At 61.4% G+C, this 55,967-nt stretch carries 53 protein-coding genes and 1 tRNA gene (1 of these 54 running past the window's edge); 17 read left to right on the top strand and 37 right to left on the bottom strand.

Annotation, left to right across the window (positions count from 1 at the left end):
• On the top strand, positions 1–67 hold the 3' end of the coding sequence (locus ACP7EG_RS00270) for a quinone-dependent dihydroorotate dehydrogenase (RefSeq protein ID WP_426085955.1). It extends 977 nt beyond the left edge of the window; 67 of the gene's 1,044 nt are visible here — the last part of the coding sequence; the start codon falls outside the window, past its left edge; its stop codon occupies positions 65–67.
• Positions 68–246: 179 nt separating this feature from the next.
• On the opposite strand, the gene ACP7EG_RS00265 is transcribed toward ACP7EG_RS00270, so the two are convergent.
• Genes ACP7EG_RS00265 through ACP7EG_RS00255 form a run of 3 tightly spaced genes read right to left on the bottom strand, consistent with a single transcriptional unit; the run spans position 247 to position 6,094 of the window.
• Entirely contained in the window at positions 247–1,749 is a 1,503-nt protein-coding gene (locus tag ACP7EG_RS00265) for an efflux transporter outer membrane subunit (protein ID WP_426085954.1), read from the bottom strand.
• On the bottom strand, positions 1,746–4,928 hold the full coding sequence (locus tag ACP7EG_RS00260; protein WP_426085953.1) for an efflux RND transporter permease subunit: 3,183 nt from the start codon (positions 4,926–4,928) through the stop codon (positions 1,746–1,748). Before ACP7EG_RS00260 ends, ACP7EG_RS00265 begins: the two co-directional genes overlap by 4 nt.
• Positions 4,928–6,094 (bottom strand): efflux RND transporter periplasmic adaptor subunit, encoded by a 1,167-nt coding sequence (locus ACP7EG_RS00255; protein WP_426085952.1) that lies wholly within the window; start codon positions 6,092–6,094, stop codon positions 4,928–4,930. The genes ACP7EG_RS00260 and ACP7EG_RS00255 overlap by 1 nt, the downstream gene beginning before the upstream one ends.
• Before the next feature lie 446 nt (positions 6,095–6,540).
• Between ACP7EG_RS00255 and ACP7EG_RS00250 the strand changes: the two genes are divergently transcribed.
• The 3 genes from ACP7EG_RS00250 (at position 6,541) to ACP7EG_RS00240 (ending at position 10,070) form a co-directional block, all read left to right on the top strand.
• A complete protein-coding gene (locus tag ACP7EG_RS00250; RefSeq protein ID WP_426085951.1) occupies positions 6,541–8,964 on the top strand; it encodes a TonB-dependent receptor plug domain-containing protein in 2,424 nt (807 codons plus the stop codon).
• Between the two features lie 144 nt (positions 8,965–9,108).
• A complete protein-coding gene (locus ACP7EG_RS00245) occupies positions 9,109–9,720 on the top strand; it encodes an immunity protein Imm33 domain-containing protein (protein WP_426085950.1) in 612 nt (203 codons plus the stop codon).
• Positions 9,717–10,070: an MmcQ/YjbR family DNA-binding protein gene (locus ACP7EG_RS00240; RefSeq protein ID WP_426085949.1), complete on the top strand. Its 354-nt coding sequence runs from the start codon at positions 9,717–9,719 to the stop codon at positions 10,068–10,070. Before ACP7EG_RS00245 ends, ACP7EG_RS00240 begins: the two co-directional genes overlap by 4 nt.
• Here ACP7EG_RS00240 and ACP7EG_RS00235 read toward each other — a convergent pair.
• The 8 genes from ACP7EG_RS00235 to ACP7EG_RS00200 form a co-directional block, all read right to left on the bottom strand.
• On the bottom strand, positions 10,067–10,999 hold the full coding sequence (locus ACP7EG_RS00235; protein ID WP_426085948.1) for a CysB family HTH-type transcriptional regulator: 933 nt from the start codon (positions 10,997–10,999) through the stop codon (positions 10,067–10,069). The genes ACP7EG_RS00240 and ACP7EG_RS00235 overlap by 4 nt on opposite strands.
• A 13-nt stretch (positions 11,000–11,012) precedes the next feature.
• On the bottom strand, positions 11,013–12,083 hold the full coding sequence (locus tag ACP7EG_RS00230) for a sulfate/molybdate ABC transporter ATP-binding protein (protein WP_096237561.1): 1,071 nt from the start codon (positions 12,081–12,083) through the stop codon (positions 11,013–11,015).
• A 1-nt stretch (position 12,084) separates the two neighbouring features.
• Complete coding sequence (gene cysW / locus ACP7EG_RS00225) at positions 12,085–13,011, bottom strand: sulfate ABC transporter permease subunit CysW (protein ID WP_243136539.1); 927 nt, start codon at positions 13,009–13,011, stop codon at positions 12,085–12,087.
• A complete protein-coding gene (cysT, locus tag ACP7EG_RS00220) occupies positions 13,008–13,880 on the bottom strand; it encodes a sulfate ABC transporter permease subunit CysT (protein ID WP_426085947.1) in 873 nt (290 codons plus the stop codon). Before cysT ends, cysW begins: the two co-directional genes overlap by 4 nt.
• Positions 13,881–14,130: 250 nt before the next feature.
• Positions 14,131–14,769 carry a peroxiredoxin gene (locus tag ACP7EG_RS00215; RefSeq protein ID WP_426085946.1) on the bottom strand — a complete coding sequence of 213 codons (639 nt, stop codon included), beginning with the start codon at positions 14,767–14,769 and terminating at the stop codon, positions 14,131–14,133.
• Between the two features lie 42 nt (positions 14,770–14,811).
• A complete protein-coding gene (locus ACP7EG_RS00210) occupies positions 14,812–15,378 on the bottom strand; it encodes an RBBP9/YdeN family alpha/beta hydrolase (protein WP_289945492.1) in 567 nt (188 codons plus the stop codon).
• Positions 15,379–15,431: 53 nt separating this feature from the next.
• Complete coding sequence (locus ACP7EG_RS00205; protein ID WP_426085945.1) at positions 15,432–16,436, bottom strand: sulfate ABC transporter substrate-binding protein; 1,005 nt, start codon at positions 16,434–16,436, stop codon at positions 15,432–15,434.
• Positions 16,437–16,566: 130 nt separating this feature from the next.
• A complete protein-coding gene (locus ACP7EG_RS00200; protein ID WP_426085944.1) occupies positions 16,567–16,950 on the bottom strand; it encodes a diacylglycerol kinase in 384 nt (127 codons plus the stop codon).
• Between the two features lie 153 nt (positions 16,951–17,103).
• Here ACP7EG_RS00200 and ACP7EG_RS00195 point away from each other — a divergent pair, with 153 nt between their 5' ends.
• On the top strand, positions 17,104–17,883 hold the full coding sequence (locus tag ACP7EG_RS00195; RefSeq protein WP_096237566.1) for an IclR family transcriptional regulator: 780 nt from the start codon (positions 17,104–17,106) through the stop codon (positions 17,881–17,883).
• Between the two features lie 32 nt (positions 17,884–17,915).
• Here ACP7EG_RS00195 and pbpG read toward each other — a convergent pair whose 3' ends face one another.
• The 3 genes from pbpG to ACP7EG_RS00180 all read right to left on the bottom strand — a co-directional run bounded on the left by pbpG (position 17,916) and on the right by ACP7EG_RS00180 (position 20,840).
• Positions 17,916–18,989, bottom strand: coding sequence for a D-alanyl-D-alanine endopeptidase (gene pbpG / locus ACP7EG_RS00190; protein ID WP_426085943.1), 1,074 nt, complete (start codon positions 18,987–18,989; stop codon positions 17,916–17,918).
• Positions 18,990–19,166: 177 nt separating this feature from the next.
• The gene (locus ACP7EG_RS00185) at positions 19,167–19,844 is read right to left on the bottom strand and encodes a nitroreductase (protein ID WP_426085942.1); all 678 of its coding nucleotides are present in this window, start codon (positions 19,842–19,844) and stop codon (positions 19,167–19,169) included.
• A 69-nt stretch (positions 19,845–19,913) separates the two neighbouring features.
• Entirely contained in the window at positions 19,914–20,840 is a 927-nt protein-coding gene (locus ACP7EG_RS00180) for a DMT family transporter (RefSeq protein WP_426085940.1), read from the bottom strand.
• Between the two features lie 349 nt (positions 20,841–21,189).
• On the opposite strand from ACP7EG_RS00180, the gene ACP7EG_RS00175 reads away from it, so the two are divergent.
• Positions 21,190–21,756, top strand: coding sequence for a phasin family protein (locus ACP7EG_RS00175; protein WP_071075781.1), 567 nt, complete (start codon positions 21,190–21,192; stop codon positions 21,754–21,756).
• A gap of 133 nt (positions 21,757–21,889) precedes the next feature.
• Here ACP7EG_RS00175 and ACP7EG_RS00170 read toward each other — a convergent pair whose 3' ends face one another.
• The 6 genes from ACP7EG_RS00170 to ACP7EG_RS00145 form a co-directional block, all read right to left on the bottom strand.
• Positions 21,890–22,627 (bottom strand): ABC transporter ATP-binding protein, encoded by a 738-nt coding sequence (locus tag ACP7EG_RS00170; RefSeq protein WP_426085939.1) that lies wholly within the window; start codon positions 22,625–22,627, stop codon positions 21,890–21,892.
• A complete protein-coding gene (locus ACP7EG_RS00165) occupies positions 22,624–23,397 on the bottom strand; it encodes an ABC transporter ATP-binding protein (protein WP_071075779.1) in 774 nt (257 codons plus the stop codon). Before ACP7EG_RS00165 ends, ACP7EG_RS00170 begins: the two co-directional genes overlap by 4 nt.
• 12 nt (positions 23,398–23,409) lie before the next feature.
• Complete coding sequence (locus tag ACP7EG_RS00160) at positions 23,410–24,627, bottom strand: ABC transporter permease subunit (RefSeq protein ID WP_426085938.1); 1,218 nt, start codon at positions 24,625–24,627, stop codon at positions 23,410–23,412.
• A 22-nt stretch (positions 24,628–24,649) separates the two neighbouring features.
• Entirely contained in the window at positions 24,650–25,579 is a 930-nt protein-coding gene (locus ACP7EG_RS00155; protein WP_034785168.1) for a branched-chain amino acid ABC transporter permease, read from the bottom strand.
• Positions 25,580–25,877: 298 nt separating this feature from the next.
• Positions 25,878–26,825: a 4-hydroxy-3-methylbut-2-enyl diphosphate reductase gene (ispH, locus tag ACP7EG_RS00150; protein WP_096237572.1), complete on the bottom strand. Its 948-nt coding sequence runs from the start codon at positions 26,823–26,825 to the stop codon at positions 25,878–25,880.
• Positions 26,826–26,835: 10 nt separating this feature from the next.
• Positions 26,836–27,291 carry an FKBP-type peptidyl-prolyl cis-trans isomerase gene (locus ACP7EG_RS00145; protein ID WP_070224501.1) on the bottom strand — a complete coding sequence of 152 codons (456 nt, stop codon included), beginning with the start codon at positions 27,289–27,291 and terminating at the stop codon, positions 26,836–26,838.
• Between the two features lie 121 nt (positions 27,292–27,412).
• Between ACP7EG_RS00145 and radC the strand changes: the two genes are divergently transcribed.
• The 3 genes from radC (at position 27,413) to rpmG (ending at position 28,772) form a co-directional block, all read left to right on the top strand.
• Entirely contained in the window at positions 27,413–28,087 is a 675-nt protein-coding gene (gene radC, locus ACP7EG_RS00140; protein WP_099762420.1) for a RadC family protein, read from the top strand.
• A gap of 258 nt (positions 28,088–28,345) precedes the next feature.
• Positions 28,346–28,582 carry a 50S ribosomal protein L28 gene (rpmB, locus tag ACP7EG_RS00135; RefSeq protein ID WP_010400928.1) on the top strand — a complete coding sequence of 79 codons (237 nt, stop codon included), beginning with the start codon at positions 28,346–28,348 and terminating at the stop codon, positions 28,580–28,582.
• Positions 28,583–28,604: 22 nt separating this feature from the next.
• On the top strand, positions 28,605–28,772 hold the full coding sequence (gene rpmG / locus ACP7EG_RS00130) for a 50S ribosomal protein L33 (protein ID WP_010400929.1): 168 nt from the start codon (positions 28,605–28,607) through the stop codon (positions 28,770–28,772).
• A gap of 138 nt (positions 28,773–28,910) precedes the next feature.
• On the opposite strand, the gene ACP7EG_RS00125 is transcribed toward rpmG, so the two are convergent.
• The 5 genes from ACP7EG_RS00125 to ACP7EG_RS00105 form a co-directional block, all read right to left on the bottom strand.
• The gene (locus ACP7EG_RS00125; protein WP_425269208.1) at positions 28,911–30,080 is read right to left on the bottom strand and encodes a DesA family fatty acid desaturase; all 1,170 of its coding nucleotides are present in this window, start codon (positions 30,078–30,080) and stop codon (positions 28,911–28,913) included.
• 171 nt (positions 30,081–30,251) lie between these two features.
• Positions 30,252–31,610: a mechanosensitive ion channel family protein gene (locus ACP7EG_RS00120; RefSeq protein WP_426085936.1), complete on the bottom strand. Its 1,359-nt coding sequence runs from the start codon at positions 31,608–31,610 to the stop codon at positions 30,252–30,254.
• Between the two features lie 123 nt (positions 31,611–31,733).
• Positions 31,734–33,053: an RsmB/NOP family class I SAM-dependent RNA methyltransferase gene (locus tag ACP7EG_RS00115; protein WP_219888428.1), complete on the bottom strand. Its 1,320-nt coding sequence runs from the start codon at positions 33,051–33,053 to the stop codon at positions 31,734–31,736.
• A 21-nt stretch (positions 33,054–33,074) separates the two neighbouring features.
• Entirely contained in the window at positions 33,075–33,683 is a 609-nt protein-coding gene (gene purN, locus ACP7EG_RS00110; RefSeq protein ID WP_426085935.1) for a phosphoribosylglycinamide formyltransferase, read from the bottom strand.
• 156 nt (positions 33,684–33,839) lie between these two features.
• Positions 33,840–34,238, bottom strand: a complete 399-nt coding sequence (locus tag ACP7EG_RS00105; RefSeq protein WP_071075771.1) for a barstar family protein — start codon at positions 34,236–34,238, stop codon at positions 33,840–33,842.
• 560 nt (positions 34,239–34,798) lie between these two features.
• Here ACP7EG_RS00105 and ACP7EG_RS00100 point away from each other — a divergent pair.
• The 5 genes from ACP7EG_RS00100 (at position 34,799) to ACP7EG_RS00080 (ending at position 38,654) form a co-directional block, all read left to right on the top strand.
• Positions 34,799–35,311: a glycine zipper 2TM domain-containing protein gene (locus ACP7EG_RS00100; protein WP_426085934.1), complete on the top strand. Its 513-nt coding sequence runs from the start codon at positions 34,799–34,801 to the stop codon at positions 35,309–35,311.
• 87 nt (positions 35,312–35,398) lie between these two features.
• Positions 35,399–36,187, top strand: coding sequence for a spermidine synthase (locus ACP7EG_RS00095; RefSeq protein ID WP_096237577.1), 789 nt, complete (start codon positions 35,399–35,401; stop codon positions 36,185–36,187).
• A gap of 47 nt (positions 36,188–36,234) precedes the next feature.
• On the top strand, positions 36,235–38,001 hold the full coding sequence (locus ACP7EG_RS00090) for a GspE/PulE family protein (RefSeq protein WP_426085933.1): 1,767 nt from the start codon (positions 36,235–36,237) through the stop codon (positions 37,999–38,001).
• Between the two features lie 68 nt (positions 38,002–38,069).
• Positions 38,070–38,145 (top strand) — tRNA-Lys (locus tag ACP7EG_RS00085).
• Positions 38,146–38,249: 104 nt separating this feature from the next.
• Positions 38,250–38,654: a hypothetical protein gene (locus tag ACP7EG_RS00080; protein ID WP_426085932.1), complete on the top strand. Its 405-nt coding sequence runs from the start codon at positions 38,250–38,252 to the stop codon at positions 38,652–38,654.
• A 3-nt stretch (positions 38,655–38,657) separates the two neighbouring features.
• Here ACP7EG_RS00080 and ACP7EG_RS00075 read toward each other — a convergent pair whose 3' ends face one another.
• Both ACP7EG_RS00075 and ACP7EG_RS00070 read right to left on the bottom strand, forming a co-directional pair.
• Positions 38,658–39,161, bottom strand: a complete 504-nt coding sequence (locus ACP7EG_RS00075; RefSeq protein ID WP_426085931.1) for a hypothetical protein — start codon at positions 39,159–39,161, stop codon at positions 38,658–38,660.
• A 3-nt stretch (positions 39,162–39,164) separates the two neighbouring features.
• Entirely contained in the window at positions 39,165–40,211 is a 1,047-nt protein-coding gene (locus tag ACP7EG_RS00070; RefSeq protein ID WP_426085930.1) for a lysozyme inhibitor LprI family protein, read from the bottom strand.
• Positions 40,212–40,385: 174 nt separating this feature from the next.
• Between ACP7EG_RS00070 and ACP7EG_RS00065 the strand changes: the two genes are divergently transcribed.
• A complete protein-coding gene (locus ACP7EG_RS00065) occupies positions 40,386–42,554 on the top strand; it encodes a prolyl oligopeptidase family serine peptidase (RefSeq protein ID WP_426085929.1) in 2,169 nt (722 codons plus the stop codon).
• 55 nt (positions 42,555–42,609) lie between these two features.
• Here the strand turns inward: ACP7EG_RS00065 and ACP7EG_RS00060 are convergent, their stop codons facing one another.
• The 5 genes from ACP7EG_RS00060 to ACP7EG_RS00040 form a co-directional block, all read right to left on the bottom strand.
• Positions 42,610–43,902, bottom strand: coding sequence for an MFS transporter (locus tag ACP7EG_RS00060; protein ID WP_426085928.1), 1,293 nt, complete (start codon positions 43,900–43,902; stop codon positions 42,610–42,612).
• Between the two features lie 157 nt (positions 43,903–44,059).
• The gene (locus ACP7EG_RS00055; RefSeq protein ID WP_426085927.1) at positions 44,060–44,791 is read right to left on the bottom strand and encodes a BON domain-containing protein; all 732 of its coding nucleotides are present in this window, start codon (positions 44,789–44,791) and stop codon (positions 44,060–44,062) included.
• A 104-nt stretch (positions 44,792–44,895) separates the two neighbouring features.
• Positions 44,896–45,609 (bottom strand): hypothetical protein, encoded by a 714-nt coding sequence (locus ACP7EG_RS00050; RefSeq protein WP_426085926.1) that lies wholly within the window; start codon positions 45,607–45,609, stop codon positions 44,896–44,898.
• Positions 45,610–45,760: 151 nt separating this feature from the next.
• Positions 45,761–47,500, bottom strand: coding sequence for a dipeptidyl-peptidase 3 family protein (locus ACP7EG_RS00045; protein ID WP_426085925.1), 1,740 nt, complete (start codon positions 47,498–47,500; stop codon positions 45,761–45,763).
• A gap of 108 nt (positions 47,501–47,608) precedes the next feature.
• On the bottom strand, positions 47,609–48,208 hold the full coding sequence (locus ACP7EG_RS00040) for a short chain dehydrogenase (RefSeq protein ID WP_426085924.1): 600 nt from the start codon (positions 48,206–48,208) through the stop codon (positions 47,609–47,611).
• 112 nt (positions 48,209–48,320) lie between these two features.
• On the opposite strand from ACP7EG_RS00040, the gene ACP7EG_RS00035 reads away from it, so the two are divergent.
• Positions 48,321–49,238, top strand: a complete 918-nt coding sequence (locus ACP7EG_RS00035) for a LysR family transcriptional regulator (RefSeq protein WP_426085923.1) — start codon at positions 48,321–48,323, stop codon at positions 49,236–49,238.
• Between the two features lie 10 nt (positions 49,239–49,248).
• Here the strand turns inward: ACP7EG_RS00035 and ACP7EG_RS00030 are convergent, their stop codons facing one another.
• Genes ACP7EG_RS00030 through ACP7EG_RS00020 form a run of 3 tightly spaced genes read right to left on the bottom strand, consistent with a single transcriptional unit; the run spans position 49,249 to position 53,581 of the window.
• The gene (locus ACP7EG_RS00030) at positions 49,249–50,727 is read right to left on the bottom strand and encodes an efflux transporter outer membrane subunit (protein WP_426085922.1); all 1,479 of its coding nucleotides are present in this window, start codon (positions 50,725–50,727) and stop codon (positions 49,249–49,251) included.
• A gap of 40 nt (positions 50,728–50,767) precedes the next feature.
• Positions 50,768–52,366: a DHA2 family efflux MFS transporter permease subunit gene (locus ACP7EG_RS00025; protein ID WP_426085921.1), complete on the bottom strand. Its 1,599-nt coding sequence runs from the start codon at positions 52,364–52,366 to the stop codon at positions 50,768–50,770.
• 6 nt (positions 52,367–52,372) lie between these two features.
• Positions 52,373–53,581 carry an HlyD family secretion protein gene (locus ACP7EG_RS00020; protein ID WP_426085920.1) on the bottom strand — a complete coding sequence of 403 codons (1,209 nt, stop codon included), beginning with the start codon at positions 53,579–53,581 and terminating at the stop codon, positions 52,373–52,375.
• 144 nt (positions 53,582–53,725) lie between these two features.
• On the opposite strand from ACP7EG_RS00020, the gene ACP7EG_RS00015 reads away from it, so the two are divergent.
• The gene (locus tag ACP7EG_RS00015) at positions 53,726–54,442 is read left to right on the top strand and encodes a TetR/AcrR family transcriptional regulator (RefSeq protein ID WP_426085918.1); all 717 of its coding nucleotides are present in this window, start codon (positions 53,726–53,728) and stop codon (positions 54,440–54,442) included.
• Between the two features lie 23 nt (positions 54,443–54,465).
• On the opposite strand, the gene ACP7EG_RS00010 is transcribed toward ACP7EG_RS00015, so the two are convergent.
• Positions 54,466–55,566, bottom strand: coding sequence for a hypothetical protein (locus ACP7EG_RS00010; RefSeq protein ID WP_426085917.1), 1,101 nt, complete (start codon positions 55,564–55,566; stop codon positions 54,466–54,468).
• 317 nt (positions 55,567–55,883) lie between these two features.
• Positions 55,884–55,967, bottom strand: an 84-nt coding sequence (locus ACP7EG_RS00005) for an IS3 family transposase (RefSeq protein ID WP_426087111.1), incomplete at its 5' end; no start/stop codon positions are given.

Raw genomic sequence — 55,967 nt, 5'->3', positions numbered from 1 at the left:
CGGCCTGATTTACGCCGGTCCCGCCTTGATCAAGGATTGCGCGCGCGCGCTGCACGGCACACGATGAGCTTCGGCGGACAGAAGCTTCCAGTGACTTGAGGACGTCAGCCCACCGGCACCTCTCGTCGCTGACTTGATATGCAGTGTTTCACCTACAACGCTGGGATGGTCAAGAGATAAGGCGCCAGGCCCGGGCGGCCCGCCATACACAGGATCGGCCCGGGATGCTGCTCGCGCACAGGAAGGTCAATTCCGGTCGCTGAGTTGTTTCACGGAGCGTGATCGAGGAAGGGCCTTGGCGCCGCCGCAGTCGTCATTTGCCTGCGCACAAACCTCCCAGCCGCCACCCAGTGCCTTGTAGATGCTGACAACGGCAAGCCGCTGGTTGGTGCGCGCGACCGCCAGCGCACGCTGGCTGGCAAAGTCGGCGCGTTGCGCTTCGAGCACATCCAGGTAGAGGCCTTCACCCTCTGAAAACCGCAGCCTGGCAAGATGCGCCGCCGCGCGATTTGCCGCCGACTCAAGCAGCCGCAGTCCAAGCGTGCTACCGGCGCTGCCATAGGCTTTGAAGGCATCATCTGTTTCCTGTAGTGCGCGCAACACGGTCTGGTCGTACGCGAGCAGGGCCGCCTGGGCACGTGCCTCGCTGGCGGCGATCCGGGCGCGCACGCGCCCCCTGTCGAGCAGATTCCAACGCATCACCGGGCCGAGAAAGCTGGACTGCATTCCAGCGTCACCCATGGTATCAAGACTGCCCGCAACGAGCCCGATGGAACCGAGCACCTGGATCTCGGGGTAGAGACCGGCCGTCTCCACCCCGATGCGGGCGGTCGCCGCAGCAAGGTTTCTTTCTGCCGCCGCAATATCGGCGCGCCGTGCGAGGAGCGTGGCGGGATCGCCCACGGCAATCGTCCGCACTGACAGCGCTTCATGCACAGGCATGGCAGCGGGAAGGCTGAACGTCTGCGGGACTTCACCCAGGAGGATGGCCAGCGCGTTGACGGAAGCCGCGCGGCGGCGTTCCAGCTCGGGCATGGCTACCTCCACTGTGCGCAGCAAGGCTTCGGCACGAAGCCGGTCAAGTTCACTGGCAGAGCCCACGCTCATCAGGCGCTCGACCAGCGACAGGCTGTCGCGCTGGCTTTGCCGGATACTGGCGACAACAGCGAGTTCGGCTTCGATGCCGCCCAGCTCGAACCAAGTGCCCGCCACTGCGGCGGCAACGCCCGCCTGCACGCCGCGCAGCAACGCTTCGCGTGAGCCCGCCAGCGCCCGCCCCGCCTCCACGGAGCGCCGCACGCGGCCAAACAGGTCGATTTCCCAGGCAGCGTCGACGGTGCCGCGATAAGTCTCGCTCTGACGCGGCTGGCCGGGTAGCGTCTCGATCTTGCTCAAGCGACGCTTCTCGTAAGCAAGCGCGGCTCCGCCTTGCGGCAGGAAGCCCTGCCTGTCTTCGCGCAGCATGGCTTTTGCCTCTGCGAGCCGAACGGCAGCGATGCCGACGTCATGGTTTGCCGCCAGCGCCCGCTGGATCAGGGTGACCAGCGCTGGGTCGTCGAAGGTGCGCCACCACTCCACCTCGACCGCACCCGGGACAAGCGCGGCGTCCGTCTGGCCGGCTCCGCCGGAGAACTGCGACGATGGCAGCGACGGCGGCAAGGGCGGCGAGTAATCGGGGCCGACCGCGCATCCGGCCAGCACGATCAGCGCACTGAGCGACACTACAACTGTGTGATACGGGCGGTTCATGACGTGCTCCTGTCCATGCTGGTCTTGGTCGTTGGCGTGCGGCGCTCGAAGCGGGCCGCCAGGGTGCGCATCAGCACATAAAACACGGGCGTGAGGAATAATCCGAACAGTGTCACGCCGAGCATGCCGGCGAAGACCGCGATGCCCATGGCATGGCGCATCTCGGAGCCGGCGCCACTGGCGAACACCAGCGGCACGACGCCAGCGATGAAGGCGAGCGAGGTCATCAGGATGGGCCGCAGCCGCAGCCGGCAAGCCTCGATGACCGCATCGAGCGGGCTCGCTCCTTCCATTTCCAGGCTACGTGCGAACTCGACAATGAGGATGGCGTTCTTGGCCGCCAGGCCGACGAGCACAATGAGCCCGATCTGCACAAAGATGTTGTTGTCGCCGCCCACCAGCCACACGCCGATGATCGCGCTCAGCAGACACATCGGCACGATCAGCAGGACCGCCAAGGGCAGCAGCCAGCTGTTGTACTGCGCGGCCAGGATGAGATAGGCGAGCAGCACGCACAGCGGGAAAATGAACAGTGCCGAATCGCCTGCCAGCTTTTGCTGGTAGGTGAGGTCGGTCCATTCAATACTCATGCCTTCAGGCAGCACCTCCTTCGCCAGGCGTTCCATGACAGCAACCGCCTGCCCCGAACTGACACCGGCCATTGCGCCACCCGAAATATCGGCCGAGGGATAGCCATTGTAGTGAACCACGCGGTCCGGACCGGAACTGGGCGTGACGGTGACAAACGACGACAAAGGCAGCATGTCGCCGGCCGCATTGCGCACCTGCAAGCGGCCGATGGCCTCGGCCTGCATGCGGTGCTCCGCATCGGCCTGGGCCGTCACCTTGTAGGTCCGGCCGAAGCGGTTGAAGTCGTTGACATACAGGGAACCGAGATAGATCTGCAGCGACTCGAACACGTCGGCCAAACTCACCCCCTGGCTCTTGACCTGGGTGCGATCGATGGCGACGTCGAGCTGCGGGGCATTGACGTCCATGCTGGTCATGAGTCCGGCCACCTGTCCCGACTCGGTGGCTTTGGTCATCAGGATATGGGTCTGCTGGACCAGGGCATCGAGTCCGGCGCTGCCGCGATCCTCGACCAGCATCTTGAAGCCACCGGTCGCGCCAAGGCCGGGCACGGGCGGCGGCGGGAACACCCCGAGGAAGCCGTCGGGAATGCCGGCAAATTTCGCCTGCAGGCGCCCGGCGATCGCGCTCGCGGTGAGATCGGCGGTCGTGCGATCCTTGAACGGGTCGAGCATGACGAACATGACCGCGGCGTTCGGCACGTTGACGAAGCCGTTGATCGACAAGCCAGGGAAGGCAACGACGCTTTCAACGCCAGGTTCATCCAGCGCGATCCTGGACATCTGCTTGGAGACCGCCTCGGTACGCTCCAGCGATGACGAATTCGGCAGCTGAGCGATCGCAACAAGATAATATTTATCCTGCATCGGCACGAAGCCCGGCGGCACGGCCTTGAAGCCGAAGAAGGTCAGCGCCAGCAGGCCGCCGTACACCAGCAGCGCCACGCTGCTGACCCCGACGACCTTGCGCACGCTGTTGCCATAGGCATCCGGCGCGCGCTGGAACGGCCGGCCCAGCATCTGCAACAGGCGCTCGGCACGGCCACGCAGGCTGCGCGGGTCATGCACGGCCTCGGCCTCGGCCTTGCGTGGCTTGAGCAGGAGGCCGGCAAGCGCCGGGCTGAGCGTGAGCGAATTGACTGCCGACAGGATGGTCGAGATGGCGATCGTCAGCGCGAACTGGCGGTAGAACTCGCCCTGCAAGCCGCTCAGGAAGGCGGTCGGAATGAACACGGCGGCGAGCACCGAGGTGATCGCGATGATGGGGCCCGTGACCTCGTCCATGGCGCGCCTTGCCGCTTGCTTGGGCTCTTCGCCATTTTCGATGTGACGTTCAACGTTCTCGACCACCACGATCGCGTCGTCGACGACGATGCCGATCGACAGCACCAGGCCAAACAGGGACAAGGTATTGAGCGAGAAGCCCATCAGATGCATGACGGCGAAGGTGCCGATCAGCGATACCGGCACCGCCATGAGGGGGATCAGCGAGGCGCGCCAGTTGCGCAGGAACAGCACCACCACGATGACGACGAGAATGATCGCCTCGAGCAAGGTGGTTGCCACCGACTCCAGCGAGGCACGCACAAAGACCGTCGGGTCATAGGCGATGCGCGAGCTCAGTCCCGCCGGGAAATTGTCTTCCAGCCGCTGCATGGTTTCCCGCACCGCCTGCGAAACGTCGAGCGCGTTGGCACCCGGACTCTGAATGATTTGCAAGGCGACGGCCGGCTCACCGTCAAGCAGGCTGCGCAGCGCATAGGCGTCGGCCCCCATCTCGATACGGGCGACATCGCGCAGGCGCGTCACCTGGCCTTCGGCACCTGTGCGAATGATGATGTCGCCGAACTGTTCCTCGTCGGTCAATCGTCCGAGCGTGTTGACCGTCACCTGGAACGCGGCACTGGAATCGGGAGACTGGCCGACGGAGCCGGCTGCCACCTGCACGTTCTGTTCACGTACCGCGGCAATCACGTCGCCGGCCGTCAAGCCACGTGCGGCGATAAGGTTTGGATCGAGCCAGAGCCGCATGCTGTATTCGCCCGCGCCCCAGACCAGGACGTCGCTGACCCCGGGGATGCGGGACAACTCGTCGCGCACCTGGAGGTAGGCGTAATTCGATATGTACAGGGGATCGTAGCGTTTGTCGGGCGACAGCAGGTGAACCACCATCAGAATGTCCGGCGAGGTTTTCTGTGTGACGACGCCCTGGCGCTGCACTTCTTCAGGCAAACGCGGCAGCGCGCGCGAAACCCGGTTCTGCACCTGGATCTGTGCCATGTCGGCATTCGTTCCCTGCGCGAAGGTGGCGGTCAGGATCATGCGGCCATCGGTTGCCGATTGCGACGACATGTACAGCATGCCCTCGACCCCGGTAATGGCCTGCTCGAGCGGCGCTGCCACCGTTTCGGCGATCACCTTGGGATTGGCACCAGGATAGGAGGCGGTCACCTGCACGGTCGGCGGCGTCACCGCCGGATACTCGCTGAGCGGCATCTGAAAGAAAGCCACGATACCGGCGAGCACCATCAGCACCGAAAGGACGATGGCAAAGATCGGGCGATCGATGAAGAAACGTGGGAAAGACATTACGCGCCTCCCGAGGTTTTCGGCACTGCAATGGCCGTACCGTCAATCGCGGCTGACTGTGGCGTCACTTGCATGCCCGGGCGTACCAGCCCTTTGACGACGATGCGCTCACCGGGCTGCAGCCCTTGCTCGATCACGCGCAAACCGTCGACAACGGGGCCAAGCTCGACGGGCCGGTATTGCGTCTTGTCGTCTTTGCCGACCACGAGCACATAGCGGCGCCCCTGATCCGTGCCTATCGAGTGATCGGAAACCAGCACCCTGGCTTGTGGCGCTCCCGTCTCCAGCCTGACCTTGGCAAACAGGCCCGGCGTCAGTTTTCCATCGGGGTTGTCGACCACAGCGCGAACCCGCACCGTCCCCGTCCCGCGATCAGCAGCGTTGGCAAGGAAATCGACACGGCCGGGTCGCGAATAGGTCTTGTCGGTGGCCAGTGCCACCATGACCTTGGCCGCCTGCGCCCCATGCGGGGTAGCTTTGGCTCGGCCGGCTGCAAGCGAGCGCAAATAGGTGCGTTCGTCGACATCGAAATAGACATGCAGGGGATCGATGGACACGATCGTCGTCAGGGGCGTCACGCCACTGGTGACGTAATTGCCCTCGGTGACGAGGACTTGCCCGACACGTCCACTGATCGGCGCCGTGACGCGCGTGAAACTCAGATCCAATTGCGCAGTATCTCGCGCAGCTTTTGCGGCATCGACCTGTGCCTTGCCGGCATGTAGCGCAGCCGTTGCCATGTCGAGACGATCACGCGCGACGATCTTCTTGGCGAACAGCTGTTCGGCTCGCGCATACTCCGCCTGGGCCAGCATCGATGCCGCTTCAGCCTCGCTCAAGCGCGCTGTCGCGGCATGCAGCGCGGCCTGGAACACGCGTGGATCGATGTCAAAGAGCCTGCGGCCCTTCTCGACAAAGCGTCCTTCAGGCACGCTCACGGCCTGAATGTAGCCGGCCACCTGCGGGCGCAGTTCAACCCGCTTGACCGCAGTCAGCGAACCGTTGAACTCGACATACGGTGTTGCCGGACGAACGATCACTTCTGCCACGGGAACGCTGGGCGGCTTTGCGGCTGCGGGAGAGGATGCCGTCTGCTTGCATCCGCTGATGGTGAATGCTGCGCCTAGCACCGCAGTGATCAGGGTTATTGGTTTGACTTTCATCATTGTGCCTTTCGCGACTGGAGTCGACTTGGTTTCGTTGATCTGAAGCAGATCCCATAGTCGTTATCCGAGGTGACACACTTGGAAGGTCAAGCATTTTTTGAATTCGAGAGCTGTGCTCGCACAATCAGAGTCTGACTATTTCTTCGGACAGCCATGGGCAGAAAGAACGTGTTCTTCATGCCAGACACCCCACGCGCATGACATATAGTCGTATTTATACAACAGCCAACAATTTACTGCGGTGCAGCATTGCAGCCTTGCCATGCCCGGTCGTATGCTGGAGACAAGGCCATATGCACTACTCGCGCCATTTTGACGAGTATCAGATATTTATTGCATATCGATAGACAGAACAATTCGTAAGCACGCCGTTCACCCGCTGCTAAGCTGATTTCGTCATCGGACCGCCATGGTCCGCGCAACCACTAACCGAAGAGATATTGTCGATGAGTTCAAGCACCGCCCGCTCCCAGCTTCCCGCCCTCCCCGTGAAAACCGTCCTCGCCGCCAGCCTGATCGCCTGCTTCAGCCTGCCAATGCATGTGCAAGCGCAGCAAGAGCTGCCGGCAGAAGGGGAATTGCAATCCGTGGTGGTCACCGGTACCTTCGCCAAGAACCGCCGCACCATCGATTCCGAATCGCCGATCGACATCCTCACCTCGCGCGACCTGCAAAGCACGGGTTCGGGCGAACTGGCTACCGTACTGGCGCGCCTGCTGCCATCGCTGAACTTTGCCCGCGCCACAGGCGCCGACGCCAGCGACGCCGTGCGTCCGGCCCAGCTGCGCGGCCTGTCACCCGACCAGACCCTGGTGCTGGTAAACGGCAAGCGCCGTTATACGTCCGCCGTGGTCAACGTCAACGGTTCCCTGGGCCGCGGCTCGGCGCCCGTTGACTTGAACGCCATTCCGCTGGCCGCCATCGACCACGTGGAAGTGCTGCGCGATGGCGCGGCGGCCCAGTACGGTTCCGACGCGATTGCCGGCGTGATCAACATCATCCTAAAAAAAGGCGCGGCCGGCGGCGATATCGAAGTGGGCTATGGCCAGACGCAGGAACGCGACGGCAAGCAAAAATCCATCAAAGGTTCGGCCGGCTTCGCCCTGGGCGACGACGGCTGGGTACGTGTCTCGGCCGAAGTGGCCGAACGCGACCCGACCAACCGCGCCGGCGCCGATTTCCGCAATCCGCTGGAACCGCGCTACGGCAAGGTCAACCAGCGCTACGGCGACCCGGAAAGCAAGCCGGCGACGATTTTCCTCAACAGCGAATACCATATCAATGACAATGTGGACTGGTATGCCTTCGGCAACTATGGCAAGCGTGATACGTCGGCCGCCGCCACCTGGCGCACGGCGCTGATCACGGACCCGAATAATTCGAAACTGTTCGTCCAGCGGACACCGCTCTTCCCGGAAGGCTTCTTGCCATTGCAAAACAGCACCCTGACGGACCAGTCCATCGTCACCGGCTTGCGCGGCGAGGCGGCCGGCTGGCGCTGGGATGCCAGCATCAATTACGGCAGCAACAAGTTCGAACTGGACCTCGACAACACGGTCAACCAGTCGTTGGCCGCAGCCAGCCCCACGCACTTCTATGCCGGTTCGCTGAAAAATGAACAAACGGTATTCAACCTGGACGCGGCACGCGAATTTCCCGTCTCTTACTTTACGGGACCGCTGACGGTAGCCGTCGGTGCCGAAGCGCGGCATGAAAAATACACGATTGGCGCCGGCGACGCAGCGTCGTACACGGGTGGCGGCTCGCAAGGCTTTGCCGGTTTCCGCCCTGCCAATGCGGGCAGCCACTCGCGCCACAACGAATCGATCTATGTGAACCTGGAAGCGGAAGCGACGAAAAACCTGTCCGGTGGCGTGGCCCTGCGCCATGAGCGCTACAGCGATTTTGGCAGCACCACCTCGGCCAAGGGCTCGGCCCGCTATTCGTTCAGCGATGCGCTGTCCCTGCGCGGCACCGTGTCGAGCGGCTTCCGCGCGCCATCACTGGCGCAGCAGTACTACACCATCACCACCACCAACTTCCAGGTCGTCAACGGCATCAACACGCCGATCGAGACGGGCACCTTCGCCGTCAACACACCACAGGCGCGCGCCTTGGGCGCACAGGACTTGAAACCTGAAAAGGCCCGCAACTACAGCCTGGGCCTGCAGTTCCAGCCCAGCCGCAACTTCACGACGACAGTGGACGCCTACCGCATCGACATCGACAACCGCATCCTGTTCTCGGCCAATCTGATACTCAGCAATGCTTTGAAGAACATCCTGGCCGCCCAGGGAACGCCGGTGGGCTCGGGACGCTATTTCACCAACGCCGTCGACACGCGCACGGAAGGCGTGGACATCGTCAGCACCTACCGCATCGACCTGCAGGACAAGGACCGCCTGGACCTCACCGTGGCTTACAACCATAACAAGAGCACGGTACGGAAAATCGCCGACAATCCGGCCATCCTGACGGCCAACAACCTGAAACTGATCGACCGCCAGAGCATCGACCGCATCACGGTGGCGTCGCCGAAGGACAAGTTCAGCCTGGCCGCCGACTACGGCTTCGGCATCTGGAATGCGCACGGCGTCGTGACGCGCTACGGCAGCTTCACCGTGCCGCAAAACGATGTCAAGCTGGACCAGACGTATGATCCGCAATGGGTGCTGGACGTGTCCGGTTCCGTGAAGCTGGGCAAGAACTGGCGCCTGGTGGCCGGCATCGACAACGTCACCAACCGCTACCCGGCGCAAGTGACCAGCAATGGCAACCTGAACGTCAACGGCACCCAGCCCTACAGCATCTTCGCGCCGAACGGCTTCAACGGCCGCTATTACTACGCCAAGGCGGGCTATAGCTGGTAATCGCTGGCAATAGCAACGCAGCACGGGAGGCATCTGCCTCCCGTTTTCATTCCCGCCTATCAAATACAGCCCTGGCGTACGGGTGGCCATCCTGGCAGGCAATCGGCTACCATGGATATTCCCCCACTCTGACGACGGAATACCATGCCCAGCTGGCATCTGACCGACGCCGCCGAACTGGCGGCGCGCTACCCTTACACCTTCTATAAATCACCGCCCGAGGCCATCGCCCAGGTGCGCCCTGGCGAAGTGGTCAAGCTGATCTTCGCCTTCCACAGCGACGATCCGCAGGCGCCGGGCGCCGAGCGCATGTGGGTGCTGGTGGAGACGATCGAGCCACATGGGCACTTTACGGGCAAGCTCGACAACATGCCCGGCTACATCGCCGATCTGCACGCCAAGGACGCCATCACCTTCGAAGCGCGCCACATCATCAATACGCAACACGACGATGACGACAATCTCGTCAACCGCTATGCGGGCCTGTGCTTCGTGACGAAAAAAGTGCTGGAAGACGGCGCGCCCGTCGGCTATCTTTACCGCGAAGAGCCGGACAACGGCGACGACAGCGGCTGGCGCTTCACGGCCAACGACGAGAGCGACGACTACATCAACGACAGCGCCAACGTGGCCCTCGTGTCGCTGGGCGCCGTGCTCCGCGTGGACGACCGCTTCATCCGCCTGCTGGATTCTCCGGCCGGGTCAGCCTATGCTTTCGACCACAACACGCAACAATTCATGGCGGTTGACGAATGACAACTGATGAACTGAAAGACTTTTGCGCGGCGCAGCCAGGCGCGCAAGCCGTACTGTACGGTGCGCCGTCGAACATCCTCGTGCTTGAAGTGAGCGGCAAGAAATTTGCCTACTTTAAGACCAGCGCACCGGAGCAGTGGCGCTTCAGCCTGCGGGTCAGCGCGGAACGCTTTATCGAGCTGACGGACATGCCCGGCGTGAAACCGGCCCGCTACATGGGCCGTTTTCACTGGGTCACCATCGTCGATGTGACACGCTTCCCGGCCGATTACCTGATGGAACTGGTGCAGGATAGCTACGCGCGCGCCGTGGCCAGCCTGACGCGCGCGCAAAGGGCGACCATCGCCTAGAGCGCTTCCTCGCCCGCCATGGCGCGGTCGATGTCTGCGCGCGTCAGGTCCGGCGCCAGTTGCAGGATGAACTCGTAGGCGTAGGCGCGCAGATAGGCGCCGCGGCGCACGGCCAGGCGCGTCGTGTTGCTGGCGAACAGATGCGATGCTTCCACCGCCCGCAAGCCCTTGTCGCGGCCATGGTCGAAGGCCATCGAGGCGACGATGCCCACGCCCAGGCCCAAGGTCACGTATTGCTTGATGACGTCGGAATCCATGGCGGTGAGGATGATGTCGGTCGCCACGCCCGCCTTGGCGAACGCATCGTCGATATGGCCGCGTCCCGTGAAACCCTTGTCGTAGGTAATCAACGGATATTTGGCCAGGTCTTCCAGGCGGATGGGCGAGTGTTCAAGCAGCGGGTGGCCGTCCGGCACGACGATCAGATGGCTCCAGCGGTAGCACGGGAACGACACGAGGTCGGGGAACTGGCTCAGGCCTTCCGTGGCGATGCCGATATCGGTCTTGCCCGACAACACCCATTCCGCAATGTGCTCGGGCGCGCTTTGTTGTAGCGCAATGCGCACGTCGGGATAGGCGGCGCGGAAGCCCTGCACCACTTTCGGCAACGCATAGCGCGCCTGCGTGTGGGTGGCCGCCACCGACAGGGTGCCGCTGGTCTGGCCGCTGTATTCCAGGCTGGCCTGCTGCAGGTTTTCCGCCTCGATCAAGAGGCGATCGACGATTTTCAAAATGCCCTTGCCCGGCTCCGTCAAGCCCGTCAAGCGCTTGCCGTTGCGCTCGAAGATGACCACGCCCAGCTCGTCTTCCAGTTCGCGGATTTGCCGGCTCACGCCCGGCTGCGACGTGAACAGGGCGTTCGCCACTTCCGTCAGGTTGTAGCCGCGGCGCGCCGCTTCGCGGATCGAGCGCAGTTGTTGAAAGTTCATATATTTTCAGCCCTTAGGTTCTTGTTGGTTCAACGAACACGTGCAGGCGTTTCGGGCGGACAACTAACGTCTCGCCCTCCTTCAGTTGCAGATGCGTAAAACGCTCGTTCGACATCACCGCTTCGATCAGTTCGCTGTTATCGATGCGCTGCAAGTCCAGCTGGGCCAGCGGGCCGATGGCATGCGCGCGGCTCAGTTTCACCACGATGCCTTCGGCGCCCTGCGTGTAGCGGTCGATTTCCAGGTCGTGTGGACGCACATAGGCCGTGCCCTTGCTGTCGCTCACGCCAGCATAATCGGGCACCTCGAAGCTGGCGTCACCGGTGGCCATCACGCCGTCATGCACGCGGCCATGGAACAGGTTGACGTTACCCAGGAAGCCGTAGACGAAAGGCGAAGCCGGATGGTTGTAGACTTGTTCCGGGGAACCGAGTTGCTCGACGGTGCCCTTGTTCATCAGCACCACCTGGTCGGCCACTTCCAGCGCTTCTTCCTGGTCATGCGTGACGAAAATACTGGTGACGTGCAAGTCGTCATGCAGGCGGCGCAGCCAGCGGCGCAATTCCTTGCGCACCTTGGCATCCAGGGCGCCGAACGGTTCGTCCAGCAGCAGCACGCGCGGCTCGACGGCCAAGGCGCGCGCCAGGGCGATACGCTGGCGTTGCCCGCCCGACAGCTGCGGCGGATAACGGTCGGCCAGCCAGTCCAGCTGCACCAGCTCCAGCAAATCTTTCACTTTACGGCGGATCTGGTCTTCCGACGGGCGCTCGCTGCGCGACTTCACGCGCAAGCCGAAGGCCACGTTTTCAAACACGGTCATGTGCTTGAACAGCGCATAGTGTTGAAAGACGAAACCCACCTGGCGCTCGCGTACGTGGCGGTTCGACGCGTCCTCCGCGTCCAGCAGCACCTGGCCGCTGTCCGGGTGTTCCAGACCGGCGATGATGCGCAGCAAGGTCGTCTTGCCGCAGCCGGACGGGCCCAGCAGGGCCGTCAGTTCGCCGGCGGGAAAGTCCAGCGAGATATTGTCGAGGGCGACGAAATCGCCGAAGCGCTTGTGGATGTTTTTAACTGCGATGGTCATATCAGTGCTCCGTAGAACGTAAGGCGGAATCGTCGGCGTCGCTCTCGTTCAAACGCCACTCAATGAAAGCTTTCAAGGCCAGGGTCACCAGCGCCAGCAGGGCCAGCAGCGAGGCGACGGCAAACGCGGCGGCAAAGTTGTACTCGTTGTACAGAATCTCCACTTGCAGCGGCATGGTGTTCGTTTCGCCACGGATATGGCCGGAGACGACGGACACGGCGCCGAACTCGCCCATGGCGCGGGCGTTACACAGAATCACGCCATACAGCAAGCCCCACTTGATATTTGGCAAAGTCACGCGGCGGAACGTGTTCCAGCCCGACGCGCCCAGCACGAGTGCCGCCTCTTCCTCTTCGCTGCCCTGCGACTGCATCAGCGGGATCAGTTCGCGCGCGACGAAGGGGAAGGTAATAAAGATGGTGGCCAGCACGATGCCGGGCACGGCAAACAGGATCTTGATGTCGTGTTCCTGCAGCCATGGTCCGAACCAGCCCTGGGCGCCGAACATCAGCACATAGATCAGGCCGGAAATCACGGGCGAGACGGAAAACGGCAAGTCGATCAGGGTCAGCAGGATGCTCTTGCCGCGGAACTCGAACTTGGCGATGCACCAGGACGCGGCCACGCCGAACACCAGGTTCAGCGGCACGGCGATGGCGGCCGTGATCAGGGTCAGCTTGATGGCGGAAATCGCATCCGGATCGATGATGGCGGCGATATACGCTTCCCAGCCCTTCTTGAACGCTTCGGCAAACACGGCCACCAGGGGCACGATCAGGAACGCCGTCAGGAACAGCAAGGCGATGCTGATCAATACCGTGCGCACCCACAACGGTTCCAGCACGACAGGCCCGACATTCGGTTCGAAACGGCGCGCTTTTGGCAGCGCATCTTCCACATTCGCCACGGCAGTGATATTCGTACTCATGATTTCTTCGCCTTTCCGCGCGTCCATGCTTGCAGCAGGTTAATCGTCAACAACAGCAGGAAGGACACCACCAGCATCACCACGGCAATGGCCGTGGCGCCTGCGTAATCGTATTGTTCCAGCTTGGTAATAATGAACAGCGGCGTGATTTCCGACACCATCGGCATGTTGCCGGCGATAAAGATCACGGAACCGTACTCGCCCGTGGCGCGGGCGAAGGCCAGCGCAAAGCCCGTCAGCAAGGACGGCAAAATCGTGGGGAAGATGACGCGAATAAACGTTTGCAGCGAATTGGCGCCCAGGCTGGCGGCCGCTTCTTCCAGTTCCTTTTCCGCGTCTTCCAGCACCGGTTGCACGGTGCGCACGACGAAGGGCAAGCCGATGAAGGTCAGCGCCACCACCACGCCCAGCGGCGTGAACGCCACCTTGATGCCCAGCACGCCTTCGATGAACTGGCCGAACCAGCCGTTCGACGAGTACAGAGCCGTCAGGGTGATGCCTGCCACGGCCGTCGGCAAGGCGAACGGCAAGTCGACCAGCGCGTCGATGATGCGCTTGCCGGGGAATTTATAGCGCACCAGCACCCAGGCCAGGATGCCGCCAAACACCACGTTCAGCAGGGCAGCGATCAGCGAGGCGCCAAACGTCAGCCGGTACGACGCCATCACGCGGTCGGACGTGACGGCACTGAAGAAGGCGTCCCACGTCATGGTGAAGGTTTTCAGGAACACCGACGAGAGTGGAATGAGAACGATCAAGGCCAGGTAAAAGAGCGTGAAGCCCAGTGACAGCTTGAAACCCGGCATGACCCGAAACGGCGCGCCGCGCGCCTTGATCGGTGCTGCTGATGCTGATGCTGCTGCAGACATAGAAACCCCTTCTTATTACATTTTTGAGTTATAGGGTGCAATATTCACATGCAATCGTTATAAAAAGAACTAACCATTTCTCATTTGCTTAGATGGATTTTGCATACTTGCTGGCAGAATCGACGGACGAAAAAAAAGGGGTCGGACCCTGCGGGTCCGACCCCTGCTCTTGGGGTGGGGTTGGGGTGGGCACACACTTAACCCAACACCTTGACGGCTGGGGTCTGACCCATAGGGTCTGACCCCGTTCTCACTTGTTCGGCTGCGGCGTCAGACGGAGATATGGCTTGGCAGCCGTAAAACCCTTCGGATACTTCTGCTTGATCACATCCGGTTCTTGCACGGTCAATGGAATGATGACGTCGTCGCCATCTTGCCAGTTGCCGGGCGTGGCCACCGTGTAGCCATCCGTCAGCTGCAGGGCATCGAGGACGCGCAGGATTTCATTGAAGTTGCGGCCCGTACTGAGCGGATACGTGAGGATCAGCCGTACCTTTTTGTTCGGGTCGATGATGAAGACGGAGCGCACGGTGGCCGTGACGGATTGCTCCGGGTGGATCATGTCGTACAGCACCGACACTTTCTTGTCGACGTCGGCGATGATGGGGAAGCCCACCACGGTGTTTTGCGTCTCTTCGATATCCTTGATCCAGCTCTTGTGCGACTCGGCCGCGTCCACGGACAGGGCGATGGCTTTCACGTTGCGCTTGTCGAATTCCGGCTTGAGCTTGGCCGTCAGGCCCAGCTCCGTCGTGCACACGGGGGTAAAGTCGGCCGGGTGGGAAAACAGCACCACCCAGGAATTGCCAGCCCACTCGTGGAACTTGAGCGGGCCGATCGAGCTGTCTTGTTCAAAATCAGGGGCGACATCGCCCAGGCGTAAAGTCATCGTGCTCTCCTTGTGAGGTTGTATGGCGGGATGTTCGTCGTATCAGGCTGCCTGACGGTGGCGCTTGTCGCTTTGCGCCAGATCAAACAGTGTTTGCAGTTGCGCCTGGCCGTAGACCCAGTCACCAAGGCGCGACTCGGCGTTGATATGGCCCAGCGCACCGCCATCAATATACTTGCAATTCCAGCGCCGTGCCCACTGCGCCGCGTGCTCGGCCGTCATCCACGGGTCCGTCTGGCTGGCGATCAATATGCCGGGACAAGGCAGCCGCTTTTGCGGCAAGGCTTTCGCCACGCCAAACTTGTCCGGATCGGCCGGCCCCACCAGCAGCACGCCGGCCACGCCTTGCGGGTCGCGGGCCAGGCTGTGCGCCGTCGCCAGGCAGCCGAAGCTGTGGGCGACGATCAGGGTTGGGCGCGCATCTTGCCGCCGCACCTGGTCCAGGCGCGCCGACCAGGTGGCCAGCTCGGGTTCGTTCCAGTCATCCTGCTCGACCCGCTCGAATTGCGGATACAGGCGCTGCCAGCGGCTCTGCCAGTGCTCGGGACCGCTGTTATGCAAGCCCGGCACGATCAGTACCCGGTAATCGGAAAAGCTGCGCAGCGCCATGATGGATCCCTTTTGGTAGCAGTCTGGCAACCGTTCCCGATTGCCATCCGATATTACTTGGGTTGGTAGATCTGGTCGAAGATGCCGCCGTCGGCAAAGTGCGCCTTCTGGGCCGACGTCCAGCCACCGGCCACTTGCTCGATGGTGAACAGGTTGACCTTGGCAAACTGCGACGCGTATTTCTTCGCCGCCTTGTCCGTTGCCGGACGGTAGTAATTCTTGGCGATGATGTCTTGCGCTTCGTCCGTGTACAGGTAGTTCAGGTAAGCCTCGGCCACCTTGCGCGTGCCGTGCTTGTCGGCAAACTTATCGACGACGGCGACGGGCGGCTCGGCCAGGATGCTGACGGACGGCGTGATGATGTCAAACTTGGTCGGGCCCAGTTCCTTGACGGCCAGGTAAGCCTCGTTTTCCCAGGCGATCAGCACGTCGCCGATGCCCCGTTCAACGAAGGTGGTGGTGGCACCGCGTGCGCCGGAATCGAGCACGGGCACGTTTTTATACAGTTTGCCGAGGAAATCCTTGGCCTTGGCTTCATTGCCGCCCGGCTGGCGCAGCGCGTAGCCCCAGGCTGCCAAATGATTCCAGCGGGCGCCGCCCGAGGTTTTCGGATTCGGCGTGATGACGGACACGCCCGGCTTGATCAGGTCGCTCCAATCCTTGATGCCTTTCGGGTTACCCTTGCGCACCAGGAACACGATGGTCGAGGTGTACGGCGCACTGTTGTGCGTCAAGCGCTTTTGCCAGTCGGCGGCCAGCAGTTTGTGCTCGGCCAGCGCATCGATGTCATAGGCCAGGGCCAACGTGACCACGTCCGCTTCCAGGCCGTCGATGACGGCGCGCGCCTGCTTGCCGGAACCGCCATGCGATTGCTTGATCTTGACGTTGTCGCCCGTCTTGCCTTTCCACTCCTTGGCAAATGCCGTGTTCACATCCTGGTACAGCTCGCGCGTCGGGTCATACGACACGTTGAGCAGGGTGATATCGGCGGCCTGCGCCGTTTGCAGAATAGCAAACGCGCTGAGGGCGGCGGCAATGATGATTTTTTTCGACAGCATCTAAGATCCCCGTGTGGTTGAACTTTCAGAGCCACCAGATTACGGCGCAACGGCCGCAAAGAGAACGAAGCGTTTCGCCGTTTGATATGCGATTTTCGCATATGGGCGACGCGCAACGGGGATAAAGCAGTTAATAAAAACGGTTGAACAGGACAACTACCCAGGTAGAAAAGGCCAGGATGCACGTGAGCAGCACGGCGGCGCTGCCGAAGTCCTTGGCGTTTTTCGACAGCGGATGAAGCTCGAGCGAGATGCGGTCGACCACGGCTTCCAGCGCGGAATTGATCAATTCGACGATCAAGACCAGCAGCAGCACGCCGATCAGCACCAGTTTTTCAAAGGCAGAGATGCGCAGCAGCAAGGCAATCAGCGTGCCGACGACGAACAAGCCTAGTTCCTGGCGGAACGCATGTTCATGGCGCCAGGCCGCCTTCAAGCCGTCGAGCGAGTAGAAAAAGGCGGAAAAAATCCGTTTCAAGCCGCTCTTGCTCTTGAATTCATTGACAGGTTGCATAGTTTTCCATGGTTCAAAGTACGTCCAGCCATCAATTATGACGGCCAACATGAGAATTGTGACAATTTATTCGCTGAATATCTCGGAACATTTCACTATTTTTTCACATCATGGTATAAAGAAGAATGAATACTGCATTGCACCAAATCCATCATGAAAATTGAACCGGTCGCTGCCCCGAAGACGACGATCCAGGTCATCGAACGCATGGTCGCCCTGCTCGATGCCCTGGCCAAATATTCCGACCCGGTCAGCCTGAAGGAATTGTCCAAGGTTTCCGGCCTGCACCCCTCGACGGCGCACCGCATCCTCAACGACATGGTGCTGACGCGCTTTGTCGACCGCATCGAACCGGGCACGTATCGCCTGGGCATGCGCCTGCTGGAACTGGGCAATGTGGTGAAAAGCCGCCTCAGCGTGCGCGAAGCGGCGCTGGACTTCATGCGCCAACTGCACAAGAAAACCCAGCAAACCATCAACCTGTCCGTGCGCCAGGGCGACGAGATCGTCTACATCGACCGCGCCTTTTCCGAGCGCTCGGGCATGCAGGTGGTGCGCGCCATCGGTGGCCGCGGCCCGCTGCACCTGACCTCGACCGGCAAGCTGTTCCTGTCAGTCGACGAGCCGAAAGCCATCCGCGCGTACGCCACGCGCACGGGCTTGGCCGGGCACAACAAGAATTCCATCACGGATCTGCAAAAACTCGAGCGCGAGCTGAGCCTGGTGCGCGAGCGCGGCTATGCGCGCGACAATGAAGAGCTGGAGCTGGGCGTACGCTGCATGGCCGCCGGCATCCGCGACGATTCAGGCAAGCTGATCGCCGGCCTGTCGATCTCGGCGCCAGCCGACCGCCTGCAGGATGAGTGGCTGGGGGATCTGGTGGAGACGGCGAACCAGATTTCCGTCACCTTGGGATTCATTCCTCAAGACTAATAATGCAGGGCAGCAACGCTGCCCTGTTTCTTTTACCCGCCAGGCAGGCTCATGTTGGCGGGTTTCAATGCCTCCAGCCACTTGCGCATGCGTCCCGCATCAGCCGTACGCGACTGTTTTCCCTTGGAATCGAGGAAGACCATGATCACGGCCCGTCCTTCGATGACGGCCTGCATCATCAGACAACGTCCCGCCTCGTTGATGAAGCCCGTCTTTTGCAAGCCGATTTCCCAGCCCGGGTTGGCCACCAGGTGATTCGTATTGCCAAACTGCATGGGCTGGCCGCTGGCTTCGACGATGGCTTTCGGGTCCGTCGAGTATTGGCGCAGCAGCGGATGGCGGAAGGCCGCCATTGCCAGCTTGCCCAGGTCGCGCGCGCTGGCCACGTTCATTTTCGACAAGCCGCTGGAATCGACGTAATGCGTATCCATCATGCCCAGTTGGCGCGCCTTGCTGTTCATGGCGTCGACAAAGGCCGGCAAGCCGCCCGGATAATTGCGGCCCAGCGCCGAGGCGGCGCGGTTTTCCGAGCTCATCAGGGCGATATGCAGCATATTCGCGCGCGTCAATTGCGAGCCCACTTTCAGGCGTGAGCTGCTGAACTTGGCGCGATCGACGTCCTCGTCCATGATCGTCAGCACTTCATCCATGTCCTGGCGCGCTTCGACCACCACCAGGCCCGTCATCATCTTGGTGATGGAGGCGATGGGCAGGGCCACATTGGAATTCTTTTCAAACAGCACTTCCGAATTGGCCTGGTCCAGCACCAGCGCCACGCTCGATTTGAGGTCGAGCGGATCGCGCGTGAGGTTCAAACCAGCCAGGTCGCCCATGGTGGGCATCGGTGCGGCCATGGGCACGGCCACGCTGCTGACTTTTTGATAGATGACCTTGCGTTTGCCGCGCACCATGACGACCCGGCGCACGGTCTTTTCGCGCGGCGCGGCCGTCGTGCCCTTGCGCAGCACGACTTTGACTTTCTTGGTATTGTGTTTCTTGGAGGCTGAGGATTTGCCGTTCGCTTCCTTGGCGTGCACGGCCGCAGCCGGCGCCAACGCAAACAGCAGGGAAGCCAGGACACCCAGCGCAAGTTTAAACTTAGCCATTCGATAATTCCCCGTGAAGCTGTTGCCTTATTGCAGTGTAGCGAAATGCAGAGTAATCGCAAGCCTATTTAACAGTTGGGACAGTATTTATTGCAGCAACGAAATACAAATCGTTGCCGATCAGCAAACAAACTCATCCTTAATCAACTGATTGCGTGCGCAAATCGCTGGAAATGTCTATTGATCCATGAATTTAACAAAGCCGGCCAGCGGCTCACGTTCCGTGTTCAAGCGGTTCTCGATCTTGTCCGGGTCGGCATAGCCGAGGGCCATGCCGCACACCACCATTTCGCTGGCCGGCACGCCCAGTTCCTCGCGGATGATGTCATGGTAATGGATGAAGGCAGCTTGCGGGCAGGTATCGAGTCCCCGCGCGCGCGCCGCCAACATGATGTTTTGCAAGAACATGCCGTAGTCGAGCCAGGAACCCTGTTCCAGCACCCGTTCGATGGTAAAGATCAGGCCCACGGGCGCATCGAAAAACTGGAAATTGCGTCCATGCTGGGCCGCCATGCCGGCCGTGTCGCCCCGCTCCAGGCCCAGCAACTGATACAGGTCCAGGCCGATCTTGCGGCGGCGTTCGATGAACGGCGCCGTCCACTGGCGCGGGTAATAGGTATAGGACGCCGTGCGCGCGGGGGCGTCCGGCGCCTTCGGTGCGACATAGGCGTCGAGGATGCGGCGCGACAGGCGCAGGCGCGCCTCGCCCGACAGCACGTACACTTTCCACGGCTGCATGTTGGCGCCCGAGGGCGCGCGCGCGGCCACTTCCAGGATGCGCGCGATATCATCCTGCGCCACCGGCGTGGGCAAAAAGGCGCGGATCGAACGGCGCGACACAATGACGGCGTCCACGGCTTGCTGCGCCGACCTTGTTTCAGATGCTTGCTTGTTCACTGCCCTGCTCTCCCGCTATAGCTATATCTATTTCTTGACAACAAACACCACGCCGACCACGGCCACCAGCATGCCGGCGATACCCAGCATATTAAAGGCTTCGCCAAACATCAGCCAGGCCATCACGGCCGTCGTGGGCGGCGTCAGGTACAGCAAGCCCGTCACTTTCGTCGCATCGCTGCGGCGGATCAGGGCAAACAGCAGGAAAATGGCGCCGATGGACAGCACGAGTACCGACCACAGCAAGGCGCCAATAAAATTGGCCGTCCATTGCACGTTGCTGAAATGCAGGTCCAGCCCCTCGTAATACAGGGCGAATGGCAACACGACCACGATGGAGGCGGCAAACTGCACCACCGTGCCGGTGCGCAAGTCGAAATGCGGACAGTGGCGTTTTTGATACATGGTGCCGGCCGTCATCGACAGCAGGGCAAACACGCACAGCAGCACGCTTTCCACGGTCAGGCCCACGAGATTGATCTTGGCGTACACGACGAGGGCCACACCCAGCAAGCCAAAGAGCAAGCCCAGCCACTGGCGCGGGCGCACGGATTCGCCGATCAGGGGCGCAGCGCAGGCCGTCAGCACAGGCTGCATGCCGACGATCAGGGCGGAGAGGCCGGCCGGCATGCCCAGCTTGATGGCGCACCAGACGCCGGCCAGATAGCCGGCCTGCATCAGGATGCCGGCCACGGCGATCTGGCGGAACTGTCCCACGGGCCACGGTGCGCGCAACAGCAACACCAGCGGCAGCAGGATCACCAGCACGCCCAGGAAGCGCAGCAGCAAGAAGGTCAGCGGCGGCGCGTACGGCAGGCCGAACTTGGCGACGATAAAACCTGTGCTCCATAACAACACAAAGAAGCCGGGCAAGGCCATCGGCGCCAGGGTCGTCAAGAAAGAGGTTTTGGGGGCTTTACCGCTGGCGCCAGCCGCGGCGGGAAGATTGGACATGATATCAACTCGGGAAACGGGGTCGGCACCGGGGCGCTGCGCCAGTGCGGGAGGCAAAGTCTAGCATGCTGCGCCGCACTCGTCCTGAAAGGCGGGGAAATAACAGTTTAGGGTTAAACCATTGACACCCAGAAATCAAATATTTCTCTTTAGAAACAATGGTTTTTGATGTAAATCTATTCAATTGTTGCATCGCACAAGAATCGCTTGACTTCGTTTTTTTTAGCCGTAGAATAGGGTTTGTTGCGTTGCACAATTCTTGTTCAGCTTGAAAATTTAGATTCACCTGCTTTCCCAAACGGTACACGCAGCATCAAATTAACCAGATTTCGATTTTTTGGAGATTTATATGTTTTCAATTCCTGAGCAATTTTCGTCCGCTACCAAAACCAACCTGGAAGCCCAATTCGCCCTGTTCTCGTCGCTGACGAGCAAAGCCTTCGAAGGCATCGAAAAGATCGTCGAACTGAACCTGACCGCTGCCAAGGCAACGCTGGAAGAATCGACCGCTGCCGCCAAGCAATTGCTGTCGGCAAAAGATCCACAAGAATTCTTCTCGCTGAGCGCTGCTCAAGCCCAGCCTAGCGCCGAAAAAGCCATCGCTTACGGTCGTCACCTGGCTGCCATCACGTCGGGCACCCAAGCCGAGTTCAGCAAAGCAGCTGAATCGCAAATCGCTGAAACCAACCGCAAAGTCCTGTCGCTGGTGGAAGAAGTCACCAAGAACGCGCCAGCCGGTTCGGAAAACGCCGTCGCCATGCTGAAAAGCGCCATCGGCAACGCCAATGCAGGCTACGAGCAGTTCTCGAAAACCAGCAAGCAAGCCGTCGAAGCCATCGAAGCAAACCTGACATCGGCCGTGAACCAGTTCACGCAAGCGGCCGAAAAAGTCGTGCCACGCACGGCTGCCAAGTAATTATTGCGCGACCGCTACGGCGGTCCGCTGTTATCGGCTCCTCCAGGCATCCATCCCGCACTTCCCCGACGGATGCCATTATGCCCCAGCCCAGCTGGGGCATTTTTTATGCCTGAGCACTTCCTGAACGCGCTTACTCCCCCAGATACGCCGCCTTCACGCGCGGGTCGTCGAGCATGGCGGCCGCATTACCGCCCATGGTGACCAGGCCGGAATCCATCACATAGCCGCGGTGCGCCGCTTGCAGGGCCAAACGGGCATTCTGTTCGACCAGCAAGATCGTGATGCCTTCGGACGAGACCTTGCGGATCACCTCGAAGATTTTCTCGACCATGATGGGCGACAGGCCCATCGATGGCTCGTCGAGCAACAGCAGCTTCGGATGGCTCATCAGGGCGCGCGCCATGGCCAGCATCTGCTGCTCGCCGCCCGACAGGGTGCCGGCCATCTGCGCCGCCCGCTCTTTCAAGCGGGGAAACACGTCGAACCATTTCTCGATATCGGCCTCGACACCCGCCTTGTCCGTGCGCGTGTAGGCGCCCATCATGAGGTTTTCGCGGATCGACATGCGGGTAAACACGCCCCGCCCCTCCGGCACCATGGCCAGTTTCCTTTCCACCAGGTGAAACGACTTCGTGCCCTTGAGCGATTCGCCCAGGTAACTGATCGTGCCCTCGACCTTGCAGGCCGGCAGGGTGCCCGTGATGGCTTTCAAGGTCGTCGTCTTGCCGGCGCCGTTCGCGCCGATCAGGGCGATCAGCTCGCCTTCGTTGACTTCCAGGTCGATACCCTTGACCGCCTTGATGCCGCCGTAGGCCACGTGCAAGCCCGCCACTTTCAATACAGTCTTGTTCAAGCCATTGTTACTCATGCGTGCGATCCCCCCAGGTAAGCCTCGATGACGGCCGGGTTTTGTTGTATTTCGGCCGGCAAGCCTTCGGCGATGCGCTTGCCATATTCGAGCACCGTGATGCGGTCGCACAGTCCCATCATCAGTTTCACGTCGTGCTCGATCAACAGCACGGTCTTGCCTTCGGCCTTGATTTTCACCAGCAACTCGCGCAAGGCCAGCTTTTCCGTCGCATTCATGCCCGCCGCCGGCTCGTCGAGGGCCAGCAGCGTGGGGTCGGTGGCCAGCGCGCGGGCAATTTCCAGGCGCCGCTGGTCGCCATACGATAAAAAGCGCGCCGTGCGGCTGGCGAACTGGGCGATGCCGACGAAATCGAGCAACTCCATCGCCCGCTGGCGGATGGACGCCTCTTCCTCGCGCGCCGCCTTGTGGCGGAAGATGGCGCCGAACACGCCTTGGTGCGAGCGCACATGGCGCCCCACCATGACGTTTTCCAGCGCCGTCATGTCGCCAAACAGGCGGATATTCTGGAAGGTGCGCGCGATGCCCGCCTTCGCCACCTTGTGCGGTGCCGACGGCGAATACGGCTTGCCGGCCAGCTCGAAGGTGCCCGTATCGGGCTGGTACAGACCCGTGATGACATTGAAAAAGGTCGTCTTGCCGGCGCCGTTCGGGCCGATCAAGCCGTAAATCTGCCCTTGCCGGATGGTGATGCCCACATCGGTCAGCGCCTGCAAGCCGCCGAAACGTTTATTCACGCCGGCGATATTGAGAATGATCTGTTCGCTCATGCTATCCCTCCCTTATGCGGACACGACGCCGGTGGATTTATTCGGCTGGTCCACATCGTGGTCGGGCCGGTCTTCGTGCTTCGGCGATGGCCACAGGCCGGCGGGACGGTTGAGCATGATCAACACCATGGCCAGGCCGTACAGCAACTGGCGCAGCACTTCCGCCTCGATTACCACGTGGCCGAACAGCGCCTGCTGGGCCGGTTCCACCACGTGGCGCAGCACTTCCGGTATCGAGGCGAGGATCACGCCGCCGAGGATCACGCCGGGGATATGGCCGATGCCGCCCAGCACCACCATGGCCAGCACGGCGATCGATTCCGTCAGCGAGAACGATTCGGGCGAGACAAAGCCCTGGAACGAGGCAAACATGGCGCCGGCCACGCCGCCGAACGAGGCGCCCATGGAAAAGGCCAGCAATTTGACGTTGCGCGTATTGATGCCCATGGCCTTGGCAGCGATCTCGTCTTCGCGGATGGCCACCCAGGCACGGCCCAGGCGCGAATGCTGCAGGCGCTTGGTGACGAACACGACGGCGATGCACAGGAAGAGGAACAAAAAATAATAGGCGTTCACGGACGGCATGGAAAAGCCGGCCACCACGACGGTGCTGTTGGTGCCCGCCTCGCCCGCCAGGTTGACGCCGAAGATGCGGATCGGGTCGATCAGATTGATGCCTTGCGGGCCATTCGTGAAATTGATCGGGTCGTTCAAATTGTTCATGAAGATGCGGATGATCTCGCCAAAGCCCAGGGTCACGATGGCCAGATAGTCGCCGCGCAGCTTCAAGGTCGGCGCGCCCAGCAAGGCGCCGAACAGGCCCGCCACGGCAGCGGCCAGGGGCACGATGAGCCAGATCGACAAATGGATGCCGTTTTCGCGGATTTCCGGCCCCATCAGTTGCACCAGGGTTTCACCCAGCACGGGATATTGATTCACCACCGATTCGAGCAGGATGGCGAACTGTGGCGACGCCAGCAAGGCCGTCAGGTAAGCGCCCACGGCGTAGAAGGCGATGTAGCCCAGGTCGAGCAGGCCGGCAAAGCCGACGACGATGTTCAGGCCCAGGGCCAGCATGATGTACAGCAAGGCCATGTCGATGATGCGCACCCACGAGTTGCCGAACTGGGCGGCAAAGAACGGGAACACCATCAGCAGCGCGGCCAGGCCCAGCATGCCGGCGTAGGCTTTGGCCGGATTTTTCTTAGCGTCAAAATCGAGTAGTGCCATGATTTAATCTCCCAGTTTCACATCAGGCACGGTCGGCCACTCGTTCGCCCATGATGCCGGACGGGCGCAAGGTCAGCACGATGATCAGCACGACGAAGGCAAAGATATCCTGGTAGTGGCTGCCCAGAAAGCCGCCCGTGATGTCGCCGATATAGCCGGCGCCCAGGCTCTCGATAATGCCCAGCAAGATACCGCCCAGCATGGCGCCATAGATATTGCCGATGCCGCCCAGCACGGCCGCACAGAAGGCTTTCAAGCCGGGGATGGCGCCCATGGAAAATTGAATCGAGGCATAGTTGGCGCCCCACATCACGCCGGCCACGGCCGCCAGCGCGGCGCCGATGGCAAAGGTGGCCACGATGACCTTGTCGGAATCGACGCCCATGAGGCCCGCCACGCGGGGGTTTTCCGCCGTGGCGCGCATGGCGCGGCCCATTTTCGTCTTTTCCACCAGCAATACCAAGCCGCCCATCGACAGCGCGGCCAGGGCCAGCAGCAACACTTGCGTTTGCGAAATCACGGCGCCGCCTATGTTGATGGGGTCGGTCGACAGCAATTGCGGGAAGGGCAAGGGATTGCGCGTCCAGATCATCATGGCGAAGGTTTGCAGCAGGATGGAGACGCCGATGGCGGTAATCAGGGGGGCGAGGCGGGGGGCGTTGCGCAGGCGGCGGTAGGCGACCCGCTCGATGATGATGTTGACCAGAATACAGATGGGTATGGCGCCGAGGATGGCGGTGGCCAGTTTCAGGTAGCCGGGCCAGTCCGGTACATAAATGCCCAGCAGCTTGAGGATGGTCAAGCCCACCATGGCGCCGATCATGAGCACGTCGCCGTGGGCGAAGTTAATCAGGTTCAAGACGCCGTACACCATTGTGTAACCGAGGGCGACTAAGGCATACATGCTGCCCAACACCAAGCCGTTGATGATCTGCTGGATGAATGTATCCATGATTGCCCTATCAAATATGATGCATTTTGCGGGAACAACTTCGGCCAGAATATGTCGCTGATACAAAAACGGCACCGGAGGAAGAATTCCTGCAGTGCCATCCTTGGACCGTTCTCACCAGCATGGTGCACGCACTTAAAACGGGCGTGACCTTGCTTAGTCATAACGACAACATATTCAAGCTTGAAGCAATCATAACGATCTTTTGCAAAAACTAAGCTTGGAATAAATCGATCATTTCCGAATTAAATTCGGTTTTGAGGTAACTATTTCATCGATACTTAATCGTCCTGCAGACTCAGGCCACGTCGCGCTTGAGGCCATCGAGGCCTTTCGGCATCGGGAACGTGACGGCTTCCTGCACGCCGTCGAGGGGGCGCACGCTCTTCACGCCACACTCTTTCAAGCGGTCGATGACGGCTTGCACCAGCACCTCGGGCGCCGAGGCGCCAGCGGTCACACCCACGCGCAGCTTGCCTTCCAGCCAGGCGGGGTCGATCTGCGAGGCATTGTCGACCATGTAGGCAGGAGTGCCCATCTTCTCGGCCACTTCGCGCAAGCGGTTCGAATTCGAGCTGTTCGGGCTGCCCACGACGATCACCACTTCCACTTGCGGCGCCATGAATTTCACGGCTTCCTGGCGGTTCGTGGTGGCGTAGCAGATGTCGCCTTTTTTCGGCTCGGCGATGTTCGGATATTTCAGCTTCAAGGCCTCGATAATGTCGCGAGTGTCGTCAACTGACAACGTTGTTTGCGAAACATAGGCCAGGCTCTCCGGATTGGCGACCTGTAATGCCGCCACATCATCGAGCGTTTCCACCAGATGCATGCCCATGTCGGCCTGCCCCATCGTGCCTTCCACCTCGGGATGGCCGTCGTGGCCGATCATGATGATCTCGCGGCCTTCGCGGCGCATCTTGCCCACTTCCATGTGCACCTTGGTGACCAGCGGGCAAGTCGCGTCAAAGATGCTCAGGCCGCGCGATTCCGCCTCCGCGCGCACGGCTTTCGACACGCCATGCGCGGAAAACACGAGCGTATTGCCAGCAGGCACGTCATCGAGGTCATCGATGAAGATGGCGCCCTTGTTGCGCAAGTCGGCCACCACATAGGCGTTGTGGACGATTTCATGGCGCACGTAGATCGGCGCACCAAATTGCTGCAAGGCACGTTCGACGATTTCGATCGCCCGGTCGACGCCAGCGCAAAAACCACGGGGCTGGGCCAGTAACAGTTCTTTATCCATCGCTATTCCTTCACAGCACCGAAATGAGCTTGACTTCAAAGCGCAGCGGCTGACCTGCCAGCGGATGATTGAAGTCGAACAGGGCTGAATCCTCGCGCATTTCGCGCAGCACGCCGGCAAAGCGGCCGCCGCCCGGCGCGGCGAAGTCGACCAGGTCGCCGATCTTGTAGTCGGCGCCCGGCACCGAGTTCTCGTCCAAGGTCGCGCGCGAAACGGACTGCACCAGCTCGGGATTGCGCTCGCCAAAGCCTTCGCCGGCGGCCAGCTCGAACGTCTGGTGCGTGCCTTCAGGCAAACCCAGCAAACGCTGCTCGAGGAATGGCGCCAGCTGGCCCTGTCCCAGCATCAAGGTAGCAGGATTTCCGCTAAAGGTAGTGACAATATCAGTACCGTCAACAGTAGCAAGACGATAATGCAGGGTGAGGTAAGCCGCTTCGGTGACGACTGCTGGTTGCTCGTTGGACATAGTGAGTTTTCAAGTAGCTGATGCAAAACGATATTGTAAGCCACACTGGCCGCGCCTGCGCCATGGCTTCGTCAAAGAAGACCACGCTGGGGCAAGCGCCGGTGACAAACAGGAGAACAGCATGGGCATCAAGGACTGGCCGGCCAGCGAACGGCCACGCGAACGCCTGATCGAGGATGGCGCACACTCGCTGTCGGATGCGGAATTGCTGGCCGTGTTCCTGCGCACGGGCGTGCGCGGCAAAAGCGCCGTGGAGCTGGCACGTGACACGGTCGAGCACTTCGGCTCCCTGCGGGGCCTGTTTGGCGCCAGCCTCGTGAGTTTTTCCGCCGTGCATGGCATGGGCAGCGCCAAGTTTGCCCAGCTGCAAGCAGTCATGGAACTGGCGCGGCGTGCCATCATCGAGGATTTGCAGGCGGGCCAGGCCCTCAATTCGCCGCACGCCGTCAAAGACTATTTGCGCCTGACCCTGGGCAACCTGGCGCATGAAGCGTTTCATGTGTTGTTTTTGGACGTCAAGAACCGCCTGATCACGACCCGCGAAATGTTTCGCGGCACCCTCACCCACACCAGCGTGTATCCGCGCGAAGTGGTGAAACAAGCGCTGCTGCACAACGCGGCCAGCGTGATGCTGGCCCACAACCACCCGTCCGGCACGCCTGAGCCCAGCGAATCAGATTTATTGCTCACGCGCGCGCTGGTGCAGGCCTTGTCGCTGGTGGACGTGCGCATCCTCGACCATTTCGTCGTGGCCGGTCGGCAAGTGCATTCGTTTGCGGAACACGGCCAGATCTAGCACAGACGCGGCATGGCAGCGGTCAATTATCAGTTAACCATGTGTAAACAAGGACATACGTGACAGCAGCAGGACGCTTATCTAACAGTAAACAGTCCTGTTTACCAGTGCTTTCCCCTATGAAGAAGGGTAAAAGTTAAATTGTTAAATTATTTCAATACAACATGACACAATTGTTTTTCGCAAGTCATTGATAAATCTGCTTATTTTGGATATACTCTCGTTTTTCCAATTTGGAATATCTTTAAGGAGTGCGCCATGGCACGTGTTTGCCAAGTCACTGGGAAGAAGCCGATGGTCGGCAACAATGTTTCCCATGCAAACAACAAAACCAAACGTCGTTTTTTGCCTAACTTGCAGAATCGTCGTATTTTTGTTGAATCTGAAAACCGCTGGGTCTCCCTGCGTTTGTCCAACGCCGGTCTGCGCGTCATCGATAAAGTCGGCATCGACGCCGTATTGGTCGATATGCGCGCTCGTGGCGAAAAAGTCTAATTAGCAGAATAAGGGAGCTATCATGGCAAAATCAGGCCGCGACAAAATCAAGTTAGAATCGACCGCCGGTACGGGTCACTTCTACACGACTACCAAAAACAAGCGTACGACGCCTGCGAAAATGGAGATCATGAAATTTGATCCTAAAGCACGCAAGCACGTAACGTACAAAGAAACCAAAATCAAGTAATTGATCTTGTGTTCTGTAAAAAGAGCCGCTCCGATGAGCGGTTTTTTTTCGCCCTGATTTTGACGCCGCCCTCCCCCTTTGCCAGGGCGAAAAAAAAGGCCCTGGAATCCAGGGCCTTGATATGGCGCAACAGGCTAATCAGGCATAGCTGCGCAGGCGCAGTGAAAAATCCTGCAGCGACTGGATGCCCGACGCTTCGGCGCGCGTGCACCAGTCTTGCAGCTTCTGCAGCAATTGCTCGCGCGTAAAGTGCGAACGCTCCCAGATGGCACCCAGCTCCACGCGCATGTGGTGCATGGTTTCCAGCGCCTTGCTGTGCTGGAACAATTCCGACAGCTGTTCATGGTGCGCCTCGGCCAGCTTGCCCGGCTCGCGCTGCATCAGCTTGCGCGACGATTTCAGGAAACGCTTTTCCAGTTCGGCCTTGTGCTTCAGGTGTTCCAGCTCTTCCTTCCAGGCATGCTTGATCGATTTCGCGTACTTGGCCATCACGTCGTAGCGGTTGGCGATGACCGACTGCAAGGTCTCGAAGTCCGCTTCCAGCTTGCCGTGCGAGAACTTCGGTTCCGGCGCCAGCTTTTTCACCTTGGCCAGGCCCAGCATTTCCAGCGCGCGGATATACGCCCAGCCGATATCGATTTCATACCATTTCGACGACAGCTTGGCCGACGTGGCATACGTATGGTGGTTGTTATGCAACTCTTCGCCGCCGATCAGGATGCCGAAGGGAATGATGTTGGTGGCCGCGTCGGCGCAATCATAGTTGCGGTAGCCCCAGTAGTGGCCGATGCCGTTGATGATGCCGGCTGCCGTGATGGGGATCCACATCATTTGCACGGCCCACACGGAAATGCCGATCACGCCGAACAACACGAAATTGATGACGAACAGCGACACCACGCCCAGCCAGCTGTACTTGGTGTACAGGTTGCGCTCGATCCAGTCCGTCGGCGTGCCGTGGCCATACTTGGCCATGGTTTCCATGTTCTTCGATTCAGCGCGATACAGCTCGGCGCCTTCCCAGAACACTTTCTTGATGCCGCGCGTCACGGGGCTGTGCGGATCTTCTTCCGTATCGCACTTGGCATGGTGCTTGCGGTGGATGGCCGCCCACTCCTTGGTCACCTGGCCCGTCGTCAGCCACAGCCAGAAACGGAAGAAATGGCTGGGGATGGCGTGCAATTCCAGCGCACGGTGAGCCTGGTGGCGGTGCAGATAAATCGTGACGCTGGCAATCGTGATATGCGTGACCACCATGGTGTACAGGAAAACTTGCCATGCGGTCAGATCGGTAATGCCAGTTGCCATGAACTGCAAAACGTCGTGTAAAACGGAACTCAATGTCATTACTACTACTCCAAGTGGACAGGCATGCGCACGGTCGCTCCAGTGACTCTGGAGGTCCGGCGGAGTTAATTTTAGGCGTAATTGTACGCCCTAATGGGTGCTATCAGGCAAAATCGGAGGCAGGCAGCGAGGTTAAGGCTGGGTGCCGGATGGCGCGGACTCACCCTCTGCCGCGCTGGCAAGCGGGGCAGGAGGCGTACCAACAATACGCAATTCGCGTTGCGGAAACGGTACAGTGACCTTATGTTCCTGCAAGGTGCGCCAGATGGCGCGGTTCACATTCGACTTCACGCCGCCGGTGCCGTTTTCCGGGTCGGCGATCCAGAAGCCGATCTGCACATCGAGGCCGTCGGCCCCGAAACGCACGAGGGTGGCCGATGGTGGATTGCTTTGCGACACACGCGGCACCTTGGCCGTCGCCGCTTCCAGCAAGGGGAAGATGACATCGATATCCGTTTCATAGCCCACCGACACGGCCGTCGACAGCCACACCATGCGGTTGCTCAGCGACATATTCTGCACGCCGCCGGAAATCAGCATTTCATTCGGCACGATGGATTCAACGCCATCGCCACCCAGTAATACAGTATAGCGCGTATTGATCTGCGTCACCTTGCCCGTAAATTGACCCACCGTGATCATGTCGCCGATGGTCAGGCTGCGGTCGAGCAGGATGATGAAGCCGGAAACGAAGTTCGCGGCGATCTTTTGCAAGCCGAAGCCCAGCGCCACGCCGAAAGCGCCGCCAAACACGGACAGCACCGTCAGGTCGATGCCCACCAGCGACAGGCTGACCAGAACGGAAACGAGGATCAGCACGGCGCGCCCCATGCGCGACAGCACCACGCGCAAGGAGGTGTGCAGACCCTGCATTTTCATCAGCCGCTCGTCGAGCGAAGTGCCGGCCCACATGGCCAGCACCAGCAGCACGGCCACGGAAATAGCGGCTTGCAAGATGGCAGCCACGGACACCTTGTTGCGTCCCAGCGGCACGACGATGCCCTCCAGGAAGGCATGCAGATCCGGCCACAGGCCCGTGATATACAGGGCCATGCCGGCCCACACCACCACCGTGAATATCTTTTCCAGCAACAACATAGTGGGGCTGATGTCGCCATGGCGGGCAAAAATACGGCGCAGCACATAAAAACCAAAGCGCACCAGCGCCATCGAGGTGCACAGGGGGATGGCAATACTGAGCAGATTCACCGACTGGAACTTGGCCAGGAAATGTTGCGCAATGCCCAGCAACATGGCCGCCAGCACGGGCGTCAGGATGCGAATGAAACTGTCCGTGCGCTGCAAGGTTTCCGGCGTAGCCGGGACAGCGGCCGCTTCCGCCCGCTGGTGCAGGAATGCGCGCAACTGCCGCACCAGCAGCCAGCTCAGTGCCAGGCAGGCGACGATGACCAGCGCCTGCCACAGGATGGCCGGTTGACGGAAATCGTCGACAAAGTCAGTGATCAGGTTGAGCAGCGGGGTTTCATTCATGGCGGATGGTCTGGAAGATGGTGCAGGGAAATAACCGGGCGGGGCGCCCACAGCCTGCGCCAGACTGGCTGGCGCAAGTGCATGGCCACCGCTGCGATGCTGCAGCGGCGGCCCGTGACCAACTTATTCGGCTGGTTCAGCGTCAACGTCGTCGGCCGGTTTTTCATCGGCGTAGACTTTTTTCGGCATGACCTTGCGCTCGAACACGGCGGCGAAGAAGCCGTCGGTATGGTGCAGGTGCGGCAGCAATTTCAGGTAGTCGCCCATTTCCAGCTCGATCTTCTGTTCGGCCAGCACCTTGCTCATCGGCACCAAGGTGAAGTCCGGATGGGCCGCCAGGAATTGCTCGGCGATAAAATCGTTTTCTTCGTTCAGGAAACTGCAGGTGGCGTACACCAGACGGCCACCGCCCTTGACCAGGCGCGCCGCGCCGGCCAGGATGGCTGCCTGCTTGGCTTGCAGTTCGACGATGGAGTTCGGTTGCTGGCGCCATTTCACGTCCGGATTGCGGCGCAGGGTGCCCAGGCCGCTGCACGGGGCGTCGACCAGCACGCGGTCGATCTTGCCGGCCAGGCGCTTGATCTTGGCATCGCGCTCATGCGCGATCTGCACCGGATGCACGTTCGACAGGCCGCTGCGGGCCATGCGCGGTTTCAGCTTGGCCAGGCGCTTTTCCGACACATCGAATGCATACAAACGGCCCGTGTTGCGCATCAGCGCACCTAATGCGAGCGTCTTGCCGCCCGCGCCGGCACAGAAATCGACCACCATCTCGCCGCGCTTGGCGCCGACGATTTGCGACAGGATCTGGCTGCCCTCATCTTGCACTTCGATGGCGCCGCTCTGGAACAACGGCATGTTTTGCAGCGATGGCTTCTTGATCACACGCAGCCCCAGCGGCGCGTAGGGCGTCGGGGTGCTGAGGATAGGTGCTTCGGCCAGAGCCAGCATCACGTCTTCACGCGTGGCCTTGAGCGAGTTGACGCGCAAGTCCAGCGGCGCCGGTGCGTTCAGCGCATCGGCCAGCTTCATGGTTTCCGCTTCGCCGAACTGGGCGATCAGCTTGTCGAACAGCCAGGTCGGCATGTTGGCGCGCATGTTCGACGGCATCAGGCTGCGGTCGATCTGCGTGATGCGTTCCAGCCATTCCACTTCTTCTTCCGTCAGGCCGCCCAGGGAGTCGGCACCAACGGCTTCGGCCAGGCCGAGGATGGTCAAACGGCGCATGGTCGGGCCACTGCCCGCTTCGGCGAAATCGGTAAAGAACGATTTGTTGCGCAGCACGGCATAAATGCCTTCGGCGATGGCGCCGCGTTCGCGCGAACCGAGGCGCGGATGGTCGCGGAAATAGCGCGACAGGGTGGTGTCGGCCGGGGCCGTGAAACGTAAAATTTCGCGCAATACTTCTTCAGCATTGGCAAGTATCGCTGGTGGCAATCTCATTGTTATTCTTCCTGTAATATTTTATTGAGGGTCCACGCGGACCTGGCCATGCTCGACTGACAGTTTATCGTCAATGAACAGGCGGATGGCGCGCGGGTAAAGCAAATGTTCCTGTACCAGCACGCGCGCCGATAAGCTGTCTTCTGTGTCGCCTGGCAAGACTGGCACCACCGCACTCGCCACGGCCGGGCCATGATCGAGCTCGGCAGTTACGAAATGCACGGTCGCGCCGTGTTCCGTCACACCCGCCTCGAGCGCCTGGCGGTGCGTCGCCATGCCCGGGAACAGCGGCAGCAGCGACGGGTGGATATTGAGCATGCGCCCCGCGTAATGCTCGACGAAGGGCGGCGTCAGGATGCGCATGAAACCGGCCAGCACGACCAGGTCGGGGGCGAAGCCGTCGATCACGGCTTGCAGCGCCGCATCAAACTGCTCGCGGCTGACATAATCCTTGTTGGCAACGACTGCCGTCGCTATCCCATGTTCCGCGGCAAAAACCAGTCCCTGGGCATCGGCCCGGTTACTGATGACGGCGGCAATACGGGCTGGCCATTGCTCGGCTTGCGCCGCGCGCACGACCGCTTCCATGTTGCTGCCGCGTCCGGAAATGAGGATAACGATATTTTTCATAGCGCGCATTGTACCCGCTATGGCGATGCGAATCTAGAAAGGCCGGTATTATTGTTGCGGCGCAACATAAGCGCCGGCGCGCCGCAGCCGCCCGGCGATGCTGACTGCCATCGGCACGGGAGGCCGGCTTCAGGGCATCGCGGCAAGAGTAAGTATTTACTCGAACGAATAGAAGACGCGGAACGGCACTTTCTTCTCGGCCCAGTAGTCGGCCGCATCGCGAAACACGTCGAGCAGGATCTCGCGCGCTTCCTTGTCGAATTTTTGCGTATTTGGCAATTGCTCGAGCACCACCAGGAAGCCCGTTTGCGTGCCGGCCTTGTGCATGGTATCCGTCAGGCACAGGCGCAGGGCATCGAAATTCTTTGCCAGGTTTTTCGGGAACAAGAATGCTTCTGCAATAATGCCGATGACTTGTTGTTTGGTCTGTCCAGCGTTGCAATGCGCATATAAAAAGTGCTGCCCGAGACGGATCGCCTCGTCTTGTAACTCGGTCACGCGAAAGGCACGGATGGACTGGACAAGGTTGGGCGGCACGGTTAGTAACAAACTCATTTTTCCCTCAAATCGACCTGTTATGTATGGATTTGTTTAAGTAACCCCCAATAAATTATTGTGATTTCTAACTTCCATAACCGGCGCTCTGCGGCGTTGCCCACTGCTAGCAGTGCTCGCACTGCGTCGCAGCGGACGCCTTGCATAGCATCCGGTTCTGTTCGTTATAAATTTACAATATTTTCCTGAGCATTACTTAGCTGCTCTTCTTATTGCATCCCCGCACGCGGGTCAATGCGCACGCGGTGATTCGATCTGTATCAACTTTTATGCGATTCAGTGCGATTTTATATAAGCCATACGCGTATTAGGGTAACGTGTTGTCCTGTATGAATCAACCCGAATGTGATGTCAAACGCAAGATTTGTTACAAACCGCTGGTTTCAAGTCACTTCAACATCTTGTATCGATTGAAAGTGCATGTTACAGACTGTGGGGCAAGGGGCTTGGGCTGTTACATTTTGTTGCCATGCGAACGACAACCGGCCAGCGAGTCGGATTACTATAGACTCAAGTTGTAAAAAATACCCTGAAAGATTCTCTACATAATGAGGTTAGAAATGAACTTGCAAGCCAAATTGATGATGTCAGCCCTCTGTATCGGCACATTGCCACTCGCTCAGGCTGCCGACTTTGAAGATTTCGGCAAGGTCGTGCGCGTCGTGCCGCAAGTGGAACAGATCAATCGTCCACGCCAGGAATGCCGCACGGAATACGTGCAAGTCCAAGCGCCGCCGCAACAGCGCAGCGCTGGCGGCTCCATCGTCGGCGGTATCGCCGGCGCCCTGCTCGGCAGCCAGGTCGGTGGCGGCAATGGCCGCACGGCCGCCGCCGCTGCCGGCGCGATTGCCGGCGCCGTCGTCGGCGACCGTGTCGACAACCAGAACAACTACCAGGGCGGCATGCAGGAACAAGCCGTCAAGCAATGCCGCCAGGTCGACCACTGGGAATCGCGCAACAATGGCTACCAGGTCACCTACGACTACCGCGGCCGCAACTACACGAGCATCATGTCCTACGATCCGGGCGAACGCGTCCGCTTGCGTGTCTCCATCGAGCCAGCACAGCAGTAAGCGCAACAAGCGGCCCGTACCATGCCAGCCCCAGCGGCTGGCATTTTTTATGGCACGTTATAATGCGGCACACTTTCAGGCCGCCTTATGCTTATCAAACGAAAATCCATCGAACAAGTCGAATCCTCACGCCCCGCGCGCAAACCTCGCTACGCCCCTGTCACCCTGTCCGAAATGGATGGCGTGCGCTATCTGCATTTCGGCACGGAATGGGTGCAGGGCGCCATGCGCATCCGCAAGCCGGACTGGCCGGAACTCGAATACGCGCAGCAGATGATGGCGTGGATGCTGTGGATCGAGCAGCCGCAGCGCCTCGCCCAGCTGGGCCTGGGCACGGGCGCGCTGACCAAGTTCTGCTACCGCCAGTTCCCGCAGGCGCAAGTCGAAGCCATCGAACTGAACCCGTCCGTCATCACCATCTGCGCCTCGATGTTCAAGCTGCCGCCCAACGACGAGCGCCTGCACGTGCGCGAGATGGATGCGCTCGACTACGTCAACGACGACGCCAACCATGGCACCCTGGACGCCCTGCAAGTAGACCTGTATGACGCCACGGCACGCGGTCCCGTGCTCGACAGCGCGGACTTCTATTCCGCCTGCTGCGCCTGCCTGGCGCCGCACGGCATCATGACGGTCAACCTGTTCGGCGACCACCCCAGCTACGCGAAGAACATCAAGGCGATGAAGTTTGCGTTTGCACAGGTGATCTGCCTGCCGGAAGTCCATGATGGGAATGTGGTGGCGATCGCGTTCAAGACGAAAGTGGCGCTCGATGCTGAAGCGCAAGCGGCTCTGCTGGAACGCGCCAAGCAGATCGTCGCCGAGACCAAGCTGCCCGCCAAGACCTGGGTCAAGGGCATCGTCAGTACCCTGTAAGCGCCGGCACACCTACGCAAGGCCGGCAGCCCTAAAAGGCGCCGGCCATGTCCGCTTCCTCTCCTCCCTCTCCCATCTCACCCGACACGCCGCTGGCGTTGCCGCAACTGCTGGCCTGGCTGCAGGAAGACGGCTTGCTCGATGCGGCGCAAGCGGCGGCCATCGTCGCCCAGGCCGCCCTGCTGCCGGCGCCCCCCTTGCATCCGCTGTGCAGCATCGCCCATGGCGCACTCACGCTCGACACCCTGTGCGCCTGGCTGGCGCAACGCTCGGGCTTGCCGTATGTGCGCATCGATCCCTTGCACATCGATTTCAGCCAGGTGGCCGACGTCATGACGGCTGGCTACGCGGCCCGCTTCAACATCCTGCCCGTGGACAGCACGCTGGAGCGCATCGTCATCGCCACGGCCCAGCCCTACGCGCTCGCTTGGCAGGCGCAACTGGGGAACCTGGCGCCACGCAAGCTGAGCCTCGTCATCGCCAATCCGCTGCACATCGCCGACGCCATCGCGCAATTTTTCAGCCTGGCCACTTCCGTCAAGGTGGCAAAACTGGCGTCCACGCAAGACCTGGCGCTGCGCCAGAATGTCGAACAGCTGGTGGAACTGGGGCGCAACAAGACCAGCCTCGACGCCAACGACCAGCACGTGGTGCGTATCGTCGACTGGCTGTGGCAATACGCGTTTGCCCAGCGCGCCTCCGACATTCATCTGGAACCGAAGCGCGATGCGGGCCTCGTGCGCCTGCGCATCGATGGCCGCCTGCACCAGGCGTATCAATTGCCGCCCGTGGTCTTGCTGGCCATGACGGCGCGCATCAAGTTGCTCGGGCGCATGGACGTGGTGGAAAAGCGCCGCCCCCAGGATGGCCGCATCAAGACGCGCAATGCGCAGGGCCAGGAAATCGAGCTGCGCCTGTCCACCTTGCCCACGGCCTTCGGCGAAAAGCTCGTCATGCGCATCTTCGATCCGGAAGTGGCCGTCAAAAGCCTGTTTGAGCTGGGCTTTCCACCCGCGGACGCCGAACGCTGGCGCCAGCTGACGGCGCGTACGCACGGCATCGTGCTGGTGACGGGCCCCACCGGCTCGGGCAAGACCAGCACCCTGTACAGCACCCTGAAGGCGCTGGCCAGCAGCGAAGTCAATGTGTGCACGGTGGAAGACCCGATCGAAATGGTCGAGCCGGCCTTCAACCAGATGCAGGTGCAAACCCAGGCCGGCATCGAACTGTCGTTTGCCGATGGCGTGCGGGCACTGATGCGGCAAGACCCCGATATCATCATGGTGGGAGAGATTCGCGACCTGGCCACGGCCGAGATGGCCATGCAGGCGGCGCTGACGGGCCACTTGGTGCTGTCGACCCTGCACACCAACGACGCGCCCTCGGCCGTCATGCGCCTGCTGGAACTGGGCTTGCCCGCCTATTTGCTGGAAGCGTGCCTGGCCGGCGTGCTGGCGCAGCGCCTGCTGCGCTGCCTGTGCCCGGGCTGCAAGCAGGCGGGCGCCGCCCCGGACGCCGCCGCATGGCAGCGCCTGACGGGCAGCCAGCTGGAACGGCCGCCGGCCACCTACCGCCCCGTCGGCTGCACCCTGTGCCGGCACAGCGGCTACCTGGGGCGTGCCGGCATTTATGAACTGCTGAGCGTGACGGAAACCTTCGGCCAGCTGATCAAGGCGGGCGCCGACCTGCACGCGCTGCGCCGCCAAAGCCTGCTCGACGGCATGACGCCGCTGCGCATCGCCGGTGCGCGCAAAATCATCGATGGCACGACCAGCATCGAGGAAGTGCTGAAGCTCACGGCAGCCCTGCCTTGACTGATCAGCACTTTCTCGCAGGAATGCTTTGCATTCTTTTTCAACTGATATATAATGCGGCCTCTTTCGGGTCGTTAGCTCAGCTGGTAGAGCAGCGGACTTTTAATCCGTTGGTCGCAGGTTCGAATCCCGCACGGCCTACCACGAATGCGCAGTACTAAAAAGCCCATCCTCACGGATAGGCTTTTTTCGTTTCAGGCTCCCACGGTTATACTGGTTCTTCGTCTTGCCAGCCCTGAAAGAAACGCATGAAACTTGCCGCCCCCCTCCTCCTGGCCACCGCTTGCCTGTCCGCCCAAGCGCAAGTACAGCCGCCGATCGTGCTCGATGGCCAGTACAGCGCGCGCACGGACGAGATGAGCTTGCAGATCATCGGCAACCGCGTCTGCTTCGCGCCCGACAAGGCGCAGTGGGGCCGTTTGCCCCGCCCTGCCACCACGCACGCTGCGTGGTTTTGTTTCAGCAACGATGGCGAGGCACGCCGGCTGCTGCGCGTGCCCGCGCGCCAGGCCGACAATTGCGGCTGGCAAGCGCGTGCGCGCATCGTCATCGACACCTATCAACCGTACGTCGAGCAAGGTGACGGCAACGACATGGCGCGCCTGGCATCGGTTATCAAGGTGGCGCAACCAAATGCCATCGCCTGCGAATAAACGCTAATCGAGTTCATATTCCTGCAAGTAGCGCGCGAACAAGTCGCCATCGGCCAGCGGACACGCAAACCCGGCGCCCCAGTCGGCCAGCAGCAACTGCTCTTTCAAGGGCAGCAGCAGCAATTGCGGCATGGCGTAGCTGCACCACAAATCCACCACGATACCGTCGTCACCCAGGCCGGCAAACAGGGTTTCCGTTTTCTCGCCGCCAAAGGCCAGCACGTTCTTGCATTCCACGCGATACGTGCTGTAGCCCGTGTAGACGGCATCATATGGCGGCATGGCGTCCGCCAGCGCCAGCCGCAGCTGTTCCATCGTGAGGCCCAGCGCGCGCAGTGGCGACGGCGGCGCCTCGGGCACGTACATCTGCGTCCAGCCGGCGCCGCTGCGATGCGCATCGGCGAACACCTGCTGCTCGCCCATCTGCGTCAAACAGTGCTGCAAGTTATCCAGCGGCAGCAGTTCGATCATGCAAAAATCGTCTTCGTGGTAATACGCTTCGCGCATGTCTTAATTCTCCAGCAGATCTTGCAGTTGTGCATTGCGCCGCGCCGTCAACAGGCCGGCCCAGGTGTCGCTGGTGACGGACGGATAGCGCACGGCGCCAAAGTTCATCCAGGCATCGCGGTACGCCAGCCACAGGCGCTGGGTGGCGCGGATGCCCTCCTTGCCCACGGCGCCCGCGTACGTCTCGGCCGGCTTCTTCATCAGCTTGCCGTAGATGGCGTTGAGCTCCTTGTCGAGCGCCGCCACCTGTTCCTTGGACATGCTGGCTGGCAACTTGCCCGCTTCGTACTGGCGCAAGTCCTGCGCCAGCAGATCGAGCTCGGCCGTACGGGCAGCAATGCTCAGGGCGGCGCGCGCCGTCCCGCTCAAATCCGTTTCATTCGCTGCGCGCGCATCGGCAAACTTGCTTGCCGCCGTCTGCAGTTTTTGCAGCGACGCTTGGGCTACGGCAGGCATGCTTGCGCTGACTTTGCCTGTTGTCTGCGTACGCACTCTTTGTTTCTGGCGCGCATCGATGGCGCTGCACACGCCCATCATGTAGCCGCTGGTGATGTCGTCGCACCAGTCCATCATGCCGCGTCCGCTGGCATTGATCTGCTGCAAGTGTTCGATGCGCCCCTGCATCTCGGCCGGCGCCGCGTCGATGCTGCACGCATACTTGAGCGCCAGCAGCGGATCTTTCTGCACGCCCTGTCCATTCTGGTACAGCATCATCAGCACGGCGCTGTTGTGCGTGGCCATCGCGCAATGGCGCGCGGGACGCCAGTCGACGGGCTTGGGCGAAGACATACTCTTGGTATCGTAATACAACTCGCTGGCCTGGCACTGCTGCAAGGCAGCCATGGCGGACGGCGCCGGCAGGTCGGCGGGCGGTGGCGCCGCATCCTTGACCTTCAGGCAAGTCGCATACCAGGCCGTACTTTCCGCGTGGCCCACGCCCATGGCGCTGGTATTCGGGTAGGGTGCGGCGGCAGCGGCAAAGCCCGGAGCAGCTAGCAGCGCGCCCGCACCCAGCAATAGCGTTTTCAATAAGGGTAGACAAATTTTCATGTTCAAGCAGCGCCAGCGTGAGTAAAGCGGCAAGTTTAACTGATCAGCCAAGCGGCACCCGCCCGTTACACGCCCATCCCGCCTGGTAAGTAACGGTACTCAGCCTTGGCAGTGCAGGAAACCATGGGCAATAATGTTTCCCGCTGTACTTTTTTCACTTCCCGGACCACGCCCATGACCTTACCCCGTCTTCGCCGTTCCCTCGGCTCCCTGCTGATCGCAGCAGCCTGCGCCTCGATGGCAACGACCATCCACGCCGCCGATACCACGCCGGCATCGCCAGTTTCCGCCACGCAAACCAATGCCAAACACGCCATCACGCATGAAGACGTATGGCTGATGAAACGCGTGGGCGCGCCCGTCGCCAGCCCGGACGGGCGATGGGCCGTGTTTTCCGTCGTCGACAGCGCCTACTCTAGCCAAGATCAATGGTCGGACCTGTGGATCAAGTCGCTACTTGATGACAGCCCCGCGCGCCGCCTGACCTACTCCAAGGGTGGCGAAGGCGCCGTGGCCTGGTCGCCGGACAGCCGCCAGCTGGTCTTCATCGCCAAGCGTGACGGCGATGACGCGGGACAGATTTACCGCCTCGACGTGGCCAACGGCGGCGAAGCGCAGCGCCTGACCTCGCTCACCCTGGGCGCGCGCATGCCGAAGTGGAGCCCGGACGGCAAGCAATTGCTGTTCGTCAGCGACATTTATCCAGGCAACAAGACGGAAGCCGACGTCAAGCAAAGCGCCAAGGAGCGCAAGGAACGCAAAGTCAGCGCCCGTTCGTATGAAACGACGGCGCCCCGCTACTTCGACAAATGGCTGACCGACAAGCAAGTGCGTCTGTTCGTCATCGACGCCGACGCCGCAGCACGAGGTGACAACACCGCGCGCGACATCCTGTCGGGCACGCAACTGGTCACCCTGCCGGGCTTTGGCGGCAGCCAGGGCGACGAGGGGCAATCCCTGGACGCCGTCTGGACGCCGGATGGCAAGGCCGTCGTCTTCAACGCGGCCACCAACCGCGATGCGGCCCAGCGCGAAGCCGTGTATTCGCAACTGTATCTGCTGCCCGTGGCGGGTGGCGAAGCGCAGCGTTTGACGCAGGACAAGCACAGCTACGCTTCCCTGAAATTCGCCGCCGACGGCAAGACCCTGTTTGCCTTGAGTGACGCTGAGACGCCGGGCAAAGTGTATGACGTGAAACGCCTGGCCAGCTTTGCCTGGCCGATGAGCACCCCTGCACCGACGATATTGACGGCCAAGCTGGACCGGTCGATTTCGCGCTTCGTGCTGCCCGAAGGCGGCAAACGCGTCATTTTCAGCTATGAACATGCGGGCCTGGAAAAGCTGTACTCGATCGACGCCAAAGGCGGCGACGTGCGCGAGGAGCCATCCTTGCCGACGGGCAGCATCAATTCGCTGAGCAGCGGCGGCAAGGCTTTGGTCGGCGTGTGGGAGTCCGCCATCAACCCGCCTGAAATCTATGCGTTCAATGGCAAGCAGCCAAAGCGCCTGACGGCCTTCAACACGGAGAAAGCGAGCAAGATCGACTGGCAAGCGCCCGAGCACTTCTGGTTCACCACGGCCGATGGCCGTCAGATCCACAATATGCTCGTCAAGCCGGCCAATTTTGATCCGAACAAGAAATACCCGCTGTTGACCGTCATCCACGGCGGCGCGGCCAGCATGTGGCGCGACCAGTTCGTGCTGCGCTGGAACTATCACTTGCTGGCCAAGCCCGGCTATGTTGTCTTGCTGACCGACTACAAGGGTTCCACCGGCTATGGCGAGGAATTCTCGCGCTCTATCCAGTTCGACCCATTGAAAGGCCCAGGCGATGAAGTCAACCAGGGCGTCGATGAGGCCATCAAGAAATACCCATTTATCGACAGCACGAAACTGGCGGCCGGCGGCGCCAGCTATGGCGGCCACCTGGCCAACTGGCTGCAAGCGACCACCACACGCTACAAGGCCATCGTCTCGCACGCGGGCGAAATGGACCTGATCATGCAGTGGGGCACCAGCGACGGCGGTTTCGGCCGTGAAACGAATGCAGGCGGCCCTGTCTGGTCGAACCTGCCCGTGTGGCGCGATCAAAGCCCCGTCATGCAAGCGGGCAATCACGAAAAAGGCACGGGCTTTACCACCCCCATCCTGATCACCGTGGGTGAGCTCGATTACCGCGTGCCGGCCAACAATGCCTTGATGAACTTTGCCGTGCAACAGCGCCTGAACGTACCGGCGAAATTGCTGGTCTTCCCAGACGAAAACCACTGGATCTTGAAGGGCGAGAACAGCCGCTTCTTCTATAGCGAAGTCGAGGGCTGGCTGGCGAAATATTTAAAATAATCCTGCTGCGCACTTCTTGCAAAGCCAGGCTCCGCTCACGCGGGCCTGGCTTTTTTCATGCAGGCTGGACTGTGGCCACGGCCGCCTTCTGACGGGCGATTGCCAGCACCATCAACGCGGCCACGAGGCAGGCGGCGCCAGCGGCGAACAGGGCCGGGTTGTAGGTCAGCATCAGAGTGCGGATGCGGCCGGCGCCATACGCGGCCACGGCAGCGCCCAGCTGGTGGCCCGCGAAGATCCAGCCGAACACCATGCCCGCCCGCTCCCGGCCGAACGTGGCACCCACCAGTTTCACGGTGGGCGGCACGGTGGCGATCCAGTCCAGGCCGTAGAACATGGCGAACAGCGACAGGCCGTACAAGGTGAATTCCGAATACGGCAGCCAGAACAGGGACAGCCCCCGCAAGCCGTAATACCAGAACAGCAGTTTGCGGTTGTCATAGCGGTCCGACAGCCAGCCGGACAAGATCGTGCCAAACAGGTCGAATGCCCCCATCATGGCCAGCACGGAGGCGGCCGGCACCGCGGACAGACCCGAGTCGCCGCACAGGGAAATGAAGTGCGTCTGGATCAGGCCGTTGGTGCTGAGGCCGCAGATGAAGAAGGTGCCGAAGAGTATCCAGAAGGTACGATTGGAAGCCACGCTGCGCAAGATCAGGAAAGGCGTGGCGAACGTCATTGCCGCTGCTGGCGCCGCTATCAGGGGCGTGGCCGGGTCGGCGCCGTAGGGCCGCAAGGCCACGTCCTGCGGGCGGTTGCGCATGCACAGGAAGGCCAGCACAGCGACGATGGCGCAGCTGGCAAACACAGGCATGACGGCCGTGCGCCAGCCGAAGTGCTCGATCAGCCAGGCGCCCACGGGCAGGAATAGCAACTGGCCCGTGGCCGAACTGGCCGTCAGCACGCCCACCACCAGGCCCCGGTGCGTCTCGAACCAGCGGTTCGCCACCACCGCACTCAAGACCAGCGCCGTCATGCCCGAGCCCAGCCCCAGCAGGATGCCCCACAGGGCCACCAGGTGCCAAAACTGCGTCATGCGCGTCGCCAGCAGCATGCCGGCAGCGATCAGCCCCAGGGCCACGCAGATGACATTGCGCAAGCCGAAGCGCTCCATCAGGATGGCGGCAAACGGCCCCATCAGGCCAAACAGCACGAAGCGCACGGCCAGGGCCGAGGAAATCTGCTCGGCGTCCCAGCCAAATTCGCGGCTCAAGGGCTGCATCAGCGCGCCGGGCAAGCCCAGCGCAGCCGACGAGGTCAAGGCGGTGAGGAAGGTAATGGCGACGATGACCCAGGCGAAGTGGATGCCGCGCCGCGCCAGCCATTGCGAAACAGGATAGGAAAGCATGCTGCCCTCATGAGTAAACGTGGATGCAGACCAGCACCAACCGGTCAGATTTTTCTCATGTTATATTATGATCGTAATTTATACAATCAAAAAAAACTGGAGCGACACTGCTGCGTGCCGCTCCAGTCCTGGCTGCCAGACTGGTGAAAAATGCTGCTTACTTCACCTTCAAGCCATTCTTCACATCCGTCACGCCTTCCACGCCACGGGCCAGGTCGGCGGCTTTTTTCACTTGCGCCTGGGAAGGCACAAAGCCGCTGAGCATGACGACGCCATTCACGGTTTCCACGTGCACATCGAGCGCTTTCAAGTCATTGTCCTTGACCAGGTCTGCCTTGATCTTGGTGGTGATGACGGAGTCTTCCACTGCCACCTTGGTGCTGCCGGCCGCATTGCGCGTCATGCAGGCGGCCTTGGCCGTCGCATCCATGGCGTCGCAGTTTTCCTTCATCGTGGCAGGGGGATTCTGCGCCACGTTGGTGCCGGCCCTGGCGCCCGTGTTGGCGTCCGCCAGTGCGGCCGTTTTCGCTGCCTTGGCATCGTTCATGCACGTGGTTTTGTCGGTGCCGGTGCGGTCGCCGCACTTGGCCTTGGCCATGTCATACTCGGCATTGGCGACGTCCTTGCGGGCCTTGCCCAGTTCGCGCGGCGTGTTGCGGTATTGCGCCACGGCGTCCGATTCGGCCTTGGCGCGCGCCACCTTGGCTTCTTCCACGCAGACTTTTTTCGCGTTGCCGCTGTGGGCATCGCAAGCAGCCTTGGCCTGTTTGTAGTCGGCCGTTGCCTTGTCCGTCAAACTCTTGTACGAGGCATCCTGCGCATACGCGGGCGTGGCGGCAAGCAGGGCGCTGGCACTGGCGGCCAGCATGAGTGCGATCATTTTGTTCATGGTGGTTCCTCTCTGGTTAGTTGATGCCCAGATTAGACCCCTGCCACACGCAAAGCTCCGTGCGACAGCACACGCTGACAGGCCATCCGCGTAAAAATCAGCGTTTATTTGTCGCCGCTCAAGCCCTTTCGCCACAATACTTGCGCCTGTTCAAATGGTGAAGCGGCCCCATCGGCCCCATTAAATGCGCCTTCGCCATCGGCCAGCGCCAGCCATGCCTGCGTGGCGTGGGAACTGCCGACACCGCCGCCCGCGCCATCGCCGCCGGCGCGCACGCCGCGTATCCAGGCCAGCACATCAGGGTATTGCCCGGGGTGGCGTCCATGCATCCAGGCCAGGGCCACCAGATCCGCATAGGCCTCTTCGCGACGCGTCTCGCGCAGCTCCTGCGCCAGCGGTGTCAAGTTGCCGCGCTGCGTGCCGAGCGGCTCGATAAAGCCGCGTGGCAAGGCGTGCCAGTCGCCCTGTGCATAGCGCTGGCAATGGCCGATTTCATGCGCCGTCATCGCTTCCATCATCATGCCTTGGCGCGCAGCCGGCACGCCCTGCAAGACACTGTCTGCCTGCGCATTGCCGCGCAAGGAGAGCACCAGCTTGCAACGCCCCGCTTCGTAGCCCAGCGCCAGCGGCACGGCACCGGGCGCATCTTGCGGTTGCACGATGATATCGATGGGCAAACCTTGCGCGCGCGCGAATGCGATGACGGGCTGGCCCGCCTGCAGCCAGCGGCTTTCCAGATCGGTGAGCTGGGCGGCAGCCACGGCGGGCACAGGGGATAAAGCGATGAGCAAGCTCATCAGCAAGAGCGGATTTGGCATGGGATAGACGGGACGGAAGAGAAGCAACTACTGCAGAGTAAGCGGTGAAAATATTTCCACAAGGAAAAACTGGCAACTTTTCATAAATAAAGACGAAAAAAAACCGGTGCAGTGCACCGGCTTTTCACATTGACAATAGTCAAGGTCGGGTTTATTTCTTCGCCGTCATTGCTTTGTCCAGCGCACGGGCCGTGACGAATTCCGGGCGGATATCGTTGGGCACGGCCTTCATCTTGTCGAGCGCCACCTGCACTTCAGGGCGGATGACCACGTATTTGGTCATCATCGCTTGCGCGCGCGCATAGTCGCCCGTCGCCTCGATGGTCAGAAATTCACGGTCCAGGTCGATCACGGCTTGCTTGATCTTGCCAAAATCGACGCCGAACTTGCCGTCGCCCAGGGAGACAAAGCCGCCCTTGTCGAGGATGTAATTGATCTGAATGGCCATGCCGCGTGCGTGCGAATCCGTCAGGCCGAAATGCAGGGTGCGGAAACCGGAAGCGAGGAAGGTGTTGTACAGCTTGCGCTCGGCCGCGTCGCCCTGGCCCAGGGTATCGTTGAGTTGTCCCTTGTCCATCATGTAGCGCAGCGCAAACAGGCCCGTGATGTCGGCCTTGGCTTCTTCGATGGTCGAATAGGCTTCCTTCAAGTCCTGGCGCGGCGTCGATGGCTTGCCGTCGACGACGGTGGCGTGCGGGCCCAGGCCGTGCATGATTTCATGCGCGAGGATGTGCGTGAAGAATGAATTGAAATCCACGTCCTGCTGCGCTTCGGCGCTCAGCACCAGTTTCGAGATCGGCGTCAGGGTGGCCTTGAACTTGGCTTCCTGCACGTTTTTCAGCATCACGCGCTTCGAGCCGCGCGCGCTGATGATGCGCTCGTCGTTCGGCAAGTTGTAGGCGGCCGTCTGCACGGCCATGTTGCCGTCGCCGGCGCCATATACCTGGTTGACCACCACCATTGGCGCCAGCGCGCCTACTTTCGGGTTACGGTACCGGGCGTCCAGCGGCAGGTTGTCTTCCAGCTCCTGCATGTGCTTGGCGAAGAAGTTCAGCTTTTCCGTTTCCGCCTGGTCGCGGATATTCACGTAGGCTTCGAACGCGGCCTTGTAGCCGAACAACTCATCGTTATACGTTTCATACGGGCCGATGGTGATGTCGACGGGCGAATCGAGGTCCATCCAGGCGAAGTCGGATGGCAAGTAATCGTTGTCGAGGAAAGCCTTGGCGCGCAGGGTGAGGAATTTCTTCAGCGATGCGTTGTCCGTAGCGGCCGCCGCCTCGTCAAGCAGCCGGGCCAGCTGTTTCAGTTCCACCTTGTACTCGTCCGAATACTTGACCGTCTGGTATTTGCCATCCTTGCCCGCGCGAATCGTCGTGAAGAACCATTGCGCCTGCTGCTTGTCGTCCGCCGACAAGCCATTCATCCACGATTCCAGGCTGGCCTTGGTGGCGCCCTGCGGATAGAAATTGCCCGCTTCCGGCTTGTGCGCGGGAATGGCGATGCCCGCATAGCTGGCCGGCATGAACGAGGCGTGCGCGTCGAGCACCGACCATGGGCCCTTGTTGATCCAGAAATAGTTCAGACGCGCCTGGCCCAGCTTTGATTTGTCCTTCTTCAAGGCCGCCCACAAGGCTTCATTGCCGGACCAGCGCTGGCGCAATTGCAGCACGTCGACCAGCTTGGCCGCTTCGACCAGCTTGGCGATGGCCTGGCGGTCGCCCGCGGACAAGTGCGTGACATCGGCGGTCAGCGCAACGGGCGCGTAGCGGGCGCTCATGGCCGTCAGTTGTTGCGCCGTGGCCGGGGTTGCTGGTGCGGCGACTGGCGTTACGGCGCAGGCGCTGCCGACGGCGGCGGCCATCAGCAGGGGAATCAGGAGTTTTTTCATTGGGGTCTCGGTAAGATTTTTCTCAGGAGCGGATGGCGCGGATGGCGCGCTACCGCTTTCTTGCTCAGCCTGCGATTGTCCCACCTGCCCCATGGCATGGCAAGCCGCTTACCAGACCCGGTACACCTGCCCCGTCTGCGCCCCTTCAACGCTGCGGCTGTAAGCGAGCGCCACGCGGCTGGCGGCGGCCGGCTCGAAGCCGTAGAAGAAGGGGCCATACGCGTCCAGAGATTCGGCCAGGACCGTAGGGCTGACGACATTGATGCGCATGCCGCGCGCCAGTTCGATGGCGGCGCCCCGCACGAAGCCTTCCACGGCCGCATTCGTCATGCTGGCGGCCGCGCCGAAGCGGATAGGCTGCTCGGCCACGATGCCGCTGGTGAGCGTGATCGAGCCGCCGTCGTTCAGGTATTCCTGCGCCACCAGCGCCACGTTGACCTGGCCCATCAGCTTGCTGTCCAGACCCAGCTGGAATTGCTCGGGGGTGAACTCGGCCAGGGGGCCGAAATGCAGCTTGCCCGCCGTCACGACGACGGCATCGACCTTGCCGATGCGCTTGAACAGGGCGCGCACTTGCGCGATGTCGCTCATGTCGGCCTGGTGCGTGCCGCTGCGGCTGCCCACTTCGATGATTTCATGGCGTTGCGCCAGTTGCGCGGTGACGGCCGTGCCGATGGTGCCGCTGGCACCGATGATGACGATTTTCATGTTGCTTCCTTGTCTGGGGTTGAACGATGGAGCCAGTATGCGCCGCTTCCAAAAAGGAATAAATACGCTAGAATTTACAAGATTACTAACCCACAATTTGCAATCGAGGCGTATGGATAAATTGCGCAGCATGGAGATTTTTGTCGCCGTCGTCGATGCGGGCAGTTTCACGGCCGCCGCCGAGGCGTTCCAGATTTCGCCCGTGATGGTAGGCAAGCACATCAAGCAGCTGGAAGAGCGGCTGGGTGCGCGGCTGCTGGCGCGCACGACGCGCCGGCAAAGCCTGACGGAAATCGGCCTGCAGTATGTGGACCAGTGCCGCCAGATCCTGGCGCAGATCGCGGCGGCCGAAACGGGTGCGGAAGCCATGCGCTCCACGCCGCGCGGCAAGCTGAAAATCACGGCCCCCGTGTCCTTCGGCAGCGAGTGCATCGCGCCGCTGATGGCCGACTACCTCGATGCATATCCGGAAGTGAGCCTGGAATTGAGTCTGAACGACAGGACGGTGGACCTGGTGGAGGAAGGGTTCGATGCGGCCATCCGCATCGGCAAGCTGGAAGATTCCGCCATGGTGGCGCGCGTGCTGCGGCCGTATGCGATGGTGATCTGCGCCGCGCCCGCCTATCTGGCAAGACACGGCACGCCGCGCACACCGGCCGACCTGGCGCGCCACGAATGCCTGGACTTCATGCAGTGGACGCGCCACGTGCGCTGGCGCCTGGCCAGGAGCGGCGACGACGACGGCAGCCCCGTGCGCGAAAGCCGCTTCCGCTCGAACAATGGCCAGGCGCTGCGCGTGGCGGCCCTGCACGGCTTCGGCATCGTCATGCAGGCGGAAATCCTGATGGCCGGCGATATCGCCGCCGGCAGGCTGGTGCCGCTGCTGGCCGGCTACGTGCCGGCACCGCGCCCCATGCACCTCGTGTATGCGCGCGACCGCCAGCCCACGCCGAAGCTGACGACCTTCATCGATTTTCTGCTGGAACGCTACGGGCCAGCGGCGACACCGCCGCCGGCCACGCTCACGTAACTGGGAGAGCTTAGTTGGCCTTCGCGGCGGGCGCCGACGCCAGCTTCGCCAGCTCGCCGTCCGGCTGCCAGCCGGCACCTAAAGAGCGGGCCACGGCGACCGTTGCCAGCAAACGCTGGGTCTTGATCTGTGCGGCGGCGCGGTCCGCCGTCAGCGAACTGCGCTGCGCATCGGTGACGTCCAGATAGGTCGAGATACCGCGCTCATAGCGCGTGCGCGCCACCAGATAGGCGCGCGCGGCGGCTGCCTGCGACAGGGCCTGGGCATCGCCCTGCAACTGGCGCTGCTCCACGTCGGACAGCGCATCTTCCACTTCGCGCAAGGCCGTCAGCAGCTTGGTTTCGTGATTCGCCACGGCTTCCGCATAGCGCGCCTTGGACAAGTCCAGATTCGCCTGGTTGCGGCCGCCGTCGAAGATCGGCAGGGACAAGGCCAGCGGGCCAAAGCTGAACTGGCGCGAACCGCCCTGCGCCAGGTCGCGCAGTTTTTCCGATGCGTAGCCGAAATTGCCCGTCAATTGCAGCGACGGGTAAAACGCGCCTTCGGCCACGCCCACTTGCGCGTTCGCCGCGCGCAGGCCCGCCACGCTGGAGACCAGGTCAGGACGATGCGCCAGCAGGCTGGCCGGCAGGCCGACGGGAATGGCGGGCGGCAGCGGCAGGCTGGAAGGCTCGGCGGCCACCGGCAATTGCAGCGCCGACGGCGGCTTGCCCGTCAGGGTGGCCAGGCTGTTTTCCAGCTGGTTGCGCTGGCGCTTGACTTCATGCAGGTCGGCCTGGGCGTTCGACAGTTCGACTTTCGCGCGCGCCAGGTCCAGCTCATTCGTCAAGCCCGCATTGAAGCGCGCCTCGACCAGGTCGGCCGATTCGCGGCGGGTGCCCAAGGCGCCATTCAGGATCGCCATTTCCGCATCGAGTCCGCGCAGCTGCCAGTAATTGCTGGCCACTTGCGCCGACAGCATCAGCAGCACGCCGTCGCGGTCGGCCTGCGCCGCCAGCGCCTGCGAGTCAGCCGCTTCGACCATGCGTTTTACACGCCCCAGCAAGTCGACTTCATACGACAGCGAACCGCCCACGGAAAAGTTATTACCGCTGATGGAACGGTTGCCCAGGGCCAGGCCCTGCGATGTGTTGGCCGAGGTGCGCGAATTCGAAATACCCGTGCTGACGTTGACGCTCGGGCCCTGGTTGGCGCGCGCCGTACCGCTTTGCGCCAGCGCCTGCAGCAGGCGCTCGCCGGCCGCTTTTACACCGGGATTGTCCTGCAGCGCGCTGTGCTCCAGGCGGTTCAGGGTCGCGTCGCCGTAGATGCTCCACCACTCTTTGGGCAGCTGCGCGGCATCCGCAGCGGCCGCGCCGTGGCGGAAAACGCCGTTGTCGACGCCGGCCACATTCGCCGGGGCGGTGAAATCCTGGCCCACGGTGCCGCAGGCGGACAGCGCCACGGCAAGGGAAGCGGCCAGCGCGATTTTCGTCAATACTGTTTGCATGGTGTATACCTTCTTGTTCTTTAAGGGCTTGCGTTGGCGGTCAATGACCGCCGCCACCGCCACCGGGAGCTTTGAGTTTGTCGGCCAGCCACAGGGGCACGATGCAGGCCAGCAGGATGGCGCCGATCAGGAAAAAGCCATCGTTGTAGGCCATCACAAACGCTTCGCGGCGCACGATGCCGTCGATCGCCTGCAAGGCCTGATTGCCGGCCGTGACGGCGTCATAGCCCTTGGCCATGAACGACGACGTCAGCTGGTCGATGCGCAGCTGCGTGGCGCTGGAATACGCATTGATCGCTTCACCCAGGCGCTGCGAATGAAAATGCTCGCGGGTGCTCAGGGCGGTGGCCAGCAGGGCGATGCCGATGGAGCCGCCCAGGTTGCGCGTCATGTTGAACAGGCTCGATGCGGACGGCATGTCCTTCGGTGCGATGCCCTTCATGGCGAAGTTCGACAGGGTCAGCATGACGAAGGGCTGGCCCAGCGCGCGCACCACCTGCGACCACAGCAGCTGGTCGTAACCGGTGGACGCGTCCATGTAGGCATTCATCATGCACGAGCCGCCGAACAGCAACAGGCCGAACGAGCACAGGATGCGGTTATCCACCACGGACGACAGCTTGGCGACAAACGGCATGATGAACAGCTGCGGCAAGCCCACCCACATGATGACTTCACCGATCTGCATCGGTGAATAGCCGGCGATCTGGCCCAGGAACAGCGGCAGCAGGAAGGCCGAACCGTACAGGCCCATGCCCGTCACGGCCGACAGCACGGTGGCGACCAGAAAATTGCGCTGGCCGTACAGGGCCAGGTTGACGAACGGCTCGGCGCGCGTGGCGCTGGTGACGACCCAGCCCAGGATGCCCGTCAGGGCCAGCGCGGCAAAGGCGATGATGAAACCGGAGTCGAACCAGTCCTTCGAATTGCCCTCTTCCAGGAAGATGGTCAGGCAGCCCAGGCCCAGGGCCATGAAGAAGATGCCCAGCCAGTCGGCTTTCCAGAACATCGCCAGCTTCATCGGCTCCTTGTCCAGGCCATAGATCATGCCGGCGATCAGCAGCACGCCTGGCACCCAGTTGATGTAGAAGATCGAAGGCCAGCCATACAGCTCGGAGAGATACCCGCCCAGGGTCGGGCCCATGGCCGGCGCCAAGGTGGCCGTCAGGCCGAAAATGGCCATGCCGACGGCGCGCTTCGACGGCGGCAGCTTGAGCATCACCAGGGTGAAGGCCATGGGAATCAGTGCGCCGCCCGTAAAACCCTGCAGCATGCGGAAGACGATCATGCTTTCCAGGTTCCAGGCCGCCCCGCACAGGGTGGAGAACAGCAGGAAGAAGGCAGTGGTGCCGATCATGTAGGTGCGCAAGCCGAACACGCGCGCCAGCAGCGCGGTGAGCGGGATGACGATAATTTCAGCCACCAGGTAGGCCGTGGAAATCCACGATCCCTCTTCCTGGGTGGCCGACAGCGAGCCAAGGATATCCTTGAGCGAGGAGTTGGTGATCTGGATGTCGAGCACCGCCATGAAGGCGCCCAGCATGCCGGCGGCGACCGCCAGCCAGGTGCGCCCGGAGACTTTCTCGTCAATCACGGGAAACGCTGGCGGCTTCGCCAGCGTGGTGGAGGGGCTGCTCATGGAAGCTTAGCGGGCGGTGGTCTGGGCGGCAGGAGCGGCAGGAGCGGCGGCGTGGCGCGCGTCCTTCTCCTGATCCGCATTGGGCTGGTTCACTTCCACTTCGGCGATCACCGACATGCCCGGCACCAGGCGACCATTCATGGCCTTGATGTCTTGCGGCTGGAAGACGATTTTCACGGGCACGCGCTGGACGATCTTGGTGAAGTTGCCGGTGGCGTTATCGGCCGGCAGCAGGGCGAATTGCGCGCCCGAGGCAGGCGCGAAGCTGTCGACCGTGCCCACCAGTTTCTTGCCCGGCATGGCGTCGATCGTCACGTGCACGCTCTGGCCGCGATGCAGGTCAGCCAATTGCGTTTCCTTGAAGTTGGCGGTAACCCAGACGTTATCCTGCACGATGGCCGTCAGTTGCTGGCCAGGCTGCACGCGCATGCCCGTTTCCACGTTGCGCTTGCCGATGCGGCCAGCGACGGGGGCCAGGATGCGGTTGTATTGCAGCTGCTGTTCCGCGTCTTTCAATTGCACGCGCAGCACGGCCACCTGCGCCTTGGCCACGTCGCGCGCTGCTTGCGCCGCACCGATCTGCGCCTTGGCGGCGGAAGCGCTGTCGCGGCGGGCGGCCAGGTCGGCCACGGCGCTCGAACGGGCCGCGTTGGCCCCGTCCAGTTCCGCTTTCGAGACGGCTTTCATCTGGCTCGTGTACAGCTGGCCATAGCGCTCCGCATCCTGTTTCGCGCGCAGCAATTGCGCATCGGCTTGCGCCACTTGCGCCTGGGCGGCGCTGGCCTGCGCCTGCACTTGCGCGATCTGCGCGTCCGCTTGCAGCACTTGCTGCTCGGCGCTGGCGATCTGCGCGGCGATCTGCTCGGTTTTCACGCGCTGGTCGAACGGATCGAGTTCAGCGATCACATCGCCCTCTTTCACCATTTGATTGTCGTCGATGAAGACCTTGGTGACGACGCCGGAAATGCGCGCCGAGACGGGATGCACATGGCCGGACACATAGGCATTTTCCGTTTCCACGAAATAGTGGCTGCGGTACCACATGCGCGCGCCGGCGCCCAGCGCGACGAGGACAATCAGGCCGGCGATGATTTTGACGCGGTTGTTGGGTGGTGCGGAGCTGGCGGAAGCGGCGGGCGTGGAAGGTGCGGCAGGGGCCGCGGGTGGGACGGCGCTCAGCACCTTGTGCTCTGCTTGGCCTGGCTGGTTGGACATACTCGCTCCGAAAATGAAATGATATAGGTTCATTATTGGGCAAAGAAAAACCAAAGTCAAGAAATGAAACGATTGCATTTCATTTTAATTTGCACTACAGTGTGAGCCATCACTTACCTTCCAACTTATAAAGAGACCCAGACCATGTCCGATCCCGGCCTCAGCGATACCTTGCCCACCACTACAGAATCCGACGCCGCCCAGGAGCTTTCCTGCTGCGGCAAGCCGGCCGGCCGCCCGCGCGCGGCCGACATGGAGGCGCGCATGGAAAACCTGCTGCACACGGCCGGCTGCCTGTTTCTGGAAAAAGGGTATGGGAAGGTGAGCCTGGAAATGATCGCCCGCGAAGCCCATGTGGCCGTGCGCACGATTTATGTGAAGTTTGGCGGCAAGGCCGGCTTGTTCAATGCGGTGGTGGAATTGCGCCGCGCCGCCTACTTCTCGACCATGCCGGCGCTGGAAACGGATATGCGGCCCCTGGCCACCATCCTGGGCGAGTTCGGCCTGCTGTTCGTGCAACTCGTCACCATGCCGGCGGCGATCCGCCTGAACCGCATGGTGGTGGCCGAAGCGGCCACGCACCCGGAACTGGCGGAAACGTTTTACAAGGTGGGGCCGGGGCAGACGCGCGAGATGCTGACCAAGTTTTTCAGCCGTCCCGACATCGCGCCGCTGTTTCGCGCGGAATTGACTCCCGCCATCCTGGCCCTGCACCTGCTCAATTGCCTGTTGGGAGATCAGATGTCGCGCCTGCTGTTTCCGCCGCAAGCCCAACCCGATGTGGCGCAATTGCGCGCCAAAGTGGCGCTCAGCCTGGACCTGTTCTTGCGCGGCACCCTGCGCCAGCCACTCGCAGCCTGATACGCGACGGCCTGGCGCGGAAGTCAGCCGGGGCGGCTGCCGTCTTCCTGCATCGCCGCTGCGGCACGCTCATCGTTCAAGCCCAGCGCGCGCAGGAAAGGCTGCGCTGCCGACACGGCATCCAGGCTAAGTGAAGACTCACTTCCATCATGCCGTTCCGGGCCATAACGCATCAGATCGAACGAGGTTTCAAAGCGCTGCGCGAGGAAATAGGTGCGGAAATAATCGAAGGAAAACGCCACCTTGCCATCGGTCCGCAGCAGCAAGCCCTGCGCATACAGCGGCGCCAGCCAGTCCCCGGCGGCCATGCTCCAGCCCTTCACACCACAATAGTCGCTGGCAAAACGCTGCAGCTCCGCTTCGCCGAGGAACTCGGTCTGGGCTTCGAACATCACGAACGCCAGCTCGATCAGGAATTCGCGCGCATCGGCAGCCACGCCGGCGCCCTCACGCTGCCGCCCGCCCGCCTGGCCCAGCAAGCCATCGAGATAAGCGCGTTCGCCTGCCAGCTGCGGCAGCAAGGTGGCAAACACATGCTCGGCATCCATCTGCCCCGTTTCCTGGCCATTCGGCGTGTACAGCACCGACAGAGCGAAGTTCTTGCTCACGTCGTCGAACTCGCGCAGCGACACCGTCCACTGCGTGCCTGGCGCGTCGCCATCCGCCGCGCCCGTGCCGAACTCGAGCACGGAAAACGCCGCCATCTGGCCATGCGCACCGTACAGGCTGCCGGGATTGCTCTTGAACAGGATGCCCAGCGACTTCATCAGTGAACTGGCATCACCCGTATGCTGATGGCCGTGGAACACGGCGTGGATATTCTTGTAGTGCGCGCGCTGCTCGGCGCTGGCGTGCTCATCGGCGGAGAAAAAACTGAAGCCCGCATTGCCCAGCGCCGCCGCCGCGACACCCTGCGCGCGGTTGCCCGGCACCAGGTAGTAACGCGCGCCGGGCAAGCTGGCCGCCTGCAGCAAGGGGCGCAGGAAATATTCGTAGACATACACGGGTGTCGTGCCGGCACAGGCGTCCGGCGCCACCAGCTGGCCCGTGAAGAAAATCGCATCGATCTGCTTGCCCGCCGCCAGGATAGCAGCCACATCCTGGTACAAGGCATGCAGTATCACGGCTTGTTCTTGCTCATCAGCCCGACACAAACGGACATCGGCGATATGAAGGGCGGTAAATTTTTTCATCGTTGCAAAACTCTTTCAGTACAGCGGAATTTGACCAAACCCCACGCTGGCAACATTCCTGGAAAAATCACGCGTTTCTATTGAAGCAGAACATAGTGACAGACCTCCATTCTGCCATTTTTTCCACACGGCAATACTCACCAATTTTCACAAGACACCGCCGCGCCACGGTTTACTATGCCGCAGGTCAATGGAAATAAAAAAACCGGGAACTGAACTGACCCCAGATAGTTGGACGGTTTAGTTTGCTAGGTTGCCCAGGGCTGAGTTCTGTATTGCACGGGACTCAGCCCTTTTAGCTTGAGCTTGATGCGGTCGTGATTATAGTAGTG

The sequence above is a fragment of the Janthinobacterium sp. PSPC1-1 genome (assembly GCF_049897625.1).
GTDB classification, from domain to species: Bacteria; Pseudomonadota; Gammaproteobacteria; order Burkholderiales; family Burkholderiaceae_D; genus Janthinobacterium; species Janthinobacterium tructae.
Note: the sequence above shows the minus strand (reverse complement) of the source record. Positions and strands in the feature narration are given on the sequence as shown.

What these genes read in the sequence shown, in the direction of transcription:
- ACP7EG_RS00205 (WP_426085945.1), bottom strand. Translation starts at nt 16,436, where the DNA reads ATGCTGTCGAAAAAAATCATCATTGCCGCCGCCCTCAGCGCGTTTGCT.
- ACP7EG_RS00200 (WP_426085944.1), bottom strand. Translation starts at nt 16,950, where the DNA reads ATGCAACCTGTCAATGAATTCAAGAGCAAGAGCGGCTTGAAACGGATT.
- ACP7EG_RS00210 (WP_289945492.1), bottom strand. Translation starts at nt 15,378, where the DNA reads ATGGCGCTGCGCAGCTTTTCCGATTACCGGGTACTGATCGTGCCGGGC.
- ACP7EG_RS00070 (WP_426085930.1), bottom strand. Translation starts at nt 40,211, where the DNA reads ATGAAAATTTGTCTACCCTTATTGAAAACGCTATTGCTGGGTGCGGGC.
- ACP7EG_RS00180 (WP_426085940.1), bottom strand. Translation starts at nt 20,840, where the DNA reads ATGTCCAATCTTCCCGCCGCGGCTGGCGCCAGCGGTAAAGCCCCCAAA.
- ACP7EG_RS00030 (WP_426085922.1), bottom strand. Translation starts at nt 50,727, where the DNA reads ATGCAAACAGTATTGACGAAAATCGCGCTGGCCGCTTCCCTTGCCGTG.
- ispH (WP_096237572.1), bottom strand. Translation starts at nt 26,825, where the DNA reads ATGGATAAAGAACTGTTACTGGCCCAGCCCCGTGGTTTTTGCGCTGGC.
- ACP7EG_RS00235 (WP_426085948.1), bottom strand. Translation starts at nt 10,999, where the DNA reads ATGAACTTTCAACAACTGCGCTCGATCCGCGAAGCGGCGCGCCGCGGC.
- ACP7EG_RS00175 (WP_071075781.1), top strand. Translation starts at nt 21,190, where the DNA reads ATGTTTTCAATTCCTGAGCAATTTTCGTCCGCTACCAAAACCAACCTG.
- ACP7EG_RS00090 (WP_426085933.1), top strand. Translation starts at nt 36,235, where the DNA reads ATGTCCGCTTCCTCTCCTCCCTCTCCCATCTCACCCGACACGCCGCTG.
- ACP7EG_RS00165 (WP_071075779.1), bottom strand. Translation starts at nt 23,397, where the DNA reads ATGAGCGAACAGATCATTCTCAATATCGCCGGCGTGAATAAACGTTTC.
- ACP7EG_RS00230 (WP_096237561.1), bottom strand. Translation starts at nt 12,083, where the DNA reads ATGACCATCGCAGTTAAAAACATCCACAAGCGCTTCGGCGATTTCGTC.
- ACP7EG_RS00075 (WP_426085931.1), bottom strand. Translation starts at nt 39,161, where the DNA reads ATGCGCGAAGCGTATTACCACGAAGACGATTTTTGCATGATCGAACTG.
- ACP7EG_RS00155 (WP_034785168.1), bottom strand. Translation starts at nt 25,579, where the DNA reads ATGGATACATTCATCCAGCAGATCATCAACGGCTTGGTGTTGGGCAGC.
- ACP7EG_RS00145 (WP_070224501.1), bottom strand. Translation starts at nt 27,291, where the DNA reads ATGTCCAACGAGCAACCAGCAGTCGTCACCGAAGCGGCTTACCTCACC.
- ACP7EG_RS00215 (WP_426085946.1), bottom strand. Translation starts at nt 14,769, where the DNA reads ATGACTTTACGCCTGGGCGATGTCGCCCCTGATTTTGAACAAGACAGC.
- ACP7EG_RS00240 (WP_426085949.1), top strand. Translation starts at nt 9,717, where the DNA reads ATGACAACTGATGAACTGAAAGACTTTTGCGCGGCGCAGCCAGGCGCG.
- ACP7EG_RS00015 (WP_426085918.1), top strand. Translation starts at nt 53,726, where the DNA reads ATGTCCGATCCCGGCCTCAGCGATACCTTGCCCACCACTACAGAATCC.
- ACP7EG_RS00100 (WP_426085934.1), top strand. Translation starts at nt 34,799, where the DNA reads ATGAACTTGCAAGCCAAATTGATGATGTCAGCCCTCTGTATCGGCACA.
- ACP7EG_RS00105 (WP_071075771.1), bottom strand. Translation starts at nt 34,238, where the DNA reads ATGAGTTTGTTACTAACCGTGCCGCCCAACCTTGTCCAGTCCATCCGT.
- cysW (WP_243136539.1), bottom strand. Translation starts at nt 13,011, where the DNA reads ATGAGTACGAATATCACTGCCGTGGCGAATGTGGAAGATGCGCTGCCA.
- ACP7EG_RS00080 (WP_426085932.1), top strand. Translation starts at nt 38,250, where the DNA reads ATGAAACTTGCCGCCCCCCTCCTCCTGGCCACCGCTTGCCTGTCCGCC.
- ACP7EG_RS00120 (WP_426085936.1), bottom strand. Translation starts at nt 31,610, where the DNA reads ATGAATGAAACCCCGCTGCTCAACCTGATCACTGACTTTGTCGACGAT.
- ACP7EG_RS00260 (WP_426085953.1), bottom strand. Translation starts at nt 4,928, where the DNA reads ATGTCTTTCCCACGTTTCTTCATCGATCGCCCGATCTTTGCCATCGTC.
- ACP7EG_RS00040 (WP_426085924.1), bottom strand. Translation starts at nt 48,208, where the DNA reads ATGAAAATCGTCATCATCGGTGCCAGCGGCACCATCGGCACGGCCGTC.
- ACP7EG_RS00055 (WP_426085927.1), bottom strand. Translation starts at nt 44,791, where the DNA reads ATGAACAAAATGATCGCACTCATGCTGGCCGCCAGTGCCAGCGCCCTG.
- ACP7EG_RS00255 (WP_426085952.1), bottom strand. Translation starts at nt 6,094, where the DNA reads ATGATGAAAGTCAAACCAATAACCCTGATCACTGCGGTGCTAGGCGCA.
- ACP7EG_RS00095 (WP_096237577.1), top strand. Translation starts at nt 35,399, where the DNA reads ATGCTTATCAAACGAAAATCCATCGAACAAGTCGAATCCTCACGCCCC.
- cysT (WP_426085947.1), bottom strand. Translation starts at nt 13,880, where the DNA reads ATGTCTGCAGCAGCATCAGCATCAGCAGCACCGATCAAGGCGCGCGGC.
- ACP7EG_RS00035 (WP_426085923.1), top strand. Translation starts at nt 48,321, where the DNA reads ATGGATAAATTGCGCAGCATGGAGATTTTTGTCGCCGTCGTCGATGCG.
- pbpG (WP_426085943.1), bottom strand. Translation starts at nt 18,989, where the DNA reads ATGGCTAAGTTTAAACTTGCGCTGGGTGTCCTGGCTTCCCTGCTGTTT.
- ACP7EG_RS00265 (WP_426085954.1), bottom strand. Translation starts at nt 1,749, where the DNA reads ATGAACCGCCCGTATCACACAGTTGTAGTGTCGCTCAGTGCGCTGATC.
- ACP7EG_RS00170 (WP_426085939.1), bottom strand. Translation starts at nt 22,627, where the DNA reads ATGAGTAACAATGGCTTGAACAAGACTGTATTGAAAGTGGCGGGCTTG.
- rpmG (WP_010400929.1), top strand. Translation starts at nt 28,605, where the DNA reads ATGGCAAAATCAGGCCGCGACAAAATCAAGTTAGAATCGACCGCCGGT.
- rpmB (WP_010400928.1), top strand. Translation starts at nt 28,346, where the DNA reads ATGGCACGTGTTTGCCAAGTCACTGGGAAGAAGCCGATGGTCGGCAAC.
- ACP7EG_RS00250 (WP_426085951.1), top strand. Translation starts at nt 6,541, where the DNA reads ATGAGTTCAAGCACCGCCCGCTCCCAGCTTCCCGCCCTCCCCGTGAAA.
- ACP7EG_RS00060 (WP_426085928.1), bottom strand. Translation starts at nt 43,902, where the DNA reads ATGCTTTCCTATCCTGTTTCGCAATGGCTGGCGCGGCGCGGCATCCAC.
- ACP7EG_RS00050 (WP_426085926.1), bottom strand. Translation starts at nt 45,609, where the DNA reads ATGCCAAATCCGCTCTTGCTGATGAGCTTGCTCATCGCTTTATCCCCT.
- ACP7EG_RS00020 (WP_426085920.1), bottom strand. Translation starts at nt 53,581, where the DNA reads ATGTCCAACCAGCCAGGCCAAGCAGAGCACAAGGTGCTGAGCGCCGTC.
- radC (WP_099762420.1), top strand. Translation starts at nt 27,413, where the DNA reads ATGGGCATCAAGGACTGGCCGGCCAGCGAACGGCCACGCGAACGCCTG.
- ACP7EG_RS00045 (WP_426085925.1), bottom strand. Translation starts at nt 47,500, where the DNA reads ATGAAAAAACTCCTGATTCCCCTGCTGATGGCCGCCGCCGTCGGCAGC.
- ACP7EG_RS00115 (WP_219888428.1), bottom strand. Translation starts at nt 33,053, where the DNA reads ATGAGATTGCCACCAGCGATACTTGCCAATGCTGAAGAAGTATTGCGC.
- purN (WP_426085935.1), bottom strand. Translation starts at nt 33,683, where the DNA reads ATGAAAAATATCGTTATCCTCATTTCCGGACGCGGCAGCAACATGGAA.
- ACP7EG_RS00025 (WP_426085921.1), bottom strand. Translation starts at nt 52,366, where the DNA reads ATGAGCAGCCCCTCCACCACGCTGGCGAAGCCGCCAGCGTTTCCCGTG.
- ACP7EG_RS00195 (WP_096237566.1), top strand. Translation starts at nt 17,104, where the DNA reads ATGAAAATTGAACCGGTCGCTGCCCCGAAGACGACGATCCAGGTCATC.
- ACP7EG_RS00160 (WP_426085938.1), bottom strand. Translation starts at nt 24,627, where the DNA reads ATGGCACTACTCGATTTTGACGCTAAGAAAAATCCGGCCAAAGCCTAC.
- ACP7EG_RS00245 (WP_426085950.1), top strand. Translation starts at nt 9,109, where the DNA reads ATGCCCAGCTGGCATCTGACCGACGCCGCCGAACTGGCGGCGCGCTAC.
- ACP7EG_RS00125 (WP_425269208.1), bottom strand. Translation starts at nt 30,080, where the DNA reads ATGGCAACTGGCATTACCGATCTGACCGCATGGCAAGTTTTCCTGTAC.
- ACP7EG_RS00065 (WP_426085929.1), top strand. Translation starts at nt 40,386, where the DNA reads ATGACCTTACCCCGTCTTCGCCGTTCCCTCGGCTCCCTGCTGATCGCA.